This window comes from Pseudenhygromyxa sp. WMMC2535, assembly GCF_011083025.2.
The window spans coordinates 3,616,713-3,672,888 of sequence record NZ_JABJWV010000001.1 but is presented as its reverse complement, the minus strand read 5'-3'; the positions used below and the strand labels follow the sequence as shown (position 1 = coordinate 3,672,888).

51 protein-coding genes (2 of these 51 only partly in view) are annotated in these 56,176 nt (G+C 70.9%); 18 read left to right on the top strand and 33 right to left on the bottom strand.

Annotation, left to right across the window (positions count from 1 at the left end):
* On the top strand, positions 1-958 hold the 3' portion of the coding sequence (pruA, locus tag G6O69_RS14400) for an L-glutamate gamma-semialdehyde dehydrogenase (protein ID WP_172304077.1). Its footprint begins 674 nt before the window's first position; only the last 958 of its 1,632 coding nucleotides appear in the window; the start codon falls outside the window, past its left edge; its stop codon occupies positions 956-958.
* Here pruA and G6O69_RS14395 read toward each other — a convergent pair.
* Both G6O69_RS14395 and G6O69_RS14390 read right to left on the bottom strand, forming a co-directional pair.
* Positions 955-1,572, bottom strand: coding sequence for a dihydrofolate reductase family protein (locus G6O69_RS14395; RefSeq protein WP_172304076.1), 618 nt, complete (start codon positions 1,570-1,572; stop codon positions 955-957). The genes pruA and G6O69_RS14395 overlap by 4 nt on opposite strands.
* A 2-nt stretch (positions 1,573-1,574) precedes the next feature.
* The gene (locus G6O69_RS14390; RefSeq protein WP_176396826.1) at positions 1,575-4,553 is read right to left on the bottom strand and encodes a transglycosylase domain-containing protein; all 2,979 of its coding nucleotides are present in this window, start codon (positions 4,551-4,553) and stop codon (positions 1,575-1,577) included.
* A gap of 114 nt (positions 4,554-4,667) precedes the next feature.
* Here G6O69_RS14390 and G6O69_RS14385 point away from each other — a divergent pair, with 114 nt between their 5' ends.
* Positions 4,668-5,033, top strand: coding sequence for a response regulator (locus G6O69_RS14385; protein ID WP_172304074.1), 366 nt, complete (start codon positions 4,668-4,670; stop codon positions 5,031-5,033).
* A 19-nt stretch (positions 5,034-5,052) separates the two neighbouring features.
* On the opposite strand, the gene G6O69_RS14380 is transcribed toward G6O69_RS14385, so the two are convergent.
* Both G6O69_RS14380 and G6O69_RS14375 read right to left on the bottom strand, forming a co-directional pair.
* The gene (locus G6O69_RS14380; RefSeq protein WP_172304073.1) at positions 5,053-6,462 is read right to left on the bottom strand and encodes a S41 family peptidase; all 1,410 of its coding nucleotides are present in this window, start codon (positions 6,460-6,462) and stop codon (positions 5,053-5,055) included.
* 231 nt (positions 6,463-6,693) lie between these two features.
* Complete coding sequence (locus tag G6O69_RS14375) at positions 6,694-7,329, bottom strand: hypothetical protein (RefSeq protein ID WP_172304072.1); 636 nt, start codon at positions 7,327-7,329, stop codon at positions 6,694-6,696.
* A 157-nt stretch (positions 7,330-7,486) separates the two neighbouring features.
* On the opposite strand from G6O69_RS14375, the gene G6O69_RS14370 reads away from it, so the two are divergent.
* On the top strand, positions 7,487-7,999 hold the full coding sequence (locus G6O69_RS14370) for a tail fiber protein (RefSeq protein ID WP_172304071.1): 513 nt from the start codon (positions 7,487-7,489) through the stop codon (positions 7,997-7,999).
* 7 nt (positions 8,000-8,006) lie between these two features.
* On the opposite strand, the gene G6O69_RS14365 is transcribed toward G6O69_RS14370, so the two are convergent.
* The 6 genes from G6O69_RS14365 to tssI are packed head-to-tail and all read right to left on the bottom strand — an operon-like array spanning position 8,007 to position 15,778.
* Positions 8,007-8,402 carry a DUF4150 domain-containing protein gene (locus tag G6O69_RS14365; protein ID WP_172304070.1) on the bottom strand — a complete coding sequence of 132 codons (396 nt, stop codon included), beginning with the start codon at positions 8,400-8,402 and terminating at the stop codon, positions 8,007-8,009.
* A gap of 47 nt (positions 8,403-8,449) precedes the next feature.
* Positions 8,450-9,163, bottom strand: coding sequence for a DUF3540 domain-containing protein (locus tag G6O69_RS14360; protein ID WP_172304069.1), 714 nt, complete (start codon positions 9,161-9,163; stop codon positions 8,450-8,452).
* A 43-nt stretch (positions 9,164-9,206) separates the two neighbouring features.
* On the bottom strand, positions 9,207-10,277 hold the full coding sequence (locus tag G6O69_RS14355) for a pentapeptide repeat-containing protein (RefSeq protein ID WP_172304068.1): 1,071 nt from the start codon (positions 10,275-10,277) through the stop codon (positions 9,207-9,209).
* Positions 10,270-12,969, bottom strand: coding sequence for a DUF2169 domain-containing protein (locus tag G6O69_RS14350; protein WP_172304067.1), 2,700 nt, complete (start codon positions 12,967-12,969; stop codon positions 10,270-10,272). Before G6O69_RS14350 ends, G6O69_RS14355 begins: the two co-directional genes overlap by 8 nt.
* Positions 12,970-12,988: 19 nt before the next feature.
* Positions 12,989-13,435 (bottom strand): DUF3592 domain-containing protein, encoded by a 447-nt coding sequence (locus G6O69_RS14345; protein ID WP_172304066.1) that lies wholly within the window; start codon positions 13,433-13,435, stop codon positions 12,989-12,991.
* A 9-nt stretch (positions 13,436-13,444) separates the two neighbouring features.
* A complete protein-coding gene (gene tssI / locus G6O69_RS14340; RefSeq protein ID WP_172304065.1) occupies positions 13,445-15,778 on the bottom strand; it encodes a type VI secretion system tip protein TssI/VgrG in 2,334 nt (777 codons plus the stop codon).
* Positions 15,779-16,032: 254 nt separating this feature from the next.
* On the opposite strand from tssI, the gene G6O69_RS14335 reads away from it, so the two are divergent.
* Together G6O69_RS14335 and G6O69_RS14330 are read left to right on the top strand one after the other, a co-directional pair.
* Positions 16,033-16,659, top strand: coding sequence for a peptidoglycan-binding domain-containing protein (locus tag G6O69_RS14335; protein WP_176396825.1), 627 nt, complete (start codon positions 16,033-16,035; stop codon positions 16,657-16,659).
* A gap of 15 nt (positions 16,660-16,674) precedes the next feature.
* Positions 16,675-19,446: a C39 family peptidase gene (locus tag G6O69_RS14330; protein WP_172304063.1), complete on the top strand. Its 2,772-nt coding sequence runs from the start codon at positions 16,675-16,677 to the stop codon at positions 19,444-19,446.
* A gap of 24 nt (positions 19,447-19,470) precedes the next feature.
* Here the strand turns inward: G6O69_RS14330 and G6O69_RS14325 are convergent, their stop codons facing one another.
* A complete protein-coding gene (locus tag G6O69_RS14325) occupies positions 19,471-19,755 on the bottom strand; it encodes a hypothetical protein (protein ID WP_172304062.1) in 285 nt (94 codons plus the stop codon).
* A 40-nt stretch (positions 19,756-19,795) separates the two neighbouring features.
* On the bottom strand, positions 19,796-20,365 hold the full coding sequence (locus tag G6O69_RS14320; RefSeq protein WP_172304061.1) for a hypothetical protein: 570 nt from the start codon (positions 20,363-20,365) through the stop codon (positions 19,796-19,798).
* 210 nt (positions 20,366-20,575) lie between these two features.
* Between G6O69_RS14320 and G6O69_RS14315 the strand changes: the two genes are divergently transcribed.
* The gene (locus tag G6O69_RS14315) at positions 20,576-22,231 is read left to right on the top strand and encodes a class I SAM-dependent methyltransferase (protein ID WP_172304060.1); all 1,656 of its coding nucleotides are present in this window, start codon (positions 20,576-20,578) and stop codon (positions 22,229-22,231) included.
* Positions 22,232-22,253: 22 nt separating this feature from the next.
* Here the strand turns inward: G6O69_RS14315 and G6O69_RS14310 are convergent, their stop codons facing one another.
* Complete coding sequence (locus tag G6O69_RS14310) at positions 22,254-22,943, bottom strand: hypothetical protein (protein WP_176396824.1); 690 nt, start codon at positions 22,941-22,943, stop codon at positions 22,254-22,256.
* A 150-nt stretch (positions 22,944-23,093) separates the two neighbouring features.
* Here G6O69_RS14310 and G6O69_RS14305 point away from each other — a divergent pair, with 150 nt between their 5' ends.
* The gene (locus G6O69_RS14305) at positions 23,094-23,969 is read left to right on the top strand and encodes a 3-hydroxyacyl-CoA dehydrogenase family protein (protein ID WP_172304058.1); all 876 of its coding nucleotides are present in this window, start codon (positions 23,094-23,096) and stop codon (positions 23,967-23,969) included.
* A gap of 12 nt (positions 23,970-23,981) precedes the next feature.
* Here G6O69_RS14305 and G6O69_RS14300 read toward each other — a convergent pair whose 3' ends face one another.
* Complete coding sequence (locus tag G6O69_RS14300) at positions 23,982-24,407, bottom strand: carboxypeptidase-like regulatory domain-containing protein (protein WP_172304057.1); 426 nt, start codon at positions 24,405-24,407, stop codon at positions 23,982-23,984.
* 125 nt (positions 24,408-24,532) lie between these two features.
* Between G6O69_RS14300 and G6O69_RS14295 the strand changes: the two genes are divergently transcribed.
* A complete protein-coding gene (locus G6O69_RS14295; protein ID WP_172304056.1) occupies positions 24,533-25,282 on the top strand; it encodes a hypothetical protein in 750 nt (249 codons plus the stop codon).
* A 151-nt stretch (positions 25,283-25,433) separates the two neighbouring features.
* Here the strand turns inward: G6O69_RS14295 and G6O69_RS14290 are convergent, their stop codons facing one another.
* The 6 genes from G6O69_RS14290 to rpsU form a co-directional block, all read right to left on the bottom strand.
* Positions 25,434-26,405 (bottom strand): alpha/beta hydrolase, encoded by a 972-nt coding sequence (locus tag G6O69_RS14290; protein WP_255216313.1) that lies wholly within the window; start codon positions 26,403-26,405, stop codon positions 25,434-25,436.
* Between the two features lie 443 nt (positions 26,406-26,848).
* Positions 26,849-28,126 carry a hypothetical protein gene (locus tag G6O69_RS14285; protein ID WP_172304054.1) on the bottom strand — a complete coding sequence of 426 codons (1,278 nt, stop codon included), beginning with the start codon at positions 28,124-28,126 and terminating at the stop codon, positions 26,849-26,851.
* A gap of 198 nt (positions 28,127-28,324) precedes the next feature.
* Positions 28,325-29,641, bottom strand: coding sequence for a hypothetical protein (locus tag G6O69_RS14280; protein WP_172304053.1), 1,317 nt, complete (start codon positions 29,639-29,641; stop codon positions 28,325-28,327).
* Between the two features lie 597 nt (positions 29,642-30,238).
* Entirely contained in the window at positions 30,239-31,246 is a 1,008-nt protein-coding gene (locus G6O69_RS14275) for an endonuclease/exonuclease/phosphatase family protein (protein ID WP_172304052.1), read from the bottom strand.
* Between the two features lie 5 nt (positions 31,247-31,251).
* Positions 31,252-31,863 (bottom strand): hypothetical protein, encoded by a 612-nt coding sequence (locus G6O69_RS14270; protein WP_172304051.1) that lies wholly within the window; start codon positions 31,861-31,863, stop codon positions 31,252-31,254.
* A 100-nt stretch (positions 31,864-31,963) separates the two neighbouring features.
* On the bottom strand, positions 31,964-32,161 hold the full coding sequence (gene rpsU / locus G6O69_RS14265) for a 30S ribosomal protein S21 (protein WP_346017143.1): 198 nt from the start codon (positions 32,159-32,161) through the stop codon (positions 31,964-31,966).
* 206 nt (positions 32,162-32,367) lie between these two features.
* Between rpsU and folE the strand changes: the two genes are divergently transcribed.
* The 3 genes from folE (at position 32,368) to G6O69_RS14250 (ending at position 34,603) form a co-directional block, all read left to right on the top strand.
* A complete protein-coding gene (gene folE, locus G6O69_RS14260) occupies positions 32,368-32,946 on the top strand; it encodes a GTP cyclohydrolase I (RefSeq protein WP_172304049.1) in 579 nt (192 codons plus the stop codon).
* Between the two features lie 129 nt (positions 32,947-33,075).
* Complete coding sequence (locus tag G6O69_RS14255) at positions 33,076-33,837, top strand: LON peptidase substrate-binding domain-containing protein (protein ID WP_172304048.1); 762 nt, start codon at positions 33,076-33,078, stop codon at positions 33,835-33,837.
* A gap of 19 nt (positions 33,838-33,856) precedes the next feature.
* Positions 33,857-34,603 carry an N-formylglutamate amidohydrolase gene (locus tag G6O69_RS14250; RefSeq protein ID WP_172304047.1) on the top strand — a complete coding sequence of 249 codons (747 nt, stop codon included), beginning with the start codon at positions 33,857-33,859 and terminating at the stop codon, positions 34,601-34,603.
* Between the two features lie 25 nt (positions 34,604-34,628).
* On the opposite strand, the gene G6O69_RS14245 is transcribed toward G6O69_RS14250, so the two are convergent.
* Positions 34,629-35,711, bottom strand: a complete 1,083-nt coding sequence (locus G6O69_RS14245; RefSeq protein ID WP_172304046.1) for an Mrp/NBP35 family ATP-binding protein — start codon at positions 35,709-35,711, stop codon at positions 34,629-34,631.
* Positions 35,712-35,939: 228 nt separating this feature from the next.
* Here G6O69_RS14245 and def point away from each other — a divergent pair, with 228 nt between their 5' ends.
* Both def and G6O69_RS14235 read left to right on the top strand, forming a co-directional pair.
* A complete protein-coding gene (gene def / locus G6O69_RS14240) occupies positions 35,940-36,485 on the top strand; it encodes a peptide deformylase (RefSeq protein ID WP_172304045.1) in 546 nt (181 codons plus the stop codon).
* A 137-nt stretch (positions 36,486-36,622) separates the two neighbouring features.
* On the top strand, positions 36,623-37,057 hold the full coding sequence (locus tag G6O69_RS14235; RefSeq protein ID WP_172304044.1) for a hypothetical protein: 435 nt from the start codon (positions 36,623-36,625) through the stop codon (positions 37,055-37,057).
* A gap of 90 nt (positions 37,058-37,147) precedes the next feature.
* On the opposite strand, the gene G6O69_RS14230 is transcribed toward G6O69_RS14235, so the two are convergent.
* The 4 genes from G6O69_RS14230 to G6O69_RS14215 form a co-directional block, all read right to left on the bottom strand.
* A complete protein-coding gene (locus tag G6O69_RS14230; RefSeq protein WP_172304043.1) occupies positions 37,148-37,852 on the bottom strand; it encodes a Coq4 family protein in 705 nt (234 codons plus the stop codon).
* A 183-nt stretch (positions 37,853-38,035) separates the two neighbouring features.
* Positions 38,036-38,764: a hypothetical protein gene (locus tag G6O69_RS14225; RefSeq protein WP_172304042.1), complete on the bottom strand. Its 729-nt coding sequence runs from the start codon at positions 38,762-38,764 to the stop codon at positions 38,036-38,038.
* Positions 38,765-38,779: 15 nt separating this feature from the next.
* Complete coding sequence (locus G6O69_RS14220) at positions 38,780-39,379, bottom strand: hypothetical protein (protein ID WP_172304041.1); 600 nt, start codon at positions 39,377-39,379, stop codon at positions 38,780-38,782.
* Positions 39,380-39,398: 19 nt separating this feature from the next.
* Positions 39,399-39,926, bottom strand: a complete 528-nt coding sequence (locus tag G6O69_RS14215; protein WP_172304040.1) for a hypothetical protein — start codon at positions 39,924-39,926, stop codon at positions 39,399-39,401.
* Between the two features lie 559 nt (positions 39,927-40,485).
* Here G6O69_RS14215 and G6O69_RS14210 point away from each other — a divergent pair.
* Positions 40,486-41,916: a penicillin-insensitive murein endopeptidase gene (locus G6O69_RS14210; RefSeq protein ID WP_172304039.1), complete on the top strand. Its 1,431-nt coding sequence runs from the start codon at positions 40,486-40,488 to the stop codon at positions 41,914-41,916.
* 369 nt (positions 41,917-42,285) lie between these two features.
* Here the strand turns inward: G6O69_RS14210 and G6O69_RS14205 are convergent, their stop codons facing one another.
* The 6 genes from G6O69_RS14205 to G6O69_RS14180 form a co-directional block, all read right to left on the bottom strand.
* A complete protein-coding gene (locus G6O69_RS14205) occupies positions 42,286-42,855 on the bottom strand; it encodes a hypothetical protein (RefSeq protein ID WP_172304038.1) in 570 nt (189 codons plus the stop codon).
* 11 nt (positions 42,856-42,866) lie between these two features.
* Complete coding sequence (locus G6O69_RS14200) at positions 42,867-43,085, bottom strand: hypothetical protein (RefSeq protein ID WP_172304037.1); 219 nt, start codon at positions 43,083-43,085, stop codon at positions 42,867-42,869.
* Positions 43,086-43,159: 74 nt separating this feature from the next.
* On the bottom strand, positions 43,160-44,227 hold the full coding sequence (locus tag G6O69_RS14195; protein WP_172304036.1) for an FAD binding domain-containing protein: 1,068 nt from the start codon (positions 44,225-44,227) through the stop codon (positions 43,160-43,162).
* Positions 44,227-46,575 (bottom strand): xanthine dehydrogenase family protein molybdopterin-binding subunit, encoded by a 2,349-nt coding sequence (locus G6O69_RS14190; protein WP_172304035.1) that lies wholly within the window; start codon positions 46,573-46,575, stop codon positions 44,227-44,229. The genes G6O69_RS14195 and G6O69_RS14190 overlap by 1 nt, the downstream gene beginning before the upstream one ends.
* Before the next feature lies 1 nt (position 46,576).
* Positions 46,577-47,299, bottom strand: coding sequence for a (2Fe-2S)-binding protein (locus G6O69_RS14185; RefSeq protein WP_172304034.1), 723 nt, complete (start codon positions 47,297-47,299; stop codon positions 46,577-46,579).
* 26 nt (positions 47,300-47,325) lie between these two features.
* Complete coding sequence (locus tag G6O69_RS14180; protein ID WP_172304033.1) at positions 47,326-49,215, bottom strand: hypothetical protein; 1,890 nt, start codon at positions 49,213-49,215, stop codon at positions 47,326-47,328.
* A gap of 63 nt (positions 49,216-49,278) precedes the next feature.
* Here G6O69_RS14180 and G6O69_RS14175 point away from each other — a divergent pair, with 63 nt between their 5' ends.
* The 3 genes from G6O69_RS14175 to G6O69_RS14165 all read left to right on the top strand — a co-directional run bounded on the left by G6O69_RS14175 (position 49,279) and on the right by G6O69_RS14165 (position 53,489).
* Positions 49,279-51,150 (top strand): alkaline phosphatase family protein, encoded by a 1,872-nt coding sequence (locus G6O69_RS14175; RefSeq protein ID WP_172304032.1) that lies wholly within the window; start codon positions 49,279-49,281, stop codon positions 51,148-51,150.
* A 14-nt stretch (positions 51,151-51,164) separates the two neighbouring features.
* Positions 51,165-51,896 carry a DUF1415 family protein gene (locus tag G6O69_RS14170; RefSeq protein WP_172304031.1) on the top strand — a complete coding sequence of 244 codons (732 nt, stop codon included), beginning with the start codon at positions 51,165-51,167 and terminating at the stop codon, positions 51,894-51,896.
* A gap of 114 nt (positions 51,897-52,010) precedes the next feature.
* Entirely contained in the window at positions 52,011-53,489 is a 1,479-nt protein-coding gene (locus G6O69_RS14165) for a carboxypeptidase-like regulatory domain-containing protein (protein ID WP_172304030.1), read from the top strand.
* A gap of 91 nt (positions 53,490-53,580) precedes the next feature.
* On the opposite strand, the gene G6O69_RS14160 is transcribed toward G6O69_RS14165, so the two are convergent.
* Entirely contained in the window at positions 53,581-55,284 is a 1,704-nt protein-coding gene (locus G6O69_RS14160) for a hypothetical protein (RefSeq protein WP_172304029.1), read from the bottom strand.
* A 118-nt stretch (positions 55,285-55,402) separates the two neighbouring features.
* Here G6O69_RS14160 and G6O69_RS14155 point away from each other — a divergent pair, with 118 nt between their 5' ends.
* On the top strand, positions 55,403-55,555 hold the full coding sequence (locus G6O69_RS14155; protein ID WP_176396660.1) for a hypothetical protein: 153 nt from the start codon (positions 55,403-55,405) through the stop codon (positions 55,553-55,555).
* A gap of 11 nt (positions 55,556-55,566) precedes the next feature.
* Here the strand turns inward: G6O69_RS14155 and G6O69_RS14150 are convergent, their stop codons facing one another.
* On the bottom strand, positions 55,567-56,176 hold the 3' end of the coding sequence (locus G6O69_RS14150; protein WP_172304028.1) for a M28 family peptidase. 1,124 nt of this gene lie beyond the right edge of the window; only the last 610 of its 1,734 coding nucleotides appear in the window; its start codon lies off the right edge, out of view — the gene reads right to left on this strand; the stop codon is at positions 55,567-55,569.

The window sequence follows — 56,176 nt, the reverse complement described above, 5'->3', positions numbered from 1 at the left end:
GATCATGGAGCTGTTCGCGGCCGCCGGCATGCCCCCCGGGGTGATCAACTTCGTGCCCGGGCCCGCGGCCGAGGTCGGCGCCCAGATCATGGCCGACCCGCGCCTCGCCGGCCTGCACTTCACCGGATCCACGGCCACCTTCAAGCTGCTGTGGAAGCAGGTCGCCGACAACCTCGACCGCTACCGCGCCTACCCGCGGGTCGTCGGTGAGACCGGCGGCAAGGACTTCGTGTTCGCCCACCCGAGCGCCGACCCCGAGCGCCTCGCCGTCGCCCTGCTCCGCGGCGCCTTCGAGTTCCAGGGCCAAAAGTGCTCCGCGGCCTCGCGGGCCTACATCCCCGCGAGCCTGTGGCCGCAGCTGCGCGAGCGCCTGGCCGAGGGCATGAAGGCCATGAAGGTCGGCGACGTCCGCGACTTCTCCAACTTCATGGGCGCGGTGATCGACGCGCGGGCCTACCAAAAGCACGCCCAGGCGATCGCCGAGGCCAAGGGTCACGCCGACGTCGAGGAGGTCCTCGGCGGAAAGTGTGACGACAACAAGGGTTACTTCGTCGAGCCCACGGTGATCGTCGCCAAGCGCCCCGACTACCGGACCATGACCGAGGAGCTGTTCGGGCCGATCCTCACGCTCTACGTCTACCCCGACGCCGCGTTCGAGCAGACCCTGAAGATCTGCGACGAGTCGGCGATCTACGGGCTGACCGGGGCGATCTTCGCCGACGACCGCCACGCCGTGGCGACCGCCGTCGAGGCCCTGCGCTTCACCGCCGGCAACTTCTACGTCAACGACAAGCCGACCGGGGCCGTCGTTGGTCAGCAGCCCTTCGGCGGCAGCCGAGCGAGCGGGACCAACGACAAGGCGGGGAGCATCTGGAACCTGATCCGCTGGCTCTCGCCGCGCACGATCAAGGAGAACCTCGCGGCGCCCAAGGACTGGCGCTACCCCTTCATGGCTTAGTCCGGCGACGGAGGCTCGCCCTGACGGACCGGCCCCGAGCGGCGGTAGGTGGCCATGAGCACGCCGCCGCTCGAGGTCTGGACCGAGGCCAGGGTCATCCCCATCGGCCCCGCGCCCGCGCCGAACAGGCGCTTGCCCCCGCCGAGCACGACCGGGTAGGTCAGCACCCGGAACACGTCGATCAGGTCGTGCTCGAGCAGCGACTGGGCGAAGCTCGCGCTGCCGTGGCACTGGAGGTCCTCGTAGCGCGCCTTGAGGGCGTTGATCTCGGCCACCAGGTCGGCGCCGACGCGCTCGGCCGGGCCCCAGGGCAGCGCCGGCTCGCCGCGCGAGCCCACATACTTGGGCAGGCGGTTGAGCGGCCCGCCGATCGGGTGCTCGGGGTCGCGGACCCGGGGCCAGTGCGAGGCGAAGATGTCGTAGGTCCGCCGCCCGAGCAAGAAGGCGTCGGCCGAGGCGTAGGTCTGCGCCATGAACCCGCCGTCGTCGTCGCTAAAGTGCGGCATGACCCAGCCGCCGAGCGAGAAGCCGCCGTCGCGGTCTTCTTCGGCGCCGCCGGGGCCCTGCATGACGCCATCGAGGGAGACAAAAGCAGTGATGGAGAGCTGTCCCATGTTCACTTGGACGAGGCGGGGCCCGAAAATTCATCGCCGATGACCAGGCGCAGCTCGATCTGGGCCTGGCGGCGCCGCGGATCCACCAGCGCTCGCGGCAGCTCGAGGCGCAGCCCGGTCAGCGCGGCCTCGAGGCTGGCTGTGGCGTAGGCGTCGACGCTCGGGTCCTCGCTCGAGCGGGTGATCCGCAGGTGCTCGAGCGAGCCCTCGGCATCCAGGCGCGCACTGAAGCGCAGCTCGGCGCCGGTGCGCGCGGCGACCCGCGGGCTCGATGCCAGGACCCTGCGCCAGACATCCAGGGCGCGGCGCTCGAGGGGGGCGAGGGCGCGAACCATGGCCTGAGGATCGAGCGCGCTGAGCCCCTGCGCCGGGGTGAAGACCGCCACGGACTCGACCTCGACCGCAGAAAAGACCGGCGCCTCGCCGCCGCGCTCGTTGGGGTCGGGGCCGAGGGGGCGCTCGCCGATCGGCCGCCGCCCGCTCGTGGCCCGCTCGCCCCCCGGCTCGGTCTCGGCCAAGAACAGCTCCTCGTGCCAGCGGCTCGGGCTCGCGCAGTTCAGGTAGGGCTCGCGCGCGCGCCACTGCGCCGGCTCGCAGGAGCGAAACAGCCAGCCCTGGGTGCAGCGCTCGGGCTCGTACCACAGCGTCGAGGCGCGACACACCGGCCCGCCGCCGCGGGCGTCGACGAAGGCGTGGCGCAGGGAGTCGGGCTCGTGGAAGTCGCCGCGCGGCTGGTCTTTGCTGGCCGCGCGCATCAGCTCGAGCCAGATCGGCAGGGCCAAGGACGCGCCGCTCTCCTGGGCCCCGAGGCTGCGCGGCATGTCGAAGCCCACCCAGACCGTGGCCGCGAGCTGCGGGGTGTAGCCCGAGAACCACGCGTCGCGGGCTTCGTCGGTGGTCCCGGTCTTGCCGGCGACGGGGCGCCCGAGGGCCGCGGCCTGCTTGCCGGTGCCCTCGCTGACGACGCTGGTCAGCATGCTGGTCAAGAGCGCGGCGAGCTCGGGCTCGACGCCAAAACGCCGCGGCGACGGGGCGCCAGCGAGGGCCACGGGGCGCTCGCCCTGGAGGTCGGCGTTGACCTCGATCCCCAAGATGGCCCGCGGCTCGATGCCGACGCCCCCGCGGGCCAGGGTCAGGTAGGCGGTGAGCAGCTCGAGGGGGGTGAGCTCGCTGGTCCCCAGGGCCAAGGACAGCTGGCTGCCGAGCGGCGCCTCGATGCCGAGGTCGCGGGCGAAGGCGTGCACGGGCGCCGGCCCGACCGCGCGCATCACGGCCAGGGCCACGCCGTTGTCGGACTGGGCCAGGGCCGAGCGCAGGCGCATGGGCTCGCCCGCGGGGCCGCCGTAGCCGGTGCTCGCCGCGGTGAACGCCCGCGAGCGCAGGGCCGCGCCGTAGACCACCGGCTTGAAGGTGCTCCCGGGCTGTCGCCGGGCCCGCCGCGCGTGGTCGAAGTCGCCGCGCTCGAAGCTCCGGCCGCCGACCAACGCGAGCAGCTCGCCGCTGCGCACGTCGGTGAGGATCGCCGCGAGCTCGGGCCCGGGCTCGAGCTCCGCCACGGCCGGGACCCCGCCGCCACCTGCGGCGACGAGCCGCGCCGTGATCACCCCGCCCGCGGGGAAGCGGCGCTCGAGCTCGGCCCGCGGGAGCGCGGCGAGCCTCGCCGGCAACTCGAGCTCGACCGCCTGCCCGCCGACGTGCGCGCGCAGACGCACCTCTGCGCCCTGCCCTGTACCTCCCCCTGCCCCTCCCCCTGCCCCTCCCCCTGCCCCCTCCCCCTGCACCTCGATGAAGCGCTCGCCCGCGTCGGCGAGGATCAGCGTGCGGCGCTGGCCGGCCGCGAGCGCGCGCTCGTCCCGGGCGGCCCTCGCCTCGAGGCGCTGACGCGCGCGCGCGCTCGAGACCCGCGCGTGCTCGCCGTAGCCATGGCGCGCCTCGAGCTCGGCCAGCTGTCGGCGCCCGGCCGAGCGAGCGCTGCGCTGGAGCTCGAGGTCGACGCTGGTCCGCACCGTCGCCCCCAAGGTGGGCAGGGCCTCGGCCCCGTAGCGGCGCTCGAGCTCGGCTTGGGCGAGGGCGACGAATTCATCGGCCTCTCCGATGTGTAGCGAGCGCCCGCCCCGGGCGTGCGCCTGGGCCTGGATCGGCGCGCCCAAGAAAGGCGCGACCGCCTCCTCGTCGGCGAAGCCGTGGGTCACCATCTGCCGGAGCACATAGTCCCGGCGGGCCTCGAGGCTCTCGACGCGGCGGTAGGGCGTGACCACCCCGGGGGCCCGCGGCAGCGCAGCGAGCACCGCCGCCTCGCCGAGGTCGACCTCGGCGGCGTGCTTGCCAAAGTACCAGCGCGCCGCCTCCTCGACGCCGTAGCGCCCCTCGCCCAGGTAGATCTCGTTGACGTAGATCTCGAAGATCTGCCGCTTGCTGAGCACGGCCTCCACGCGCCCCGCGAGGATCAATTCCTGACTCTTGCGCTCCACGCTGCGGACCTGGCTCAGCAATGTGTTCTTGATCACCTGCTGGGTGATCGTGGAGCCGCCTTGGTTGATCTCGCGCCGACGCAACGCGCTGAACACCGCACGCGCGATGCTCGGCCAGTCCAGGCCATCGTGGGCGAAGAAGTCCGCGTCCTCCGCCGCCAAGAACGCGTCGACCAGGTGCTGGGGCAGGGTCTCGTAGGCGACCAGCGTGCGCCGCTCCTCGAACACCAGCTCCCCGATGACTGTGCCGTCGCGAGCGAGCACCCGCGTGACCTGTGGCGGGTGATAGTCGAGCAGCGCTCGCGGGTCCACGTCGTCCGCCTTGCGCCCATACCACCACACCACGACGACCACGGTGAGCGAGCAGAGCACGAGCAGCGCGCTCGTGACTGCGCAGGTCCAGGCCAGCGCACGCAGCCAGCGGGACCGAGTGGGTCCAACGTCCTCGGGGCACCGCTCCCCAGGTGGGGCCTTTGTCGACCCTGACTGCGGCTGTGGCGTGGAATCCATCAAATTGACCCGGGGACCCTCGACGGGTCGCGGCGCCCAGCATATTCCGCTGGTATACGCCCGTGTACCCCTGCTCGCCCCGAGCTTGGCGTATACTCCACGTCAGGACCCAACGTGACCGAAGGACGCAAACTGGTGTTGGTCGTCGACGACGACCCGGACGTGCTCCGCTCTTTCATGCGCTTGCTGGGCGAGTATGCCGACGTCAAGGTCGCCCTTGGCGCCGAGGCGGCCCTCAAGGTCCTCGAGCAGGGCGAGTTCAGCTCGGTGGTCGTGGACTTCAACATGACCGGGCCCAACGGCGCCTGGCTGCTCCGCCAGGTCCGGGACCGCTACCCCAACATCGAGCGCATCCTGCTCTCGGGCAGCTCCTACTCCGAGCTCTCGCACCACCTCGATCCCGGCCTCGTCGACCGCTTCCTCGAGAAGCCGCTCGAGGTCGAAGATCTGATCGAGGCCGTGACCGGCGAAGAGCCCTAGCAGCGCCCCCTCTCGTCCCCTACCAGCTGTCGATGTCGTCGCGGGCCGCCTCGTTGGGCAGCATCCGCCGGCCGACCGCCGAGAACCCGTTGCGATCGAAGCCCTGCTCGTCCGGGGCCGGGAGCGAGCAGCTCCCCTCGTCGAGGTAGGCCAGCGCCGTCGCCAGCATGCCCTCCTCGGGGTCGCCGAATTGGTGGAAGAGGTCGTCCTCGGCCAGGCAGTCCGCGGGCAGACCCTCGAAGTAGTCGGTGTTGCCGTCCGCGTTGACCAGGCGGAAGGTCACCGGATAGATGCGCTTCTCGCAAAAGTCGAAGCCCTTGGAGCCGACCGGCTTGCCGCCGGTGTCGCTGCCCACCAGGGTGACCTCGGCGTAGGGGAAGAGCGCGTTGATGACCAGCTCGCTGGCCGAGAGCGTGCGCCCCGAGACCAGGACCACGATGCGCTGGGCGTCGATCGAGTTGTCGAGGTCCGAGATCGTCGCCGAGTAGTTCTCGTCGGCCAGGTTGTCGTTGAACTCGAAGCGGTAGGCGACCTCGCCGTCGTGCCCCGCCCCGAGGGCGAGGTCGACGAGGCGCTCGGCCACGCTGATCAGCCCGCCGCCGTTGTAGCGCAGGTCGATGATCACCGTGTCGGCGCCGGCCTCCCCGAAGCTGGCGAAGGCCGCCTCGAGCTCGGCCTTGGTCGTCTCGACGAACTTGTCCATGACGAAGTAGCCGACCGGGCCGCCGTTGCCCTCGAGGACCTCGACGACCGGCAAGCTGACGATGTCGATCCACTCCTTGGTCAGCGCCACGTCCTCGGGGCTGTCGCCGTCGACGGGCTGGATCACCAGGCGCGAGGGCTCCCCGGGCTCGTCGTCGCCGTAGACCTCGCTCCACAGGCCCTGCTCGTCGAGCTCGGCGACGCTCAGGTACTCGTCCTCGAAGCCGCTGCGCGCGTCGTCCGTGGGCAGGTAGGCGCCGACGATCAGATCCCCGCGCTGGATGCCCGCGGCCGAGGCCGGCGAGTCGTCGCTGACGAAGGAGATCCGCAGGCTGTCGTCGTCCATGCGCTGGGTCTTGTAGCCGATGCCGATGAACTTGCCCTCCATGAACAGGGCGTCGGAGGTCGCCTTGTCGGCGACCCGCGTCCAGCGGTCGTTGTCGTTGCGCAGCGCTCGGGCCAGGGACTCGGGGCCCTCGTAGTCCGCGAGCACGACGTCATCGGGGATCTCGTCGTGCCACAGGTAGTACTCGGTCATGACGTCGAGCACGAACTGGTTTTGGGCCTCGACCGAGCAGTCGTCGGGCTCGTCGACGGCGAAGGGATCCTCTTGAACCAGGCAGCCGGTGAACCCGAGCGCGAGCAGAGACGTGAGCGAGGCGAGTCCGAGTCCGAGTCCTTGTCCGTGTCCGTGTCCGTGTCCGTGTCCGTGTCCGTGTCGTCGCATGGCTGTCCTGCGCCCGATTCAAGCACGGTCTGCGTCGACGGGTCGATGGCGAGGGCTCCGCCGGGCCAAACGAGGCTTCGCGTGGACTCGCACGCGCGAGTCCGCGCGGCGTCACGCGCGAATCGGCCCTTTGCTTGGGCTCACGAGGGTCATCGAGAGGCCCTCGTGAGGCCCTCGATGACCCTCGAGAGCCTCGGTGCCCCCTTCGGCGCGCCTCATTGACCCAGGGGCTCAACCGTCGAGCTCGACCTCGCACAGCGCCTCCACGGCCCGCCGCAGCGACCCCTCGAAGCGCGCCGGCATCGAGCCCTCGGCGGTCGCCTGACCACGAAGCTCGCCCTCGAGGCGCACCCGCCCGTCGCCCTCGGGGATCAGGTACAGGTAGCTCTGCCCGGCCGCGAGCCCGTCTCGCAGCGCCCGGCTCAGGCCCAGGGCGTTGTTCGACTGACCGGCCCGCAGGCGCTGGTCCAGCCCCGCTCGGCGCAGCTGCCCGAGCAGCTCGTAGAGCGGGGCCACCCACTCGAGGGTGATCGCCTGCTGTTCGAGGTGGGCCTCCGCCACGTCCCACGACGCCTCGAAGCTCGAGGCATCGCGAGCTTGTTTCCAAGGCGGAAGCACCCACAGCGACCTTGGCGAGAGCGCCCCCGCTGGCGCAGGCCTGAGCGCCCCGGCTTCCCCCACCCAAAAGAGAGCGGCGCAGCGCAGGCACTTCGTGAACAGCTCGACGGCCGCCCGCTCGCGTCCCCCCTTGCCGTAGTCCGCGAGGGCCGAGAGCTCGATCCACACCGAGTGCAGCGGAATCGACCCCGCCTCACCGCAGGCGGGGCAGCTCGGTCGCGTCATGTTCGGCTCGAGATCTTCGTTCATCGCGGTCGCTCGGCAATACCAGCGGGAGCGCTCGGCGAGCAAGCAGACCCATACTCTTCTATCCACCGAGCGCCCCGCTCGTGCTAAGTCGAGATCGTGGACTCGCCGTCGCGCTTCGCTGTGGAGCGCGCTCGGCCGAGTCATGTCAGGACAACTCATGGAACCATTCATCGGTCAGATCATCATCTTCGCTGGTAACTTCGCGCCCCGCGGCTGGGCCATGTGCCACGGCCAGCTCCTCTCCATCTCGGAGAACACCGCGTTGTTCTCGATCCTCGGCACGACCTACGGCGGCAACGGCAAGACCACCTTTGGCCTGCCAGATCTCCGCGGCCGCGTGCCGATCAGCGCCGGCGACGGACCAGGGCTGAGCGTCCATACCCTCGGCCAAAAGAGCGGCGCGGAGCAGGTCACCTTGTCGGCGGCCAACATGCCCTCGCACAACCACAGCCTCAACGTCTTCTCCGGCGACGCCAAGCAGTCCAGCGCCAGCGGCAACGTCCTCGGCGACGCCCAGACCCAGGTCTATAGCTCGGACAGCCCCAACGCCACGGCCTCCGAGCATGCGATCGCCAACACCGGCGGGAGCCAGCCCGTGTCGACGATGCAGCCCTACCTGGCGATCAACTACATCATCGCGCTTCAGGGCCTGTACCCCTCGCGCAGCTGAGCGTCCCTCAGGCTGAGAGCACCAGGACCTTGACCTGGCTCGGCGCCACCCGGACGCCCGGGCAGTTCGTCGAGTTTTGCAGCGAGACGCTGGTCATCCGCGTCACCGGGGCGCCGCCGACCAGGGTCGTGAACGCGGCCGTCAGGTGACGCGAGGGCCCCATGACCACGCCCGAGGCGACCCCCGTCGCGACCCCGGCGTTGTCGCCGTTGGTCAGCGGGATGACCGTGGTCATGTTGTGGGTCGGCGTGCCCATGGACAGCACGTTGTAGGCCGCGGGCACGCCCATGGGCCCCGCGGCGATGTTGGGGTAGGGGATCGGCACCGGCCCGGCGGGCGTCGGCGTGAGGCAGACATCGGGGAAGCCGGTGTCGATGCCCATCATCTGCGTGTTCGCGAACATGCGCTTGCTCCTCTTCGAGTAGGGGGGGGTAGAGGCGGAGTCGGGCCTCAGCCCAGGTGGATCTGCCCCGCGTCGACCTTGACGAGCTCGGCGGCGCTCATGCTGGTGTTCTCGCCGTGGACGTGGGCCACGGTCTGCGCGTGGTAGTCGATGCTCCCCGCGCGCACGTGGTCGACAGTGGCCACGGAGCGGTAGCTGGTGTGGCTGTGCTCGGTGAAGCGCTCGACGAAGCGCTCGAGCGCCCTGCCGACGATCGTCGACTCGGTCAAGGTCGCGTGGACCCGGCGCACGAAGGTGTCGAGGGCGTCGAAGAGCACGCGCCCGCGGCGGGCCTGGACGCTGAATTCCTCGCTGCGCACGGCCAGGGCGCGCTCGGCCGCGAGCTCGACGGCCTCGCCGCCCACGCGCAGGCGGCCGCCTGCGCGCAGCTCGAGGTCGCCCTCGACGGCGATGCGCGCGGGCGCCTCGAGCTCCCCCTCGGCCCTGGCCGCGCGGGCGAGCACGGCGAGCACGAAGCGCTCCTCGCCGACGGCGACGAAGAGCACCCGGTCGCCGAGCTCGGGCTCGATCAGGCAGCTGAGCGCGCGCTGGGCCACACTCAGCGCCCCAGGTCGCGCCTCGTCCTGGGCCTCGCGCAGCAGCCAGCCTCGCGCGTCGCGGGCGTGGACCACGGCGACGCCCTGACGCGGGGCAGCGCCCTCGCCCGCAGATGCGGCGTCTTGCGAGGCGAGGCTGAGCGGGTCGATCTTCTGTGCGTGCATGGTCGTGCTCCAGTCTACGCGAGCCCATCACGGGCCCGCAGGCTCAAAATTTCGGCTTCCAGCGCTCCGCTGCGGCGAGCTCGGGGTCCGTGGCCAGGGCCCGGCCGCGGTCGCTGAACTGCGCGCCCGTGTCCTCCACGCCGTGGAGGTTGGTGCGGAACATGGAGGCGCCCGTGAAGTCTGCGCCCGTCAAGGTCGCGTTCGAGAAGTCGGCGTAGGTCAAGGTCGCGCGCAGGAACAGCGCCTCGCGGCAGCTGGCCCGGTGGAGCACGCACTGCTGCATGTCCGCCGCGCTGAAATTGGCCTGGTCGAGGAGGGCGTCGATGAACATCGACTGGGGCAGCTTGGCCTCGCGCAGATCCACCCCGCGCAGGTCGGCCTCGACGAAGAGCGCGTTCGGTGCGGTGACCCCGGCCAGGCAACTGCCCTCGAGCTTGGCGCCCTTGAAGTTGGCCTGGCTCAGGTCCGCCCCGCGCAGGTCACAGCCCTCGAGCTCGCCCTCGGTGAACTGAGTCAGGTGAAAGCGCATGCCCGCGAGGACCTGCCCCGAGAGCTTGGCCTTGACCAGGGTCGCGCGCTCGAAGCTCGCCCCGGCGAGCTTGGCCTGGCGCAGGTCGGCCTCGTACAAGGTCACGGCCTCGAGGTGACAGCCGCCAAAGTCGACGCCCTCGAGGCCGCAGCGCAAGAAGGCCGTGCGCGCCAAGGTGGCCGCGGTGAAGCGAGCGCCCTCGAGGGCGCAGCGCGACAAGACCAGGGCGCGCAGGTCCGCGTCGCGCAGGTCCACGCCCGCGGCCTCGGCCACGTCGAACTTGGCCGTGGTCAGCCGCGCGCCCACGAGCGAGGCCCCGCGCAGGTCGACGTTCGAGAACATCGCCTGGTGCAGGTTGGCCCCATCGAGCTCGGCGCCCTCGAAATTGCAGTCGATGAACAGCGACTCGGCCAACTTGGCCCCGCGCAGCTTGGCCCCGCGCAGGTCGACGCGCTCGAACACGCCGCCCCCGAGCGCGGCCCCGGAGAAGTCACAGCCCGAGAGGTCGAGGCCGTTTAGGGTCTCGCCGCGGCGCACCCAGTCGGCGAGGGCCTCGGCCGTGCGCGGGGTCGCCTGCTCAGCCACGTCCAGCCTCCTGCCCAGGTCCGCCCGGTCCCGCGTCGGGGTCGCTGCTCGGGTCGTAGCGCGGCAGCACGCGGACCTTGGTCAGCAGGGCCTCGTCGAGCAAGACCCGCTCGTCGCTGCGCACCCGGGCCATGTCCGCGCCGTAGAGGTTGGCGCCGCGCAGGTCCACGCCGTGGATCCGCGCCCGCGAGAAGCTCGCGTGCATCAAATTGGCCGACATCAGCTCGGCCTCGGCCAGCTCGGCCCGCTCGAAGCGCGCCCGCCTCGCGACCGCCTGGTAGAGCTTGGCCGCGCTCAGATCGCACTCGCTGAGATCGCTGTCGTCGAGGATCGCCCGGCGCAGGTCCGCGCCGCGCAGCGAGCTCCCGCGCAAGTGGGCCCGGGTCAGCTTCGCCTCGCTCAGCGTGGCCTCGTCGAGGACGCAGCCCTCGACGAAGCGCGCGTTGTCGAGGCTCGCCCCCGACAGGTCCGCGCCCGCCAGCGTGCACTTGTAGAAGGTGCAGCCGTCGAGGCGCGCCCCGGCCAGCGGGGTCGCGTCGAGCTTGCCCTCGATGAAGTTGGTCTCGCGCAGATCCGCCCCGCCCAGGTCCAGGCCGCGGAGGTCCACGCGGATCAGCTGGAGGCTGCGCGCCTCGACCCCGCGCGCGCGGGTCTGGTGAAAGCTCGCCTCCCCGAGCTCGGCCCCGAGCAGCCGGGCGCCGTCGAGGGAGCACTCGCGCAGCTCGGCGCCGCTGAGCACGGCCTCGCCCAGGTCGGCGCCATCGAACACGCAGGCGTGGAGCTTGGCCTTGCCCAGGTTCGCGCCGACGAGCTTGGCCGCGTCGAAGCGCACGCCCTCCAGCGAGGCGTGGGCGAGCACGGCCTTGCTGAGGTCGGCGCCGCGCAGGTCGGCGCCGTCGAGGCGCGCGCCCTCGAGGAAGGCCCCCGAGAGATCGGCCCCGGCGAGGTTCATGCCCGAGAGGTCGGCCCCCGTCAGGTTGAGCTTGGAGAAGGGCTGCTTGGCGGCCACGGCCTCGCTGACCCGGGCGCGGCAGGCCGCGGTCAGCGAGCTGTCCATGGCCGGAGCCGGAGCCTGGAGGTGGGCCGTGAGCCGGTAGCCCTCGCGCAGGCGCTGCTCGGCGTCGAGCCAGCGCGCGAACAGGGCCGTGTCGACGATCATCTCCTCGATCTCGTCGATCACCGTGCCGCGCGCCCGAGACTCGCGCGCGATCCCGGCGAGCAGCTCGCGCTGGCCCTCGGCCGTGAAGGTGGGCGGGCCCACGGGGGTCTGGCCGCGCTCGGCCGCCAAGCTGGCGCTGTCGAGGCCCTCGACGCCGAGCGCGTCGACCATGGCGTCGATCTCCTTGGTGCGCTGGGCCAGGCGGGCCTGCTCGGCGACGCGCTGGGCCTCGGCCTCGGCCCGCAGCGTCTCGATCACCCGCGGGAGCTGCTCCGGGCTCGGCGGCGGGGTCGGGCGCGTGGGCGCGGGCGGGCCGTGGATGTCGGGGTCGAGGCCAAAGCTGGCGACCAGGGCCCGCGAGGCCGCGAACTCGCGCTCGGCCTTGCGGAACATGTTGGCCTGCAAGAGCCCCTCGTTGGCCCCGAGCTCGCGCTCCTCGGCGAAGGTCGCGTCCTCGACCTCGACGAGCTCCGCGGGCACGAGCGGGTCGTCGCGCAGGGCCGCGAGCGCGGCCTTTTCGGGGTCGAGGCGCTCGGCGAGCACCGCCGCGTAGTGGTCCAGCGTGCGCGCCTCACCGCTGCGCTCGGCGGCCAGGACCAGCGCGAGGACGTCGCTGGCGTCCTCCTCCGCCACCTGGATCGAGCCGGTGAACACCATGATCATCCGCTCGGCGTCGGGGAAGGCCCACAGGGTCTGGAGCGAGAGCGGGACCTCGTGGAGGGTCGAGGGGCCCGTGGGCTTGCGGGTCACGAAGGCCCGGGCCGCGAGCGCGGGCAGGGCCCCGCGGATCAGCGGCCGCGTGGGGTGGAGGTTCTCGAACTCGTAGACGTCGCCCGGGCGAAAGGGACGCTCGAGGCGCTGGTCGGCCTGGGCGACGTTGAAGATCTCCCAGTCGACGTCCGCGGCGTAGCCCGGGAACAGGTTATCGAGCCAGTGCTGGTCGTAGGTCCCGGCCAGGGCCTGGCGCTGCGGCCAGCCGAGGTCCACGGGCAGGAAGCTCGCCGGCTCCACGGCCTGGCGCGGCGACTCGACGCGCTGGCTCGGCGACTCGACGTTGGGCAGCGGCTGGATCTCCACGCCCTCGATCAGCATCGGGGCGCTGCCTTTGCCCAGCGGGTTGCGGGCGTAGCTCGGGCCGCCGTAGGCCAGGCTCCAGTCCAGGGGCAGCTGGGTGAAGGGCGCGGGCGCGCTGGCCCGGGCGCCGATCCAGTGGCGGTCGCCGTGGACGTAGAGGATCTTCTCGCGCTCGGCGACCTTGGCCCGGACCGCGCAGTGCGGCTGCGGCTGGCCGCCCGGGGTGAACGCGGAGCCGGCGACGATGAACTCGGCCTTGGCCTTGGGCACCGAGGCGTCGAGCTCGATCTGCGTGCCCAGGCGATCGGCCACGAAGGTCCACATGCCGATCTCCGAGAGCATGCTCAGGCCGTCGCCGAAGGGCACGAAGGCGACGGCCGAGACGCCCAGGTAAAAGCGGCGCTGGTGCTCGAAGCAGCGGGTCAGCGCGCTGAGCTTGCCTGGCTTGATGACCTTCATGGCTCGGGGGTCTGCGCGCTCACTCGGGCGCGGGTGCGCTGGGCTCCCCCGGCGCCTGCTGAGCGGGCGCCTGCTGGGCGGGCGCCTGCTGAGCGGCCGGGCTCGCGGGCGGCTGCGGCGGGCCGCTCAGCACGACCACCGAGGGATCCGCCGGATCGTAGCGAACCGCGATCTCGGCCCCGATCGCGTAGGACTGGAGCTCGACGGCGCCGAGGTAGGTGGTCACGCTCGCGCTGAAGCTGGGCGCGCCCTCGGGGCTGACCTCGAGGCTGACGATCACCTCGGGGTTGTCGTTGGCGCGGTTGCCCGTGTCCTCGAGGGCGGTGATCACCGCCGTGGCCGGGGCGCCCTCACGCAGCACCCGCTTGGTCTCGAGCTTGCGCATCAGCTCCGGGCCAAAGCCGATCGCAAAGCTGCCGAGGACCAGGACCACGACCAGGATGACGCCGACGCTCTTCTCGCTCATGGGGAGATCCTAGACGATCGAAATCAGGCCGAAGCACTTGAGGTTGACGTAGCCCTGCATGATCGCCATGCCCAGGGACTGAATGGTGGTCTGGCGCCCGCCCTTGAACACCGAGCCGGCGATGTCCATCTTGAGCCCGACGATGTCGACCTTGTTGTTGACCAGCGAGAGCGCGAGCGCGGCGACGATGTCGGTCTTGGCCCCGACCACCGACATCTTGAAGCCGAAGGCGTCGGTGCTCTTGCCGCCGTGCTTGTCGAAGAAGGAGTCGACGGTGGTCGTGCCCCCGGGCGCGACGACCTGAAAGCCCGCCGGCGCGACCATCTTGATCCCGGCCGAGGCGGTCATGGTGATCCCCCCGTCGGCGGTGACCTCGTAGGTCGCGGGGGTCGTGACCGTGACCCCGGCGGTGATCGTCTGGCTCAGCGAGCCGGTGATCGTGTCGGTCTGGTCGCCGGTGATCGTGTGCGTGACGTTGCCGCCGATGGTCTCGGTCTGGTTGGCGGTGATGTCCCGGGTCTCGTTGGCGAGCAGGGTCTCGGTCACGTCGCCGGTGACCGTGCGCGTCTCGGCGCCGTCGACGGCCTCCTCGAAGTCGCCGACGACGTGGACCAGGCGGTTGCCGCCCACGGTCATGTCCTGGTTGCCGTCGACGGTCTCGGACTGGTTGCCGTGGACCGTCTGGGTCTGGTCGACGTCGACGTTGTTGGTCTGGTTGTTCCCGACGGTCGTGTTGTGGTCGTTGAGCACGACCTCGTTGAAGTCTTTTTGGGCGTGGATGAAGATCTCTTCGGCGCCCGCGGCGTCCTCGAAGCGCAGCTCGTTGAAGCCCCCGCCTCCGGGTGAGCTCTCGGTCTTGATCGTGCTCTTGGTCTTGTCGTCGGGCAGCGGGTAGGGCGTGGCGTGGTCGCCGTTGTAGAGGCAACCGGTGACCACCGGGCGGTCGAGGTCGCCGCCCACGAAGGTCACGGCGACCTCCATGCCGATGCGCGGGAGGAACACGAAGCCCCAGCCGTTGCCGGCCCAGGGCTGGACCACGCGGATGAAGCAGGAGCTGTGCTCGTCGTAGCCGCCCTCGCGGTCCCAGTGGAACTGGACCTTGATGCGGCCGTGGGCGTCCGTATGGATCTCCTCACCGGCCGGTCCGACCACCGTGGCGGTCTGCATGCCGTGGACCCGCGGCCGCGGGCGGCGGCGCTCGGGCTTCCACAGGTAGGCGGCGGGGATGCACTCGAAGCGGTTGGCGTAGTCGCCCGCGCCCACGCCCAAGCCCCCGGCGCAGCTACCAAAGGCGTGCTCGACGGCGATCACCGTGTAGCGCGAGTTGAGCTCGAGCTGGGGGTGATCGAGGAGCTCGAACTGGACCGCCGGAGCCATGCCGGACACGGTGCTCTTGCCCTGGCAGCGGATCGCGTCGCGCTGCTGGAGGCCGCGGCGCAGCGACATCTGGGCCTCGACCGCGGCGCTCGACAGCCCGGCGCTGCGGTGCCCGAACATCGTGCTCGGCTCCTGGTAGTCGTACTCCTCGCGCTCGGGCTCGAGCTGGGCGCCGTTGGCCAGGGTGTCGAGCTCGACGCTGTCGGCGTTCTCGACCTCGACCGGGCGGCTCGGGTCGAGCCAGTCGAAGATCCGCGTGCGCGCGACCGTGGACCGCAGCTTGGACTTGCGGCGGAACTCGTAGACGTTCTCGTGCAGGCCCGGGTCGGCGTCGCGGTCGGTCATCGCGACCATGCCGTCTTGGTTGCCGAAAGAGCGCAGGTCGACGCAGACCCCGTCGCTATCGCTGAGCGTCATCACCTCTTTGCCGTCGGCGCTGACGAAGTGATAGACGATGCCGTACTCCTCCATCAGCCGGGAGGCGAAGTCGAAGTCGGTCTCGCGGAACTGGACCGTGTACTCCTGGGGCTCGTAGACGCCGCTGAGGTAGCCGAGATCGAGCTCGCGGCCATAAGGCGCGAGGCCCTCGCCGAGGACCTGCTCGAGGATCTCGGGCACGCTCATGTCCTGGAAGATCCGGTTGTTGACCCGATGCATCAGCGCGACCACGGCCGGCACCACGGTCAAGGTCGCGAACAGGTGGTGGTCGTCGGTCCGCCCATCCTCGACGCGCTCGACGATCCCCGAGAGCTCGTGGACGAGGCCGAGGCGCTCGAGCACGAAGTTGACCGAGGCCCCGAGCAGCTCGTCGGGCTCGGCCATCAGGTCCGCGGTCGCGATCGACACCGCGAGCTCGTAGGGCTCGTTGAAGCGCTGCCAGCCGAGCAGACCCAGGACCTGCCAGCTACCTTCTACGTCGCTCTCGAAGCGAAGGGTGACGGGAGTCTCGTAGTCCTGCTCGGCCATGCTGTCACCTCGGCGAGGAAGCGGCCTCGCGGAGGCATCAAATTGCAACAAGGCCCGAGCGATGACAAGCGCAAGGACTGCCCCTTCGAGGTTGTGATTCGGTCACAGCCAGGGGTCGGTTTCTCGTCGTTCACGCAGCCGAAGCGCGGGACCAGCACACCGCCCCCGACCGCCGAGCGGGCTGTCTCCACGTGTCCACTTCGCCCCGCCATCGCGCTGGCGCTGGCCATGCTTTGCGGGCACCATGGGCACCCATGACAGGGCGTGCGCACCGAGTTCGACAAGGCGAGTGCATCTGTACCATCGCCGCGAGCGCGGGCATGCCCTGGGACAAGGTCTGGGACGCGCCGCAAAACGAGGCGCTGCGCGAGCGCGAGCGTCACCCCAACCTCTTGCTGCCGGGAGATCAGCTCCATGTCCCCGCGCCCGAGCTCGAGGCGCGAGGCGTGGCCACGAGCCGTGTCCATCGCGTGGTGATCCCCGGTGAGCGAGCCCGCGTACACCTGACCTTGGTCGGCGGCCTCGAGGCCCTCGCCGACGAGCCCTACGTGGTCGAGTACGAGGGCGGCGAGGCGATCGAGGGCAGCACCGACGGCGAGGGCAAGCTCGTCCTCGACCTCCCCGTGCGCCTGGCAAAGGCGATCTTGAAGCTCCCCAACCGACGCCTGCGCTACACCCTGGCGCTGAGCGCCCTCGACCCCGTGGACACGCCCACGGGCGCCCACGGCCGGCTGCGCAACCTCGGCCACGCCCAGGCCGACTACCAGGAGGCCCGGGCCGGCGAGGCCCTGCGTCGCTTCCAGCGCGACGCGGACCTCGAGCCCAGCGGCGAGCTCGACGACGACACCATCGCGGCCCTCGAACAGGCCCACGGCAGCTGACCCGCGGCGACCCCAATGGACAAGAGCTTCCCCAACTACTGTCAGCTGACCTTCGAGACCGAGGGCGGCAAGCTCCGCGCCGTGCTTCGCCCCCACTGCCCGGGCAGCGTCTCGGGCGTGACCATCGGCCCGGGCTACGACATGAAGGAGCGCGCCGCCGCCGACGTGATCGCCGATCTCGAGGCCGCCGGGGTGCCCAGCGACGTGGCGCAGAAGTTGTCCGGCGGCGTGGGCAAGAGCGGGTCCACGGCCAAGACCTGGATCACCACGAACTTCCCGGGCAAGGACGCGGTGATCACCACCGAGGCCTCGTCCAACCTGTTCACCCACGTCTATCCGACCTACGCAGAGCTCGTGCGCAAGAAGGTCAGCGAGGAGTGGGGCGCCGACTGGGCCGCGCTCCCCCTCAAGATGAAGGAGCTGCTCGTCGACCTGGCCTTCCGCGGCGACATGAACCGCTACAAGAACCACGCGACCAAGCACGAGCGGCTGATCAAGCCGCTGGTCGTCGCCAACGACTACGCCGGCTTTCGCAAGCTGATCCAGGACTATGACTACTGGCAGGCCAACACCAACCTGCCCAAGATGCGCGACGGCGGCCCCAACGGGCGGATCACCGCGCGCGGCGAGTGGCTCGAAGGCGAGGACATCCCGACCGGCAGCGCCGTCTACTTCCCGATCGCCCTGGGCGAGGGCGACGACCAGAGCAACACGCCGAGCGAGGCGCTGACCGAGGCCTACTACGAGCACACCGAGCGCGCCCACCCTGGCGGCTACTTCCCGATCGGGACCAACACGGTCTGGCACGGCGGCCTGCACATTCACACCCAGGCGGGGACGCCGGTGCACGCGCTGTGCGAGGGCAAGCTGATCGCCGCCCGCCTGCCCGAGGACCCCACGCTCGCCATCGGCCACTATGGGAGCACCAGCTTCGTGCTCGTCGAGCACGAGCTGTCCGGGGCCAAGCTCGACGAGATGCAGCCCAAGGGCAAGCTGATCGGCTACAAGGTCCGGATCGACGCGATCAAATTTCGCGCCAGCGCCTCGCTCTCGGGCGAGCGCCTGGGCATGCTCGCCGCCAAGGACGAGCTCGAGCTGCTCGAGCCCGAGCTGATCGAGGCCGACGGCTACACCTGGGCGCACCTGAAGGTCAAGACGGCCAAGGACAGCGCGCTCGTCGGCAAGACCGGCTATGCGGCGATCAAGGACCAGTGGTACTGGGGCCTGCGCGAGGAGCGAGAGGGCGGGACCCTCGACGCCACGGCCACCTACAAGCTCTACGCGCTCTACATGCACCTGGGCGTCGAAGCGCTCGACGCCGACAACGAGGCCCTCGCCGAGCTCGCGTGGCTACGAGCCGAGGCCGAGGCGAGCAGCGAGTCGCTCGCCGGCGCCGTCGGCCTCGACTGCGACAACGCCCCCGAGGACGTCAAGAAGGTCCAGACCCGGCTCCAGCTCCACGGTGAGTACAGCGGCCCGGTGAGCGGCGACTGCGACGCGGCCACGCTCGCCGCGATCGAGCGCTTCCAGCAGCTCCTCGTCGACCAGGGCCAGTTCAAGAAGACCGACCAGGTGATCTCGCCCGGGGGCAAGACCTGGCGCGGGCTGCAAAAGGCCCCGGCCCGCGGCCCGATCGACGACGCGCTGCTCGAGCAGCTGCGCAGCGGCGATGTCGTGGCCCTCGACAAGCCCGTGCGCGGCGGCGAGCAGCTGTGGACCAGCGGCGAGTACGGCTCGGCCGACTACCGCACGGGGATGATCCACTGGGAGCTGTTCTCGCCCGAGAACCTGATGCCCGGCTGGACCAGCGTCGAGGACGAGGACGAGGACTTCAACCTCGACTGCCAGCAGATCGTCAGCCTCGTCGACCAGGACCAGAGCTACTGGGCCAGCGACGAGATCCTGACCTTCGACGAGATCCGCGGCTTCTACGAGACCCACCCCAAGGCCAAGCTGCTGCGCACCTACGCCTGCAAGTTCATGAGCGAGTGGGCCATCGATCTCGGCGTGGCGATCCCCAAGCTCGAGGGCATGAACATGTTCTCGACCTACGGGCTCGAGGAGCGCATGGCCCCCTATCTGTGGTGGAGCGAGGCCGCCGCGGCCGAGGTCCCGCTGCCCGAATCGGCCAAGTGCTGGCACTACAACCCCGTCGCCTTCACCACCGAGCTCGCCCGGGTGATGCCCGCCGGCGCGAGCACCAGCGAAGGCGCGAGCACCAGCGAGGACGGCCACGTGTTCGTGGTCCGCGACGGCAAGAAGGTCCCACACTACTCCCAGGGCGACACCCAGTGGGGCTCGCGGGTGCTCGGTAACTCGGCCACGCTCAAGCAAAAAGGCTGCGCGATCACCTCGGTGGCGATGATCCTCAGCTACTACGGCCGCGACGTCAGCCCCAAGACCATCGACGAGTACCTCGACGATCACGACGGCTACAGCGGCGACAGCGTGATCTGGAGCGTGGCCTTCGCCTGCGGCGAGACCCCGACGCTCGAGTTCGGCACGCGCAAGGTCGTGAGCTCCGGCTTCAAGGCCGTGCTCGACGAGCGCATCGCCGCCAACAAGCCGACCCTGGCCCGGGTCGACTACGCCTCCGACGCGGGCGAGGCCTACAACCACTTCGTGGTCATCGTCGGCCGCCACGCAGACGGGCACTGGATCATGAACGATCCCGCGACCAGCCAGGGCAACGGGGCCGCGAACCCCTCGGACGACAACCTGATCGAGAAGACCTCGCGCAAGCAGGGCTACAAGCTCGTCCAGCTCGACATCGTCGACCCGATCTGAGCGCCCAGCACCAGCGCCAGCGGCTCAGATCGACAGCTCGAAGGGCGGCAGGACCTCGATGGTGTTCATCACCCTCAGACCCGCGGCCGAGCGCGCGACCGGCCGCGCGCCCATGTCGATCCACCCGTCCTCCGCCCGCGGCACGGGCTCGGCGGCCTCGTCCTCCGGCGGGTGGTGGAGCGTGAGATCGAGGTCGTGAGCCGGGTCGTCGTCGAGCGGCTCGTCGCTCGAGTGATCGTCGCGCTCGTCGGCCTTGAGACAGCCCAGCTCGGCAAGGAGCACGTCATCGTCATCGTCGATCTCGCTCATCTCGTGTCGCTCCTGCGTCTGCCTGGCGGTCTCGCGCGGCTCAGCCCAACGCCCACGCCTCGCGGTCGTGCTGAATCAACGAGAGCGTGCACTGCCCGGAGAGGATCCGCTCGTAGCGAGCGACGCCCTGGCGGTTGGTCCGCCCGCGCCGCGTGGCGCCGTCGGGCAAGGTCAGCTCGTAGGGGATGTTGGCCAGGCGCCTCCCGGCCTCGTCCTCGACCACGATCTCGATCCAGTCGAGCTGCTCGGCGGCGTCCTCGTCTTCGAGCTCGGGCAGCTCGGGCGGCGCGAGGTCGGCCATGCGCGAGCGGGTGTCGCGGAGCAGCTGCGCGCGCCCACACTCGACGAGCTCGACGAGCGCGTCGGCCAGGTGGCGCTGCGCGGCGAGGTCTCGGGGCAGGGGCTGCTCGAGCAGCGCGGCGATCTGGTGCGCGCCCCCGGGGTTTTGGAGGGCCTCGAAGAGCGCGGCGCGGAGGCTGGCCGTGGGCAGCTCGACCGCCTCGAACACACCAGGCGCGAGCGCGGGCTCGTAGCCGCGCGCGACGAGGCGATAGGGACCTCCCCACAGCTCGAGGTCGAGCGATTCGAAGCCGCCGAGCGCCGTGACCACGACCGCAAATTAGCACCCCGAGGCCGCGTCGAGAACCGCCTCCGTGAAGAGATCCGCCGCGAGCTCGGCCCGCGCGCGCCTCGACAGCCGCGCGGCTCGCCACATGTTCCACGACGGTGGCGCGAGCGTGGCGTTCGCTCCCCCATCCCCCGCGCCCCCTCCTCTCGCGCCCGCCCCCGACCCGGCCCGAGTGGCACTACACTGCGCCCCATGGCGCCCCAGCCCCCGCCCGCCGACAGCTACGCCGAGCTGCCCTACCCGAGCTACTGCCACCCGCTGACGGGGGTCGACGGGCTGTGCGCGCGCGGCCGCCTGTTCGGCCTGGCGACGGCCCCGACCGCGCGCTGCCGGGTGCTCGAGCTCGGCTGCGCGTCCGGGGGCAACCTCTTCCCCCTCGCCGAGCTGTGGCCGGACAGCCGCTTCGTGGGCGTCGACCGCTCGCAGACGCAGATCTCCGCCGCCCGCGAGCTCGCGGCCACGCTCGGCTCGCGCAACATCGAGTTTCTCGCCGCCGACATCCTCGACCTCGACCCCGAGGCCCTCGGGCGCTTCGACTACGTGCTCTGCCACGGCGTGTGGAGCTGGGTGCCCGAGCCCGTGCGCGCGCGGATCTTGGCCATGCTCCCGGAGCTGCTGCGCCCCGCCGGCCTCGCGGTGATCAGCTACAACGTCTACCCCGGCTGGCACATGCGCGAGGTCGTGCGCGGGCTGATGGTCGAGCGCAGCCGCGGCCTGGCCAGCGCGGGCGCCCAGGTCGTGCGCGCGCGTGAGGCAGTCGAGCTCGTCCACGCGTCGATCGCCGCGCGCCGGGCCCACATCGGCGCCGAGGCCCCGAGCGTCTACGAGCAGGCCTTCGCCCGCGAGCGCGAGGTCGTCCGCCGCCTGCCCGACGCCTTCTTGGCCCACGAGCACCTCGAGCAGGACAACACCCCGGTGCGCTTTTGCGAGTTCGCCGAGCGAGCCCAGGCCGCCGGCTTGGCCTATGTCGGCGACGCCGAGCTCGACACCATGGTCGCCCGCGACCTGCCCCCGGACACCCTCGCCGCGCTCCAGGCCGCCGCCGAGGACCGCGTGGGCTTCGAGCAGCTGCTCGACTTCGTGCGCAACCGCGAGCTTCGCCACTCGATCCTCTGCCGCCGGGACGCCAACCCGCGCGCCGAGATCGATCCCGCCGCCCTCGAGACGCTGCGCTTCGCCCAGCACAGCCGCCCCCTCGTCGAGATCAGCGCGGCCACGCTGCGCCCTGAGACCGCCGTGGTCTTTCCCCTCCACGGCAGCGACGACGAGCGCGCGGGGATCCGCGTGTCGGACCCCCTGACCAAGGCCGCCCTCGTCGAGCTGTGCGCACGCTGGCCAGCGAGCGTCGAGCTGCCCGCGCTCGAGCGAGGCGCCCGCGAGCGCCTCGCCCAGGCGGGCCTCGAGCTCGAGGGCGACCCCGCGCAGCACCGCGCCCAGCTGTGCGCGAGCTTGCTCGAGTGCCTGCTGCGGCGTGCCCTGAGCGTCCGCGTCTGCGAGCCGCCGCTGGCCCGCTCGCTGACTCGGCCGCGGGTCGGCGCCTTCAACCGAGAGATGGCCGCGCGCACCGGCTGGGTCGCCGGCCTGGATCACCAGCCCTTCATGCTCGACCCGACCTTGCGCCACCTCGTCCCCCTGCTCGACGGCCGCGAACGCCCCGCGCTGCTCACCGCGCTGCGCGAGCTCGTCGCCCGAGGTGCGCTCGTCCCTCGCCGCGATGGCGTCCCCGTCCTCGACGGCCCCCAGCTCGACGCCGCCCTCGAGTCCTTCTTGCAGGCCAGCTCGACCAGCCTCGCCCGCCTCCCCGTGCTCGTCTCGCCGCCTCCAGTCGAGTCGGCCGGAGGCGAATAGCGTCCCCAACGCGGGGCGCTCGTCAGAGCAGGGCCGCGAGGATCGCCGCCGTCCCCGCGCAGATCACCAAGACCACGAGCAGTCGCTCGCGCTGCTTGTCGGCGGCGGACAGCGGCGCCGCCCGCAGGGCCAGCTCGATCGTCGAGGCCGGGTGCACCGGCTCCTCTTCGTGCGCCCCCGCCCGCGACTCGAAGCTCGCCCGGCTCCTCACCGGCGCCTCGATGCGCCCGGTGTCACCGTCGAGCGCCTCGCTGGCAGCCAGGCGGACCACCGGCAGCGCGATGTTCGAGCTCTCGTCGAGCTGGACGATCTCCCGCAGGTGCAAGTCCACCGTGGGGCGCCGCCGGACCTGGCCATGGCTGCGCCCAAAGCCCGCGATGGCCCGCTCGACGCCGGCGATCATCGCGTGGGTGCGCTGGCTGATATCGAGGCGCACGAAGCCGTGCTTGGGCCCACGCCGGGCGCTGAACACCCCCTCGACCTTGCGCATCGCCGGGCCATCCAGGTTCGCGCTCTCGCAGGCGACCACCAGGCCCGCGGCGCTGCGCTCGACGCCCTCGGCGACGCGCCGCGGCTCCTCGTCGACGCCCACGATCAGCGCGACGTCGCGGCCTCTCGCGCGCAGCCCGAGGACCACCGCCTCGACCACCGCCTCGTCAGCGGCGGCGCACACGAGCGTGACTGCGACCTTGCGCCTATCCATCTCGACCACCCGGCCCTCGGCTTGCTATAGCCAGCGACCGGGCCCGAGGCCAGCATAAATCCCCCCGCCAAGAAAACACACGACGCGCAGGGGGGATAATTGTCCCCGCGAGACCCAGCTCCCCAGCGCCCGCCTTGGACATGGGGTAGATCGCTGCACATGTCCGATGCAGCAACCAGCGACCAGATCGCAACCGTCACCGTCATCGGGGCGGGGACCATGGGCCATGGCATCGCGCAGGTCTGCGCGATGGCGGGGTGTGAGACCCGACTGCGCGACCTCGGCAGCGAGCAGGTCCAGGCCGGCCTCGACAAGATCCGCGCCAACCTCGACAAGGGGGTCGCCCGCGGCAAGGTCGACGCCGCCACCCGTGACGCCAGCTTGGCCCGGCTCACCGGGACCACCGACCTCGCCGAGGCCGTGACTGGCGCCGATCTCGTGATCGAGGCCGCGCCCGAGAAGCTCGCGCTCAAGCAGCAGCTGTTCACCGAGGTCGCCGAGATCGTCGGCGCCGACGCGATCCTCGGGACCAACACCAGCTCGCTGTCGATCGCCTCGATCGCCGCCCCGGTCCCCCACCCCGAGCGCGTGATCGGCCTGCACTTCTTCAACCCCGTGCACATCATGAAGCTGCTCGAGGTCGTCGTCGGCGAGCAGACCGACGCGACGATCACCGAGCGCATCAAGACCTTCGCCGAGCGCATCGGCAAGCAGGCGATCGTGGTCAAGGACTCGCCCGGCTTCGCGACCAGCCGCCTCGGCCTGGTCATCGGCCTCGAGGCGATCCGCATGGTCGAGCAGGGCGTGGCCTCGGCCGAGGACATCGACAAGGCCATGACCCTCGGCTACGGCTTCCCCATGGGCCCGCTGAAGCTCACCGACCTCGTCGGCCTCGACGTGCGCCTGAGCATCGCCGAGTACCTCGCCGAGCACCTCGAGCAGGGCGAGCACTTCCAGCCTCCGCAGCTGCTGCGCGACATGGTCGCCGAGGGCAAGCTCGGCAAGAAGAGCGGCCGCGGCTTCTACGAGTGGTAGCCGAGCAGGGCCTCACTCCACGGCCAGGCGGATCGGCAGCACCGTCGTCCCCGCCCGGCCGAGCTCGATGCCCACGACCTCGACGGAGCCCGCCTGCTTGTAGATCGCCACGCGGTAGCTCCCGGGCGGCGGGTCGGCGACGGTGAACACGCCCTGCTCGTCGGTCAGCGTCATGATCCGGATCCCGCCCGCGCCGTCTTGCTCGCCCTCGCGCTCGAGGAAGACCGAGGCCTGGGCAACGGGCGCGCCGCCCTCCGCCGAGGTCACGTGGCCGAGCACGCAAGACGAGACGCCAGCGCAGCGCGGCGAGAGGATCACGATGGTGTCGCGGGCGACTGGCGCGAAGGTGGGCCCGGCGCCGACGCAGCCGAGGCCGCTCAGCGCGATCAGCCCCGCGAGGCAGCGAAGCCCGGGGCGCGCTCGGAGAGTCTCGGCCATGGCGTCTACCCGAGCCTATCGCAGCCGCGGCCCAGCGCGTGACGCTCGAGCACGATCGCGGCCAGACTCGCGCTGAGCGCGTTGCAGGAGCGCTTGCAGCGGCGTAGGCTCAGGGACAGGTCCCCATGATTGGAATCCGCCGCGCCCTCTCCCTGCTCATCCTCTCGTTTTACGTGATCTACTTCGCGATCGGCAGCTGGCTGGTCCCCGACGAGATGATGGCGGCCTTCATCGGCCTCGCGCTGTGCTACGGCCTGGCCTTCATCGCGCTCGCGGCCGAGTGGTTCTGGGCGCGGTGGTTCGCCATCGGACTGGGCAACTTCGGCAGCCTCTCGCTGCTCCTGCTCTTCCAAGTCGAGGTCGAATACGCCCTGGTCGTGTTCGGCGTCTCCCACCTCCTGGTCGTGCTCTTCCTCAGCGGCGAGGGGATGGCCGCCAAGTACGAGTACTCCGAGCAGACGGCCGAGCGCTGGAATTTCCAGGAGGACTCGATCGCCCTGCTGCGCCGGGCCGTGAAGTCCGCCGGCAGCATGCTGCCCTTCTTGATCCTCTACGCCCTCGCCCCGCGCCAGGAGCAGGGGCTGATCCAGGCCCTCGCCCTCGTCGGCGGCGTCGCCGGGCTCTTTGGCCTGGTCCGCGCCAAGACCTGGGGCCCCCTGGCCCTCGGCGCGACCGGCTTTTTGTGCCTCCTCGACGGCCTGGGCGTGTTCGGGGCCCCGACGATCGGCTTTTTCATGTTCGGACCCGAGCTCATGCCGGTGGTCTGCGGCAAGTTCGGCGTGTTCGCCGGCGGCCTGATGCTGGTCACCCTGCCCTTCCTCGCGCCCATGGCCCGCTTCCTGCGTCGCGCCGACGCGCAGCCCAGCCACACCTGAAGCTGGGCTCCACCCAGCGGGGCCTGAAGCTGGGCTCCACCCAGCGGGGCCTGAAGCTGGGCTCCACCCAGCGGGGACGAGAGAGAGGACGCGCCGAGTCGGCGCGTCCTCTTTTTCGTTGCCTGTCCGGCCTGCCTGAGACCCGCGGGGCTCAGGCCACGAACTCGGCCAGCCAGCGGCCCACGAGCGCGCCGTGCTCGAGGTTCGGCGCGTGGCCAGCCCGCTCGACCACGCGCAGGCGGGCGCGGCGGCCCATCTTCGCGGCCAGGCGCTGACCGATCTCGAGCGGAAAGACCTTGTCTTCGCGGCCCCAGATCAGCAGCGTCTCGTGGTCGACGGCGCCCGGCCGGCGATCGAGGCTGTCGATCTCCGCCAGCAGGTGCTCGAGCAGCGCGCACTTCTCCGCGCGGAACTGGCTGTACATCCCGGTGAGCACCTGGCCCTGGATCCACCGCGGCGTGGGCGGGGGCCTGTGGTAGCCGAGGGCCAAGAGCGTGCCCACGCCCTGGGGCGTCGAGGGCACGAAGAGCTCGCCGACGTCGCGGACGGCGAAGCGCTCGAGCAGGCCGCGGTGGTCCGCGTGGGTGTAGACCCGGCCGGGGCTGTCGAGGATCCCCAGCTTGGCCACGCGCCCGGGGTGCGCGGCCGTGAGCTCGTGGGCGACGATGCCCCCGTAGGAGATGCCCACGAGGTCGGCACGCTCGACGCCGAGGTAGTCGAGCAGACCGACGACGGCCTCGATCTGATGGTCGATGCCGAACTCGCGGCGCCGCGACCAGGACTCGCCGAACCACAGCAGGTCGGGGACGATCACCCGGCGCCCCGCGGCGATCAGCGGGCCGACCTGAGCGTGCCACTGCCACATCGCCGAGGCCCCGAAGCCGTGGAGCAAGACCACCGGCTGCTGCCCGCGCTCGCCGGCGCCTCCCTCCCAGAAGCTGATCGAGGCCTGGCCGACGCGCGCCTGCTCGTGGCGCAGGCCCAGGCGCTGGAGCTTGTGCGCGAGGGCCAGCTCGCCCACGCGGACGACGTTGCAGGCTCCGACGAGCTCGGACACCGTCGCCGCGCCTGCGGCCAACACCGCGCCCGGTCGGGCCGGCTTACGTAGAAAGCTCGGTCGCATCAGCACCCATGAAAGCTAGATCCGCTCGGATCTCCAAAACTGTGCGGTGGATCGCTGCGCAGGGGCTCTCGCGCCCATGCCTCACAATGTGAATATGAGAACACGCTGTCGTAGAATCAACACACCCTCCGCTCGGCGTGGCATGAACGTGGTCCCCTGGCGATGGGCCGCACGCTCGGGCCTCCACTGCCAGATCTCGGGCCGTCTTTGGGGCCTCCAATTGCCCGAATTCGACCGGTATCGAGCCCGTTTTTGGGCATGGGCCAAGAGCGACCAGCCGGGTCGATGCGATGGCCACATCGGCTGGTGTGTCGTCGATGAATCAAAAAAACGCGCGCGGCATCAGCCGCGCGCGTCGCTTCACACTGGGGGCTCCCCCTCGCCGGCCTCGCCCGCTCCCCTGACACAGCGAGCCGGCGGGGGCGAGGCTGGCCCGCGCCCGCTCAGCCGCCGATGGCGCCCGAGACCATGGCGACCGCCGAGATGCTCCCGCTGATGCTGGCGGTGGTGTCGGACAGGGCCACCTGGACCTCGCCAGCCTCGTCGAGGGCGCAGCCGATGCCCACGGCCGCGGAGATCGACAGGCCGCCCTCGGCTTGGATGTCCGAGACGACGCCGGGGATGACATCGGCCGCGGCGTCGACGAGCACGGTCGCCGCAGTCTGGACGCCCTCGAGCTTGGCGCTCGCGGCCAGCATCGCCGAGAAGCGCGCCTTGAAGCCCTCGAGCCAGATCCGGAACTCGGCCTGCTCGTCCACGCTCAGGCTCGCCGCGAACTGGTAGGTCACGCTCAGGCTCGGCGGCGTGCACTCCACCGACGCCTCCGCCTTCGCCTCCACCGACGCCTGGCACTCCGCCGACACCTCGGGCGGCTCCACGCTGCCCTCGCACTTGCCCTGGCACTCCACCTCCGCCATCGCCGACACGTCGCACTTCGCCGTCGCGTTCGCCTCACACTCCGCGCCGCCCGGATCGTAGGTGCAGCTGCCCTCACAGCGGCCGTCGCACTCTCCGCCGGCCTCGAGCTGGCAGGTGCCCTCGCACATCCCGTCGCACGAGCCTGCGCAAGACCCATTGCTGTTCACCGACGAGCACGTCCCCACGCACTCGCCGTTGCAGGTGCCCGAGCACGACGCCGCCGTGTCCAGCTTGCAGGTGCCCTCGCAGCTCCCCTCGCACTCGAAGCCCGGCGCCTTGCCGGTGCAGGTCAGGTTGCCCGACGCTGCGCACTCGGCCTGCACGTCCGCCGACACCTCGCACGAGCCCATGCACTGCGCCTCGATCGAGCCCGGCTCGACGTCCACGTCGCACTCCGCGGCCGCCTGCACCGACGCCTCGATGCTCGCCTCGCACTTCGGCGCCTCGTAGCTGATCGAGATGCTGCCCTCCAGGTTCGCCGTGAACTTGGCCTCGAGACCCGCCGCGACCTCGTTGGCCAGCTCGTCGAGACCCATCTCCGCGTAGCCCTCGATCTCGAGCGAGGCCGCGATGCCCTCGAGCTCCGCGCGGACCGTGCCGCTCACGCCCACGGCCGCGTCGCGGACCGTGATCACGGCGCCAAAGAAGGCGTCGACGCTGACGAAGCCAGAGATACTGGCGTTGCCGTCGGCGATGCCGAGCTCGGGGCAAGACAGCCCGCAAGGCGCGTCTTCGGGGCACGCCGTGAGCAGACCCGTGAGCCCCGCGAGGGCGAACAGAGGGAACATGGACTTGGCATTCATCGCAGCTACGAATGTCCAGACTTCGCGCGAAAAACTCAAGCGACTAATTGATTATCAATAGGTCAATTACACATTGGTCAATTTGATGATGAAGCGCTCGCCGGCAAAAAATGGAAATTGAAGAACGAGAATTGAAAAGAGGCGCGTGCTGCCAGGGCAGCGCGCGCCTCTTTGATCCTTGGTCGATCGCTACGCGGCTCAGCCGCCGGTGACCGAGCCGCCGACCATGCCGACCGCCGAGAGGCTGCCGGTGACGCTGGTGCTGGCGTCGGCCAGGGCGGTGCCCACGGCGTCGACCTCGTCGAGGGCGCAGCCAAGGCCAATGCTGACCTTGAGGTCGAGGCCACCCTCGGCCTGGATCTGCTCGATGGCGTCGGGGACGACCGAGCCAGCGGCGTCGATCAGGCCCTCGAGCGCGACGTTGACACCGTCGAGCTTGGCGCTCGCGGCCAGCATCGCCGAGAAGCGCGCCTTGAAGCCCTCCAGCCAGATCCGGAACTCGGCCTGCGCGTCAGCATCCAGGCTCGCCGCGAACTGGTAGGTCACGCTCAGGCTCGGCGGCGTGCACTCCACCGACGCCTCCGCCTTCGCCTCCACCGACGCCTGGCACTCCGCCGACACCTCGGGCGGCTCCACGCTGCCCTCGCACTTGCCCTGGCACTCCACCTCCGCCATCGCCGACACGTCGCACTTCGCCGTCGCGTTCGCCTCACACTCCGCGCCGCCCGGCTCGTAGGTGCAGCTGCCCTCACAGCGGCCGCCACACTCTCCGCCGGCCTCGAGCTGGCAGGTGCCCTCGCACATCCCGTCGCACGAGCCCGCGCACGACCCGTCGGCGTTCTCCGACGAGCACGTGCCGCTGCACGTACCGTTACAGGTGCCCGAGCACGACGCCGCCGCGTCCAGCTTGCAGGTGCCCTCGCAGCTCCCCTCGCACTCGAAGTCCGGCGCCTTGCCGGTGCAGGTCAGGTTGCCCTCGGCCGCGCACTCGGCAGCCACGTCCGCCGACACCTCGCACGAGCCCATGCACTGCGCCTCGATCGAGCCCGGGTCGACGTCCACGTCGCACTCCGCGGCCGCCTGCACCGACGCCTCGATGCTCGCCTCGCACTTCGGCGCCTCGTAGCTGATCGAGATGCCGCCCTGCAGGTTCGCCGAGAACTTGGCCTCGAGGCCCGCCGCGACCTCGTTGGCCAGCTCGTCGAGACCCATCTCCGCGTAGCCCTCGATCTCGAGCGAGGCCGCGATGCCCTCGAGCTCCGCGCGGACCGTGCCGCTCACGCTCACGGCCGCGTCGCGGACCGCGATCACGGCGCCAAAGAAGGAGTCGATGCTGACGACGCCAGAGATGCTGGCGTTGCCGTCGGCGATGCCGGTGTCGGGACAGACGAGGCCACACTCCTTGGCCAGATCACCGACGGCGTCGCAGCCCGGGGAGGCCACGGCCAGGCCGGAGATCAGGCCGCAGGCAAGAAAGGGAAGGATGTTTTTGTTGCGAATGTCGATGTCGACCATGGTCGTAATGCTCCGGGGGAAAGTCGTTGAGCTGGGAGAGCATGGCACTTTTTCGCGGCCGGGTACAACGGGCCCACGGCCATGATCTGCGCGCTTCCTCCAGTTCCCCCGGCTTGTGTCCATGGATCCAGGTCGCGCACGAAGGGGTTGAATAATTCGTCATGAACCGGACCGAAGTGCCTGGGTGGGACAGTGCGGCCCATCACGTCGTAAAGCGGCTCAAAGCCCACAAAACGAGCTTGCTCGCGGCAACTGGGGTTCCCCTCGACCGAGCGGCCAGGGGAGCGAAAGCGCCACACCCTGGTCAACCCTACGACATATCGATCACACCTCGATGCGCGCCGCGATCGTGGCAGATCGCCACGAGCTCGCCCTGGGCTCGAAGCCCTTCGAGCGCAGCCGCTCGAGGAGCCGCGCTGGGTTCCACCACGGGCTCCTAGTGTGCGCGGCAGAGGACTTGAAGGGCCCCAGGCTTGGAGCACCGGCCGCTGACTTCGTTGCTCGTCAGTCATTTGTGCCCGACAAACTCCCTCCTCGCGCCTCGTCAGCAACCGGCGGTCCGGCGCCTGGGACCCTTCAAGTCCTCTGCCGCGCACACTAGTCGTCGTCCGCTCGCTGCAGATCGAGGATCACCGGGCAGTGATCGCTGACCGACTCGTAGTCGCGGACGGGGTAGGCCTCGGTCGAGCGGAAGTCTCGGCAGCCATGCGCGGCGCAGTGAGTCCCCGGGTGGACGCGGGCGCCGAGGCCCAGGGACTCGCCCAGCTCCCGGACCCAGACCAGGTCGATCTCCGAGGGCTCTTTCCAGGCGTCGCGGCGCTGGCCGTCGTAGTAGGCGGAGCAGCCGCCGGCGTTCTCGATCCGGCGCAGGCCGGCCGCGGCGAGGGCCGCGTCGAGCTCGCGGTGTTCTTCGCCCGGGCCGGCCCCCGGGGCGCCCGTGCTGTTGAAGTCGCCGAGCACGATCTGGTCGCGGTCGCGGTCGCCTCCTCGCCCGTCCCCCGCGCCCGCGGGGATCGGGCGCTTCGCCAGCGCCTCGCTGAGCGCGACGAGGGTCGGCCACTGCTCGCGGCGCTGATCGATGCCCGTCGGCATCGCCTTGAGGTGGACGACGGTCAGCCAAAAGTCGGGCCCGCCCCCGCGGCCGCGCAGGTACATCGAGAGCCCCGGGCGCACGCGCCCGCCCAGGCTGAGTTCGGCGTGCTCGATCGCCTCGCCGAGGCCCTCGATCCGCTCGGGGCGCCAGGCCACGGCCACGCGCTGGTGCCCCGAGCCGCCGCGCTCGGACACGGCCACGCGCCAGCCGGGGAGCAGCGCGGCGAGGGCTTTGGGGTCCTTGACCTCCTGCAGCGCGAGCACGTCGGCGTCGAGCTCGTCGACGACAGCATGCATGCGCGCGAGATCGTGGTGTTGTGGATCACCCCTGAAATTCTCGAGGTTCCAGCTGACCACGCGGACCTGCTCACCGGGGGCGGCAGGCGGCAAGCTCGCCGCCCGCGGATCCCAGTCGAGCCAGTAGATCGCCAGGGTGATCAGCGACGCGAGCAGCAGCGAGAGCCGCTGGCGACGGCGCCGACGGGCGCGCTTGGACCTGCGCTTGCGGGCCACGGCGCCTACTCGAATTCGTAGCGGCCGAGGTGAAGCTCGACGATCTGCACGGGGCTCTCGACCGTCGCCGGGCCGCCGCCGTGGGGGTCCGCGTCGCGCAGCTGAAAGGTGAAGCGGCCGCCCAGGCGCCGCGCGGCCTCGACCTCGTCGACCACGCTGCTCGCCACGGTCAACGCCCGGCCGCCACCGGGCAGGCCCTCTCCCCGAGGCGAGCCGATCAGCTCGAGCCGCGGACCGACGCCGTCGCGACCCGGCCAGGGAGGATCGATGTAGAGGTCGGCGCAGCTGAGGGCCTCGGCGCGCTGGGCCAGCGCGAGCTCGAGGCGAACGCCCCAGCGCCGCGCCCGGGCGCGGGCTTGCAGCAGCTCGAGCTGCGCGCCCGCGTCGAACTCGTAGATGCCGTCGGGGTCGAGGCCGCCCGCGCTGACCACCGGCATCGAGACGGTGTAGACCGGGTGGAAGTCCGCGGCGCTCGGCGGCGCGTCGGCCTCGCTGCCCACGCCAAAGACCAGGCGCACGCCCGCGAGGCTCGGCGCGTCGACCCGGCGCGGCTCGAGCTGCGTCGGAGGCGGGACCGAGCCCTCGGGCAGGCGGGGGATGACCAGGCGACGATGCATCGTGGCTGGTTGCTAGGTTACTGCCGGTCTCGCGGGCGCTGAAATTAATGAGGGCCGCACCCGAGGGCGCGACCCAAACTTCAGACGCGACGAGCCGAGCTCAGCGCTCCATCCGAGCCTTACGCTGGCGACGCTTGCGGCGGCGCTCGGCCTCACGAAGCTTGCGCTTGCCCTTGATGCTGGGCTTCTCGTAGTGGCGGCGGCGCTTGATCTCACGCAGCACGCCCTCGCTGGCCATGAGACGACGGAGCTTGCGGATCGCACGCTCCACGCCGCGCTCATCCACGCGGACCTCCAGAGGACGGCCGAGCACCGGCAGGTGCTGCTCGGAGATGTCGGTCGTCGGGGTGGGGGGCTGGTTCTCGGAGGTCGACATGAGGGACGCGAGATATAGGCGGCCGTCTCGCGGAGATCAAGCGCCGAGATCGGGGTCGGGGGCGGAAAACTCGCGCTGCGCGCGGCGCCACCCCCTGCGCCACACCCCAGTGCGGGTACACTGGGCGGGTGTCCAAGGCAGATCCCGCCACGAATCCCCCATCCGAGCGCCACGAAGCCCTCGCCGCGGCCGTGCGTGAGCTCCTGCGGGCCTGCGACCTCGACCTCGACCACGGAGATCTCCGGGGCACCCCCAACCGGGTCGCCCGCCTGTGGCTCGAGCAGGTGATCTCCGGCTATGGCGCGGATCCAGCGGCGATCCTCGGGGACCCCGTGCTCGGCGAGGGCGACACGGAGCTCGTCGTGGTCCGCGACATCCCTTGTCACGGCATGTGCCCTCACCACCTGATGCCCTGGGTCGGTGAGGCCACGGTCGCCTATCTCCCGAAGGGCAAGCTCGTCGGCTTCGGCCGGCTCAGCGAGCTGGTCCACTGCTTCACGCGCCGGCTGACCTTGCAAGAGCGGGTCTGCAACGACATCGCCGACGCGCTGATGGAGCACCTCGACGCTCGCGGAGCGGCCTGCGTGATCACGGGTCAACACAACTGTCTCAACGTGCCCGGGGACAAGCACGGGACACGGGTGGTCACCGCCTCGTACCGCGGCGAGCTCAAGACGCGGCCGGATCTCCAGGCCCAGCTGCGCTAGCAGGCGCGCTGCGCCAGAGGCGCATCGTTTTTCGACGATCCCCCTACTTGGCGATCGTCGCCGGCACAGCGGCGGAGCATCGCGCTCTCCCTCGCCAGCACCCAGCGATGAGACTACGCTCTTGCGAGCATGCTGGACGTAGATCGACTGCCAGCGCCCGCCGTCCTCGAGGCGCTGCCGATCTTCCCCCTGCCGAACGTCGTGTTCTTGCCGGGTATGGTGCTGCCGCTCAACGTCTTCGAGCCGCGCTACCTCGAGCTCGTGGATCACGTACTCGAGCGGGGCATGCACATCGGCGTCCCGCTGCTGCGCCCGGAAGAGTCGCTGCTCGAAGAAGAAGATCGCGCGCTGCCCCTGCACGACCCCGGCGACGAGCGCCCCGCGATCGAGGGGATCTTCGGCATCGGGCAGATCATCGGCCACCAGCGCCTGCCCGACGGTCGCCGCTTCATCCGCCTCGAGGGCCTCGGCCGGGTCCGCGCCCGCGAGGAGCTGCCCATGGGCGAGCACCACTTTCGCCGCCTGGCCGTCGAGGCCCTGCCCGAGACCATCCCCTGTGATCACCACGCGCTCGCGGTCCTCGAGGCTCAGATCGAGCGCATGGCCGAGACCTTCGACGACGACGAGCGCGAGATGATCCGCAGCGTCCTCGCCCTCGATGACGAGCGGATCATCGTCTACGCGATCGCCTCGCTGATCCCCAACGTCGAGCTGACCTCGACGATCCGCCACGGCATGCGCGGCGACCCCATGTCTCACCTGCGCCTGCTCCAGCGCTGCCTCGCCGCCGACGACCCCGACGAGCGCGTGGCCCTGCTCAGCACCCGAGCCCAGCGCCTGATCGACGTGCTGTGCGAGAGCGACAGCTTCCCGGTCAGCTCGCTGAACTGAGCCGAGCCAGCGGATCTCGATGTCGGGCGACGCCTTCGAAATCCATGGCGAGGGCCGCGAGGGCCCGATGGTGATCACCTGCGAGCACGCCAGCGCCCGCGTGCCTGCGCCGCTGTCGACCTCGGACAGCGACCGCGCGTGGCTCGAGACCCACTGGGGCTACGACATCGGCGCGGCGACCGTCGCCCGGCGGCTGGCGGATCGCAGCGGCTCCGTGGCCGTGCTCGCCCGCTACTCTCGGCTGGTCTGCGATCCCAACCGGGACACGGACGACCCGACGTGGATCCGCACCCACGTCGAGGGTCAGCCGCTGAGCTTCAACCAGGACCTCGACGCCGAGGAGCGCGACCGACGGGCGCGCCGCCATCACGCGCCCTACCACGCGGCCGTCGACCGCCTGCTCGCGCAGCGCCTGCCTCGCGGGGGCGACGTGCTGCTCTTCTCCGTGCACTCCTTCACCCCCGTGTTCGCGGGCGCGGTCCGACCCATGGAGCTCGGCGTGCTCTTCGATCGCCACGCCGCCGTCGCCGAGCGCTTCGCCGGGCTGCTCGACGAGCAGGGCTTTCACACCGCGCTCAACGAGCCCTACTCGGGGATGGACGGGGTGATCTTCGCCGCTCAGCACCACGGCGCGGCGCACGACGTGGTCTACCTCGAGCTCGAGGTCCGCCAGGACCTGATCTCCGACGCGGCCGCGGCGATCGCCGTGGCCGACCGCGTGGGCGCGGCCCTCGAGCGCCTCCGCCTGCGCACCAAGTCGCGCTGACGGCTCGGACCGAAGCCGGCCGGGCTCAGACCGTGCGCAGCAGCGAGCTGCGCTTGGGGCCGGTCGCGTGGCGCTTGGCGGCCTCGAGGGCGACCGTCGCCGCGAGCGAGAGGAAGGCCTTGGCGTGCTCGCTGTCGGGGGCGCTGTGGACCACGGGGTTGCCGGTCTCGCCGCCGGCGCTGACCTTGGCGTCGATCGGCAGCTGGCCCAGCAGGCTGACCTCGAGCTCCTCGGCGAGGCGCTTGCCGCCGCCGCTGGCGAAGATGTGGTCGACGTGGCCGCAGGCCGGGCAGCGGTAGTGGCTCATGTTCTCGACCACGCCGAGCACGGGGATCTCGAGCTTGGCGAACATGTCGACGGCCTTGCGCACGTCGAGGAGCGCGACCTCCTGCGGCGTGGTGACCACGACCGAGCCGGTGATCGGCAGCAGCTGGCCCAAGGACAGCTGGGCGTCGCCGGTGCCCGGCGGCAGGTCGATGATCAGGTAGTCGAGCTCGCCCCACTCGACGTCCTCGAGGAACTGCTGGAGCAGCTTGTGGATCATCGGCCCGCGCCAGATCACCGCGCGGCCGGTCTCGACGAAGAAGTCGACGCTCATCACCGGTACGCCGCGGTGCAGGGCCGGGATGATCCTGTCGCCGGACACGTTGCGGTCGCAGGGCCGCGAGGGCTCGCCCATCATCTTGGGGACGCTCGGCCCGAAGATGTCCGCGTCGAGGATGCCCACCTTCGCGCCGAGGCGCTGCAGGGCCATGGCCAGGTTGACGCTGACCGTGCTCTTGCCGACCCCGCCCTTGCCCGCGGCCACGGCGATCACGTTCTTGACCGTGGGCAGGCGATCGAGGTCCTGGCGGGCCGGCTTGCGCGGCACGGCCAGGCCCCACGCGATCTCGACTGGGCGCGCGAAGGGCTCGAGGGCCTCGCGGATCCGGGTCTCGAGGGTCCCGCGCAGGGGGTAGCCCGGGGAGATCAGCGCGACCTCGACGCGCAGCTGGTCGCCGACCTCGACGGCGCCCAGCTGGCGGCTGCTGACGATGTCTCGACCCGTGGCGGGGTCTTCGACCTTGCTCAGGGCTTCGCGGACGCTCTCGGGGGTGACTTCGCTCATCGCTCTTCCTGTCGCGGCGGGCTCGGGCTCTCGCTTCGGCTCTCGGCGCGGGCTCGGGCCCAGCTTGCCACGCGCGCGGGCGCCGTCCATGGAGCTGGGCTCGGACCCGGTCGCCGGCACCGCTGCTAGCACCTTTGCAATCTTCGGGCTACCCTCGCCCCCGCTCGTGATCGCCGCGGCGCAGGGCCACCACCCGCTGCCCGCGCCGTCACAACCGGAGCCAGCGCCATGGCCGTTCTCGAAGTCGTCAAGTACCCCGACCCCCGCCTGCGTGAGGACACCTTCGAAGTCGCCGAGATCACCGACGACATCCGTCAGCTCGTCCGCGACCTCACCGACACCATGTACGCCCTCAACGCGGCCGGCATCGCCGCCATCCAGGTCGGCCGGCTCGAGCGCATCTTCTTGATCGACGGCAAGGTCGCCGGCGGCGACGAGAGCAGCGATCCCCTGGTGTGCATCAACCCCGAGGTCGTCGAGGCCGGCAAGGGCACGGTGATCGCCGAGGAGGGCTGCCTGTCCTTCCCGGACGTCTTCGTCGACGTCAAGCGCCCGCGCTGGGCCAAGCTCCGCGCGACCAACATCGAGGGCGAGACCTTCGAGGTCGACGGCGACGGGCTGTTCGGCCGCGCCCTCCAGCACGAGCACGATCACCTCACCGGCAAGCTGATGATCGACCTCGTCGGCATGGTCAAAAAAGAGATGATCAAGCGCAAGATGAAGCGCTGGCACAACGAACACGACGGCGAAGAGCAGGCCGCCTCCGCCGAGTAGGCGCTGCCTCTCCCCACTCGTCTCGCTAGAGTTTGGGCCAGAGTGTTGGCCAAGGTTTCGGCCGGAGGTCCCCCCTCCGGCCTTTTTCATGTTCGCGGCTTGAGCGCAGGCAGCGATGGCACTAGGGTGCAGGACTGATGTCCGAGGCCAACCCCTACCAAGCACCCGTCCCCAGCGATCCCCAGCCTCCGATGCCAGACGATGGGATCAAGACGCGCCACGGCTGCGTCACGGCCTATTTGATCTTCATGCTCATCGTCAACGCCATCACCTCGCTGGCGAACCTCCTCATGGCCGACGAGATCCAGGATCTGACGCCAGGCATGCCCGGCTGGGCGTTGCCCGTGCTCTCCCTGCTCGGCGTGCTCAACGTGGTGTTCGCGGTGCTGCTCTTCCGCTGGAAGAAGATCGGCTTCTTCGGCTTCGTGGGCACCAGCGTGCTCGCGGCGATCATCAACCTGTCGGCCGGCCTGGCGATCTCGCAGGTCGTCGGCGGACTGATCGGCATCGGCATCCTCTACGCGATCTTGCAGATCGGCTCGCCCAAGTCCGCCTGGGCGCAGCTCGAATGACCGCCGCGCGCTCGAACGCGAGGCGGGCCCCGCTCGAAGCGCTGGCCCGCTCGCGTATCGCGGCTCGTCGCCTGCGACGCGCCTTGGCGCTCAGTGGAAGCTCGGCGCGGGCGCGCAGATCAGCTCGGACAGCTCCGAGACCGGCTTTTCCCACATCTCGTCGAAGTTGATGCTCAGCAGCTCGCGCGAGTCCTTGCCGCGGCGGTAGGCCGTGAGCACCCGGCGGATGTGCTTGCGCATGCCCTTGATGCCCGAGTTCTTGAACTCGTAGGGCACCGAAACAAAGGCGATCAGCGCGGCGTGGCGCAGGCCGAGGTTGCCGTAATAGAAGGCCTGCAGCTCGATCTCGCCGATCGGGTCGATGCCGTAGCCCGTGATGATGTGGTGAATGTCGTGGGTCTCGCGGTAGCGCTTGTTGAGGTAGTCGGCGTCGCTGTTGAGCGCGAAGTCGAAGCCGAATACGTCGATCCCGTTCTTCTTGAAGTAGCTCGCGAACTCGTGGCCGAGGGTCCCCTCGGGCAGGCTCGCCAGCTTGTCGAGGTCGATGTCGGGGCCGGGGATCGTCCGGCGCTCGTCGAGGAGCTTGCGGCCCTCGGGGGTCTCGCGCAGGGTCGCGGCCAGCTTCATGTAGGTGTCCTCGTCGAAGGCGAGGTGAAGGATCGGCGCGTAGTAGGGGTTGCCGGCGTCCTTGCTGAGGATCTTCAGCGCGTTGAGGCCAACGCGGATCCGGGTGAACACCGAGGCGTTGGGGGGAAGCGAGAGCGGAGGCTTGTCTTCCGTTTGGGGGTCGGTCATGGCGTCCATCTCGTGTTCCTTCGCTGCCAGAGAGTCTGAGCTAAGCGGACAGATGCGTCCACTTGGGATTGGCCGGGGCGCAATCTTTACGATAACGCATGGCCTGGCGGACCCTGAGGCGACCTTCACGCACTGTATTTTTCTCGAGCCCCCACACCTCGAGTTGGCCGGCCTTGCCTGCTCTCAACCCGGCGCCGGGTCCTCGACGAGCAGCGGGCAGCGCAGGGCCTCGCTGGTCATGCCGTCGTAGACCCGGTGGTCGGGCAGTCGCTCGCGTAGGGTCGCCGCGAGGTCGTTGCTCAGGCGAAAACGCGCGCGCCCGCCCTGGCGCAGGAGCACGATCGCCTTGCCCCCGCGGGTCCGGCCCAGGACGTCGAGGAGCCCCTCTCCGCCCGCGTCCAGCCAGGCTTCGCGGGCCTCGGGATCTCCGGGGACCTCGCCGCAGGCCACCCACCCGCCCTTTGGCGGGTCGGCGCGGACGCAGCAGCGATTGACCAGGCGCTCCCCCTCGGGGTCGGGCGCGCCCTCGAGCTCGACCTCGAACACCCCGATGTTGTCGAGCAGGCGCTCGTGGATCGCCTCGAGCTCCCTGAGCTCGGCGTAGCGCTGGGCGTCGGGTGTGTGCGCCGCCGGGCAGCGCGGGCCGCCGGCTTCGCGCGGGCCGCAAGCCTGGGCGTAGGCCTCGAGCTCGGACGCGGCGCCGCGTGCAAGCGCCCGGGTCTCGGCCAGGGCCTCCTCGAGCGCGGCGTTGCGATCCCGGGCGGCGTCCAGCGCTCGCGTGGCGCTGTCGCGCTCGCTGGTCGTGCTGTCGAGCTCGGACTCCTGGATGGTCGCGAATACGAAGAGCACGACCATGAACACGTCGAGGAGCGGGAGCATGTCGACGGCGTGACGGCTGCGGCGGCGCGGCATGCTTGGCTCCGGACGCTACTGGTTCTCGGCTTGGTTCTCGGCCGGGTTCTCGGCTGGACGCTCGGCGAGCTCGGGCCCGTCGAGGCCATCGAGCACGGCCAGGCCCAGCTTGGCCCGGGCGCCCTCGGCCAGCGACTCGCAGCGCCCGGCCAGCGCCGAGAGGCTCAGCGCCCCACACAGCCCCCAGAAGGTGGTGCCCAGCGCCGTCGGGAGCCGCGCGCGGAAGGCCTCGAGGTCCGTGGGGTCCGAGGCCACCAGGGCGAAGACCGTGCCGAGGATGCCCAGGTGCACGGCGAACTGGGCGAAGCGCTCGATCCACGCGATCTGCTGACCCAGGCCCAGCAGCGCCCGGGCGGGCTCTCCCGCGGCGCCGCGCAGCAGGTGGGCGAGCTCTTCGAAGCTCAGCTCGCTGACCGGAGCGGCCTCGAGGCGACGGCGGATCGGGTGCTCGGGGGCGAGCTCTGCCGCCACCTTGCGCAGGACGCCGAGCCCACCTCGAAGCTGATCCGCGGCGGCCCGAGCTCGGCGCAGCCAGGTCGCGGCCGCCGTGATCATCGCCGCGATCACCAGCAAGACGACGATCGCCAGGGGGTCGAAGAGCGCGTCACCCAGCATGTTCGACCGCCACGGGATCCTAGTCGCGCTCGACGGTGATCGCCAGCTCGTCGATGCCCGAAGCCTTGGCGCAGTCCATGACCGCGACCACGGCCGCGTGGGGTCCCTGCTTGGCGTCGATGGTCAGCGCCTGGGCGCCGGAGAAGGGGTCCTCGCCATCGCACAAGCTGGCGCAGGCGACCGCCTCGCCGGGGGCGGCGTCGTTGATGGCCACGCGACAGCTGCCGCTGGCGTCGACGCTGACGGCCGCGCGGAGGGTCTGCTCGGCTGCGCCTGCTTCGGCTGCGCCTGCTTCGGCTGCGCCTGCTTCGGCCTGCGCGTCGTCTTTGGCCTGCACGTCGTCTTGGGTCTGCGCGTCGTCCTCCGGCGCCGCGACGCGCTCGGCCTCGGCCTCGCCCGGCGCGTCCTCCCCCACCCCGCTGCCGAGGCCAGGGATACAGTCGCTGAGCCAGGCCGCGATCAAGGCGATGACCGCGATCAACCCCGCAAAGGCGGTGGTCCGTCCCCCCTTGCGCTTGCTCTTGGCTTTGTCTTCGCGCTTGGCCATGGCTGGGACGACCATGGCGCAGGCGCCGACCCCCTGCAAGCACGACGGCCCCTACCCATGCCTGGGGCGGCCTCGAGGCCCGAATGCGTCGAGCTCAGCGAGTGCCCGCAGCGGCGAGACCACCCCGAGCCGTGTCGGCGCGCAGGGCATCCATGTCGATCCCGATCTCGATCCCTCCGAGCACGCAGGCGGATCGTCGTCTCCGATGTACGGCAACGCTGCGCGCGCGCAGCATCGCCATGAAGATTGAAGGCTCGCCCAAAGGTGCGAACGCGCCCCAGATCAGCGCTGCCCAACAACCCATCGACAGGTGAGTATCGTCGCCCTCGTGATCTCGACTGCATGCATTTCATGACGCCTCGGGGTCCACGGCGGCCCACGCATGCGAGGCCAGCGCCCCCCCTCTCGGCCCACGAAACTCCCCTCGACGCCCGACCACGGCCAGCTATTCACAGCGACGACTTTTTTCTCCAAGTCCGCGTAGACCCACGAATTCAGGCGCAGACAACGACCCCTGGGCGCTTGCGATCCCCCCTCGTGCCGTGCGAATCCTGCCCTCGTGCGTCGTCGCATCGGACTCTTCGCTGGGTTCTTCCTCGGCCTGACCCTCCCCCTCGTCGCCCCCGAGCTCGCCAACGCAGGCGGCTGCCCCGACGGCGGCGAGCAGGTCGAGCACGAGGTCGCCTCGGGCCAGACGGTCAGCGGAATCGCCTTGAAGTATGGGGTCAGCCAGCGCGCCATCGAGCGCGCCAACCCCAAGCTCGACATCAACAAGATCCGCGTGGGTCAGACCCTGAAGATCTGCCTGCCCGGTAAGGACTCGGGCGGCTCGAAGAGCTCGTCGAGTTCGAAGCGCTCGTCGTCTTCGGGCAGGTCCTGCGGCGGCGGCAAGACGATCACCAACCACGAGGTCGAGGCCGGCGACACGCTCAGTGGGATCGCCAGCAAGTACGACGTCAGCGTCGACACGATCTTGTCGCGCAACGCCAAGCTCAAGAAGGACCCCAACTCGCTGCGCGTGGGCCAGGAGCTGCTGATCTGCGCCGACAACCGGCGCTCCAAGGCCAGCAAGACCTGCGGCTACCGGACCCCGCTGCACACCCACGAGGTCCTCCCCGGCGAGCACCTCGGCGAGATCGCCGGACGCTACGGCGTGCGTCGCAAGGACCTGATCAAGCTCAACAGCGCGCTGCGCAGCAACGCCAACTTGCTGCGCGTGGGCCAGAAGATCCGCGTCTGCCCGGAGATCGCCCCGCACGAGATGGTCGAGCTCGAGGTCACCGTGCAGTCCGGCGACACGCTCAGCGCGATCGCCAAGAAGTACGGCCTGACCACAAACGAGCTGCTCGGCTACCAGCGCGGCAAGCTCGCGAGCGCCAACGACCTCAAGGTCGGGCAGAAGCTGATCGTCTACAAGCAAGGCGGCATGCTCCCGGGCTACGGCGCCTACGACGACGACACCGGCGACCTCCCCCACGGCGTGCAGATGCCCGCGGGCAAGTACTATGAGGTCAAGACCCCCTCCCGGGCCTGGGGCACCGGCAACACCGTGCGGCTGATCCAGTCGGCGATCAGCAGCTATCGCCGCGGCTGGCGCAGCTCGCCCAAGGTCCACGTCGGCGACATCTCCAAGAAGGGCGGGGGCAAGCTCCCGCCCCACCGCAGCCACCAGCACGGCCACGACGTCGACATCGGCTACGTGCTCAAGGGCGACAAGGCCGACGAGGTCCGCTTCGTCAACGCCAACGCCAAGAACCTCGACCTCGCGCGGACCTGGTCGCTGGTCGACGCCTTCCTCGACACCGACGAGGTCAAGTACATCTTCATGGATCGCTCGATCCAGGAGCTGCTCTACGACTACGCCAAGAAAAAGGGCATCTCGCAGGACACCCTCGACGAGCTGTTCCAATACCCGCGCCGCCGCGGCCACGGCATCATCCGCCACAGCAGCGGGCACGTGAACCACTTCCACGTCCGCTTCCGCAACTGATCCTCAGCGCGTCTCCCCTAGGAGCCCGTGGTGGAACCCAGCGCGGCTCCTGGGCGCTGGGATTTTCGTCGAGGGCGCGAAGCCAAAACGCCGCTGTACCGGGCGTACCGCAAGTTTTGGCGACAACGCCATCGGCGGAAGGACCAAGCGAGGTGTCGTGTTGGGTTTCACCACGGGCTCCTAGGAGCCCGTGGTGGAACCCAGCGCGGCTCCTCGCGCCGGGGTTTTCGTCGAGGGCGCGAAGCCAAAACGCCGCTGTACCGGGCGTACCGCAAGTTTTGGCGACAACGCCATCGGCGGAAGGACCAAGCGAGGTGTCGTGTTGGGTTTCACCACGGGCTCCTAGAGCGGCGAGGCGGCCGGGCGCGCTCACGCGTAGCCGATGCTCAGGCTCTCACCGTCGACGAGGCCCGTGCGCCGCAGCCAGGGCGCGAGCGCGTGGATCATTGCGATGCTGCCCTCGACCTTGCCGAGGGTCTGGCCGCGCTCCCGTCCGAGCGAGAGCGTCGCGTCGGGGCCCACCTGCTCGCGCAGCTCGTCTTCGAACGCGGCGAGGATCGGCGCTTCGTAGCGGCGAGTCGAGAAGCGCAGCCAGCCCGAGTCGACGAGGTCGTAGTCCGCGTCGAGGCTGGTGATCGCCTCGCGCAGGGCCATGGGCACGCGGTGGACGACGCCCCCGAGCTCCAAGGTCCGATAGGGGTCGCGCTCGTTGGCCACCCGACGGTCCCCCTCGCGCTCGCTCGTGGCCGTGTCGATATGGAAGAGCACGCGACAGGCCCACTCGTCGACGAGCAAGCGCTCGCGGTGGAGGATGCCCAGCTGCCGGGTGTGATCGTAGATCATGGTGACGCCGGGGATCGCTTTGATCTCCGCGACCGCCTCTTCGTGGGCGAGCGGGCCGACGCGGTGAAAGCTGAGCTTGATGTAGTAGGAGGACATCGTGCTGTAGCTCAGCGCGACTCGAAGCAGCCGCGGCCTGGCTGGCAGGACTCGGGCACGGCCAGACCTTCGTCCGGTCCAGTCACGAAGCAGGTCCGCAGGCACTGGTAGCTGCTCGAGCGGCTGGTGTGGAAGGCGTCGTGGGTGTTCTGGCCGTAGGCGTGCAGAGCCTTGGTGCGCAGGTGTTTGCAGACCGGGCGGGTGTCGTCGACGCGGATGAATTCGGGCATGGGGCGACTCGCTATGCTCGTTGAATTGATGCTCGCTGAACGAAAAGGGCGAGGACAGGGAGGACGCGGCGGGCTCAGTCTGGCGAGGGCAGGCCGCTGGCGCGGTGCAGGACCGAGCGGATCAGTCCGCGGGCCAGGGGGACCTTGTAGGCGTTGCCGTTTAGCGGCCTGGCCCCGGCCAGGGCCGCGTTGGCGGCCTCGGCGAAGCGCTCGACGCTGGGCTTTTGGCCCTCGAGCACGGCCGCGGCCTCGGCCGCCAGCCAGGGCACCGGGGCGACGTGGCCGAGGGCGACCCGGGCCTCGCGCATGGTCCCGTCCTCGGCGATCCGCATGCGCGCGGCCGCCTCGGCCAGCGGCCAGTCGTGGGACTGCTTCTCGCGCGCGGCCTGGTAGGCGCTGCGCATGCCCTCGAGCTTGGGCACGTAGACGCCGACGAGCAGCTCGCCGGGCTCGAGGGCGTGCTCGCGGGTGGGGTCTTGGTGCGGACCGACGAAGAGCGCAGCCATCGGCAGGCTGCGCCCGGGCTCGCCCTCGTCGAGGCGCGTGGCCACGAAGGCGTCGAGGGCGGTGAGCGCCGTGGCCAGGCTCGAGGGGTGGACGATGAAGCTCGGCCCGCCGCCGAGGATCGCGTTGTAGCGGTTGTCCCCCGTGAGCGCGAGGCACATGTCGCCGCCCTTCTTGAGGCAGACGAGCTCGCGGTTGCGGTAGTACCAGCAGCGCGGACGCTGGAGCAGGTTGCCGCCGACGGTCGCGATGTTGCGGATGCCCGGGGTCGCGGCCTCGGACGCGGCCTCACCCAGCGCGGCGACCTCGGGCGCGACCATGGCCGCGGCGAGCTCGGCGAGGGTGACCATGGCCCCCACGCGGTGGCAGGTCTTCGCCGGGCTCAGGCCCTCGACGGCGCCCTCGGCCGGGAGCAGCGGGCGCGCCTCGGTCGCCTCGATGGTCCGCAGGTGGGCGCCGGCCTCGGTCTTGGCCAGGGCGCTCAGCTCGACGAGCAGCCCGGGGGCGTCGAGGCCCTCTTTCATGCGGTCCATCAGGTCCACGCCGCCGGCACGCAGCGCTCGGCCTGCGGGTTCGTGGCGGACCAGCTCGCGGGCCGCGGTCAGTGACTCGGGTCGGATCAGGGCGAAGGGCTGCATCAGTCGGCTCCCTGGGCTCGGGCTCGGCGCGCGCGCTCGAGGGCCTCGAGGACCTTGGCGGGGGTGATCGGTAGGCTGCGCACGTGGGCGCCGAGGGCGTCGCCGACGGCGTTGGCGATGGCCGCGGCCGTGGGGATCGTGGCTGGCTCGCCGATGCCGTAGGCCCCCGTGGCGTTGTTGCCCGAGGCGACCTCGGTGAGGATCACCGCGATCTCCGGGACGTCCTTGGCCCCGCAGGGCTTGTAGGCCTCGAAGTTGGCGTTGAGCATCACGCCCAAGCTGGGATCCATGATCCGCTGCTCCATGAGCGCGTAGCCGACCCCGAGGATGATCCCCCCGTTGATCTGCGAGCGCGTGGTCGTGGGGTTCATGACCCGGCCGCAGTCGTGGATGGCGAGGATCTGCGTGCAGCGGACCACGCCGGTCCAGCTGTCGATCTCGACCTCGGCGAACTGGACCCCCGCGGCCTGGGGTGTGGTGAAGCCCGGAAAGGACTTGGGGTGAGCGGCGTAGGTGCGCGGGCGCGAGGCCACGCTGACCACGGCCTCACCGTCGATGCGCTTGCACAGCTCGGCCCAGCTCAAGCTCTGGCGCCCGAGGCTGATCGAGCCGTCGGGGCCCCAGCGCAGCTTGCTGGGCGAGGAGGCCTCGAGGGCCTCGGCGGCGATGTTGGCGAGCTCGGCCTTGACGGCCTCGGCGGCGTTGCGCACGGCCGGGGTGATCGACGAGGTCGTCTTGCTCCCGCCGCTGCCGACCCCGGGGCCGAGCAGGCTGTCGCCGAGCTCGACGCGGACGCTGTCGAGGGGCTGACCAAAGACCTCGGCGGCGACCTGGGCCATGACCGTGGTGATCCCGCTGCCGATGTCCTGGACGCCGTCGCGGACCTCGATGCGGCCGCCGCGGCTGACGCTGACCTCGACGCGGGCGTCGGTGGTCCCGAAGTCGCCCCAGATAGAGACCGCGCAGCCGACCCCGCGGCGGATCCGGGCGTCCCGCTCGCGGCGCGCGGCCGACTCGGCCCGGCGCGCGGCCCAGTCGAAGCGATCGCGGCCGAGCTCGAGCTGCCAGCGACGCAGCGGGTGGGTGTCGTGGGCCAGGCGCAGCGCGATGGGGTCCGTGCCCATGGCCCGGGCGAGCTCGTCCATGGCCGACTCCATGGCGAAGGCGCCCTGGGTGTGGCCGGGCGCCCGAAAGGCGACGGCCGGGCCGGCGTGGGTGAACACGTCGGCGCTCTCGACGAGGACGTCGGGGACCTTGGTGTAGACCGCCGAGGCGTTGCGCCCGACGCCGGCGCCCGTGCCCACGCCGGCGCTGCCGTGGGCCTGGACGTGGATCGCCGTGATCGCCTTGGACTTGGGGTCGGCGCCCAGGCGCACGCGCTGGATCGAGTCGGGGCGGTAGCCGGTGCAGCGGTGCTCCTCGCTGCGATCGAGCATCAGCTTGACCGGCTTGCCGGTGGCCCGGGCGAGCTCACCGGCGGCCTTGCCGATCGCCGTGCCCGGGGCGTTGGCCCCGAACTTGGCCCCGAAGCCGCCGCCCATGAACTTGGTGATCACCCGGACCTTGGCGGGCTCGAGGCCGAAGAGCGCAGCGACCTCGTCGCGCACGCTGAAGATCGACTGGGTCGAGGCCCAGACCGTGACCGCGTCGGCCCCGTCCCAGCGGAACACCAGGCCGTGGGTCTCGAGCGCGCTGTGGGTGTGACACTGGGTCTCGTACTCGGCCTCGAACACCAGCTTGGCGGCGCGCATGGCCTTCTTGGCGTCGCCGCGCTTTTGGCTGCGGCCGGGGCGGACGTTGCCCTGGAGCGCGCCGCTGGCCTTCTCGGCCCCGGGCTCGTCGGCGCCCGTGCGCTTCTCCTCGACGGCGCCCTGGTGGACCCGCGGGGCGCCCTCGTCCATGGCCGCCCGCGTGCCGATCACGAAGGGCTGCACCGCGTAGTCGGCGACGATCGCCTCGAGGGCCGCGCGGGCCTGCTCGGGGCGCGCGGCCGCGACGGCGGCGACGTCCTGGCCGGCGTAGAGCATCCGCGCGCCGACGCTCGCCAGGGGGATCGCGGCCTCGACCCCCGGCATGCGCAGGGCCGGCTCGAGATCGAGGGCGGTCAGCTTGGCACAGGGGTGCGGCGAGCGGAGGATCGCCGCGTGGAGCAGCTTGGGCAGCTTGATGTCGTGGGTGTAGCGGGCCTCGCCGCTGACCTTGAGGTCGCCCTCGATGCGCGGCGCGGGGCGGCCGACCACCCGGGTCTTGACGCTCCCGTCCCAGGGCGTGGGCTCGCCCTCGGGGATGTCGACGGACTTGGTGACGACCTGATCGGCGTAGCCGAGTCGAAGCTTGACCGTGGGCATCTCAGCTCGCCTTCCCCGAGGACTTGGAAGTTTTCCCGGTCTCGCCGACGGCGATGATCTGCGTGGGCACCGTGGTCACGGTCTCGCCCCTGGCGACCGAGAGCACGGCCGCGACCACGTGGGGGTAGGTCCCGCAGCGGCACAGGTTCCCGGCGATGGCCTCGCGCACGTCCGCGGCCTCGATGGCCGGGCCGTCCTTCCTGGCGCGGAGCAGGGCGGTCGCGCTGATCAGCATGCCCGAGGTGCAAAACCCACACTGGAGGGCGTCGTGCTCGACGAAGGCGGCCTGGAGCGCGCCGAGCTCGGCCCCCTCCCCGCGCTCGCTCAGCCCCGCGACGGTCGTGACCTCGGCCCCCTCGACGTCGTGGGCGAGGAGCATGCAGCTGTTTCGCGCGACCCCGTCGACGAGGACCATGCAGGCCCCGCAGGCCCCGCGATCACAGACCAGCTTGGGGCCCGTGGCGTCGAGGTCGAGGCGCAGCAGCTCGAGCAAGGTGGTGCGCGCCTCGGCCTGGGTCTCGACGACCTCGCCGTCCAGGGTGAAGCGCAGCGGCGCCGGCTCGAGGCCGAAGGCCCCCTCGACGCTCGGCGCCGCCTGGGGTTGATCGGGGGCCTCGGTCTCGGGCTGCGCCTTGCAGCTGGCCAGGGCCGCGGCCGTGCCAGCGGTCCCGATGCCACGAAAGAGACCGCGGCGAGTCAGACCGCGCGAAGGAGACTTCGACATGCGGGGCGAGGTTAGCACGCTGGCGCTCAGGGGAGCCGCCGGCGCTCCCAGGCGATCGTCGCGCGATCGAACTCGGCCTGCTCGAGGATCCAGACCGGGAGCGGGCTCCCCTGCGCCTCGGCGTCGGCGGCCAGCTCGTCGAGCACGTCGAGGTCATCCTCGGCCGCGTCGTAGTCCTCGAGGCGCACGCGCAGGTGGGCCCGACGCATGCGGTAGGCCGGCAGATCCGGGCGGCGCTCGATGGCACGACCGAGGGTGTCCATCGCCGCGCGAGGATCCCCGACCTCGTCTTGGACCATGGCGAGGTTGTAATAAAAAGACGTGCTCGGCTGGTTGGAGCGCAGCCGCGGCCACGGGCCCTGGGCCAGCAAGATCGCGGCGAGGATCCACGACCATGTCGGGAGCGTGACTCGATCCTCGGCTGCGCGCGCCGACCCGAACCTGGCCGCCAACGCGGCGCTCGCCGCGAGCAGGCCAGGGCCAGCGAGCAGCGCCGCGGGGACGACCATCGGCAGGCGATGGGCCGCCGTGCTGAAGAGCGCGAGGTTGCCGGCGAGGGGGGCGAAGAACAGCCCGGCGAGCAGCCAGCCCAGCGCTCGCCGACGCTCGGGCGCGTCGGCGGCGAGCAAGGGCTGCACCTGCCCCGGGTTCGGCTTCGGCCCAGCGTCATCGGGCGCCGCCCCGGCATCATCGGGCCCCGCCCCGGCGTCATCGGGCCCCGCCCCGGCGTCATCGGGCCCCGCACCTCCGGGCTCGGGTCGCCAGCCGCCGCCAAAGACCGCCGCCGCGCCCAGCACCGCCAGGGCCAAGAGCAGCGAGAAGCTCACGCCCACGCGGTTGGCCCAGGGCAGGAGCTCGCGCTCGCCCAGCCAGTCGTAGCTCTGGCCCAGCGGGCGGTCGCCAAGGGTCCACCACAGCTTGCGCGCCTCGAGGGCCGCGAACTCGCCGGGGTGCTCGCGGATCCACGCTCGCGCGCGCTGACCCAGCGTCGCGCCGAGGGCCGCGGCCTGGTCGCGCGCGTCGAGGTCGGGGTCGACGCCCAGGGTCTGGGCGAGCTCGCTGAGCTCCGTGCCCGCGCGGGCGCTGTACAGCCCGGCGTCGTTCCACAGCCCCCGCGAGCGCGCGTTGTTGCCGATGAAGAGCGACAGGCCCGGCTCCTGGGGCGGCAGCAGATCCGCGTGCCCCGTGACGGCCAGGTTGCGCGCCGCCAGGGGCGTGAGCGCCACCAGCAGGCCAGCCAAGGTCAGCGCGGCCGCCCACCCGTCGCCGCCGCGAGCCTCGGGCACCGCGTGATCCGGGCCGGGGCGCGCGAGCACGAAGGCGGCCATCAGCGCGAAGGGGGCGGCGAGGAAGAGCGCTGGATCGGCGAGCCCCGCGACGCCGGCCGCGACGCCCAGCGCCGCCGCGGCCCCCAGCGGCGAGCGCCCTGCCGCCCGCGCCCGCATCATCGCGACCAGGGCCGCGACCATCGCCACGCTCGCGCCCACCGCCAGCGCCGCCGGCACGTACTTGTTCTCGTAGAACATCAGCGGGGGATGTGCGAGGAGCGCGATCGTGCACCAGCGACCCGCGCGCTCCCCCCACAGCCACCGCGCGCTGCGGTGCGCCAGGACCAGGCTCAGCGCGACCAGGCCGAGCTGAACGAGCAAGCCCAGGCTCGGCCACGCGTGGATCGTCATGCCCGTGGTCAGCAGGTAGGCGTAGGCGCCCTGGAGGTGAAAGGGCAGCGAGCCCAGGGGTGGGTGGGCCAAGATGTCTCGCGCGGCCTGCTCGTGGATCGCCCCCTCGGCGAAGGTCGCGTAGGCGAAGGGGATGTCGCCGAGATAGATCGCGTGATAGGCGAGGCGGTAGGCGACCAGCGCGAGGATCACCAGGCCCAAGCCGGCGCGCGCCGGCGTCCGCTCGAGCGCCGCCACCTCGCAAGCATACGGGCTTTTTCGTCCGCGCGGTCTCGCCCCCGCCATGGTACCTAACTCGCCGTGTCTCACCGTCGAGCCGTCCCCGCGGTCTACATCCTGACCCTCGCGCTCGCAGGTCCCCTGGCCTGCAAGGACAAAGGCAGCGAGGGCGAGGCTGCCTCGGGCAGCGCGGGCAGCTCGAGCGCCGCGCAGGACTCGGCGGGCCCGGAGCCCGGGGCCAGCGAGCCCGAGACCAACCAGCCCGGGACCAGCGAGCCCGGGGCCAGCGAGCCGGCCGCGCCCAAGCTCGTCGTGCTCGTGGTCGTGGATCAGATGCGCTACGACAACTACGCGCGCCTCGACGAGCAGTGGACCGGCGGCCTGCACCGCCTCGGCGCCGAGGGACGCTTCTACACCGAGGCCCGCCACGTCCACGCGCTGACCGAGACCGGCCCGGGCCACGCGACCCTGACGACGGGCATGCACCCCGCCCACCACGGGGTGATCGCCAACAACTGGTTCGACCGCGCGCTCGGCCGCAAGATCAACGTGGTCGAGGACCCCGAGGCGCCAATCCTCGGCCACGAGGACGACGAGGACTCCGAGGGGGCCTCACCCCGCAAGCTCCTGCGCGAGGCCGTCGGCGACTGGCTGCACGCCGCCAGCCCGAAGTCGCAGGTGATCTCGATCTCGCTCAAGGACCGCGCGGCGATCCTCATGGGCGGCCAGCGCCCGGACGCGGCGATCTGGTACGACGACCCCGTCGGCGCCTACACGAGCTCGCGCTACTACTACCCGAGCTCCGACGCCGGCACGGACGCGAGCGCGGACGCGGGCGCGAACACGGGCGACGAAGCAGCCAGCCCGGCCGCTCAGGCGCTGCCGCGCTGGGTCAGCGCCTTCAACGAGCGCGGCCGCGCCGAGAAGCTCTACGGCGAGCAGGGCTGGCAGCTGAGTCACCCGATCCCCCACTACGCGAGCTCGCGCGCCGACACTGACGAGGCCCTCGTCGCGACCTTCAACGGCTACGGCCTGACCACCCGCTTCCCCCACCAGCTGTCCGCGCAGGCCATCGAAGCCGGCAAGGGCCCGCGCAACGTCATCCGCGACACGCCCTTTGGCGACCAGATGACCCTCGAGCTCGCCAGCGAGGCCATCGAGGCCCTCGAGCTCGGCACGGACGAGCACCCCGACCTCCTGATGATCAGCATGTCCGGGGGCGACTACACCGGGCACCGCTACGGCCCGCACAGTGTCGAGACCCACGACTTCTACCTGCGCCTCGACCAGGCCCTGGGCGACTTCCTCGAGGCCCTCGAGGGCCGCGTGGGCGCCGAGAACGTGGTCGTGGTCCTGACCGGCGACCACGGCGGCGGGGTGATGCCCGAGCACGCCCCGGCCGACACCATGCCCAAGCACGGGCGCTTCGTGGCCAAGGAGGCGGTCCCGCCGATGCTCGACGCGGCCATGGCCGCCGCTGGCCTCGGTGCCAAGCAGCGCCCCGAGCTGGCCTTCGCCGAGGGCGTGGTCATGCGCTTCCCCGCGGCCGCCAGCGAAGACGATCGCAAGGCCCTGCGCGCGGCCCTGGCCGAGCAGCTGCGCGCGCACGAGCAGATCGCCGACGCCTGGACCGCCGATGAGCTGACCGCCGACCCGCCGCCCACGCGCCCCTACACCGAGGCCTGGATCCGCTCCTACAACCCCGAGCGCTCGGCCGACATCCTGTTCCAGGTCGAGAAGGGCGTCTACGTCTACGCCCAGGGGGCCGGACACGGGACGCCCTACGAGTACGACCAGCACGTCCCGCTGATCTTCTGGGGCCCCGCGACCTGGGTCAGCCCCGGGAAGGTCACCACCCCGGTGCGCACCGTCGACCTCGCCCCGACCATGGCCGGGCTGCTCGCCGCGCCGATCCCCGCGGATCTCGACGGCGCCGGCTTGCCCCTGAAGTGAGCTACCATCGCCGCGTGTCCAGCTGGCCGCCGCCCAAAACGGTGATTCAGGCGATCCACGATCGCTACCAACGCGAGATCATCGAGGCCATGAACCTCTGCCCCTTTGCCCGGCGCTCCCGGGAGCAGGGCAGGGTCCATCGCCCCCTGTTCATCGCCAAAGACGAGACGCACACGCCCGAACCCGCCGAGGTCGCCGCCCGCCTCGCCGAGCTCGTCTCGGCCCACGCCGACGCCGAGATCGTGCTCTTGACCTTCCCCGTCCCCCCCGGTCACCCCTGGGAGACGCCCGTGAGTTTTGAGGGGTTCTTGACCACGCTGCGTGACGCCTGGGGTCGCCTCCCCCCTCCGCGGGAGTTTTTCATGGTCTCCTTTCATCCAAAGCTGCAATTGCCGAAAGACCGAGCCTTGACCCCCGATTCGTTGGTTTCACTGATCCGACGAAGCCCGGATCCGGTGATCCAGTGTGTCGATGCTGCAATGCTCGGTCGAGTCCGCCGCCAGGCCCAGGCGGCCGCCAGGGAGCGAATGCTGCGTGAGCTCGAGGCCAAGGACCCCGCCCTCGCGGCCCTATTTGCCCGCAGCATCCAGCCCGACCCCGAGCTCTCCCTCGATATCGCAAGGCAAAATTTCGCCGCCCACGGGGCCCCAGACGACCGCGACCGCCTCGAGCGAGCCCTCTGCAACCTACGCGCCGATCGAGACCGTGCTTATGGCCTGGACGATGATCGAAAGGACACTCAATAGTCACGTTTGGTGCTCGCGGCGAGCGTAGGCCGATTCACATTCCTGTAGCGTGAGCAAATTGTGTGCTCTCGGCTCTTTTCGTTTGTCCCAGAGCCTGGCAATGTCCGCGCCGACATGACCACGCTCGCCAAGTATCAGATCTCGAGTCTCGCCCTCGCCTTCGGGCTCAGCCTCGTCGCCGCTTGTGGTGGCGACAAGGCCGGCGAAGCCAACAACAAGGACAAGGACGCCGACGCCAAGGAAGAGGGCGCCGACAAGCAGGCCGACAAGAAGACCGACGAGAAGGCTGACGCGGCGGCCGGCGACGCGGCGGCGGGCGGCGAGCAGGCGGCGGGCGACGCCGCGGCTGGAGACGCCCCCCCGGCGAACCCGGGCGAGGCTGGCCCCGCCTACTTCGCGGTCAACAACAAGGGCATCGCCAAGCTCGACGGCGGCGCCTGGTCGCTGATCTCCTCCGAGGAGAACCGCTACGTCTCCGACATGTTCACCGGCCCCGACGGCGCCGTCTACGTGCTCGACTACAACGGGCTGCACAAGATCAACGGCGACAAGATCGAGAAGGTCGTCGACTTCGGCTACAAGGACATCGGCACCGCCAGCCACGTCGCCATGGCCAAGGGCGGCGACCTGTGGGCCACCAACTACAAGGGCGTCGGTCACTACACCGGCGGCGCGTGGACCCTGACCGAGAAGGAGAAGATCGGCGAGGGTGGCGTCGACATGCTCACCGACGTCGCCGTCGACGCCGGCGGCACCCCGTGGGTGTCCGGCTCCAAGGTCGTCCTCAAGTTCGCCGACGACAAGTGGAGCAACGTCGACCTCTCGATGCTCGGCGACAACCCCTACCTCTTCCGCCTCGGCACCTCGCCCAGCGGCGACGTCTACGGCCAGACCAGCCGCGAGATCATCAAGTTCTCCGGCGACAAGGCCGAGAAGATCGAGATCAACAGCAAGAACTTCATGGGCTACGGCGCGGCCATGGAGTTCGGCCCCTCCGGTCAGGTGGCCGTGTCCTCGAGCCTCTGCGACGTCGCTCGCCTCGACCCGGCCAAGCCCGAAGAGGTCTGGCTGCTGAGCAAGGAGGACGTCGACTGCCTGAGCTTCCAGGCCCTGGCCCTCGACGGTCAAAACCGGGTCTGGCTGGCCTCGCGTGAGGGCCTGAGCGTGATCGGCTCCGACAAGAAGGCGACCGAGTACGGCACCGGCACCGTCATGGAGCTCGTCGGCACCGTCAGCCACGTCGCGGTCGTCGGCGCTGGCCCGACCCTGCCCGCCGTCGGCGACGCGCACACCGGTGGGATCACCGGCAAGGTGCTGATGGACGGCTCCGCCATCGCCAGCGCCAAGATCGAGATGTGCCCCTCGCCGCAGATCTTCGGCACCGGCTCGCCCTGCTCGACCTCCAAGGTCAAGTTCGAGGGCAGCACCAACGAGAAGGGCGAGTTCACCTTCGAGACCGTGCCCCTGGGCGACTACAACATCGCCGTGGAGATCGACGGCAAGTGGCGCTCGAACTACATCCCGAGCTTCGCCACCAAGATGAAGGAAGGCCAGACCTACGACGTCGGCTCGGTGACCTACTCGAAGATGTGATCTTCGGGCCTCGGGCCACGAAAAAGAGGGGCGCCCATTTGGGTCGCCCCTCTTTTCTTTTTGCGGAGCCGCCAGCGCGCCGAGTCACGCGCTACCAGAGCACCTTGAGCAGCTTCTTGCACTCCTTGGCCAGGGCCTCGAAGTGCGCGCGGTCGACCCAGCGTGGGTCGATCTTCACCCGCCGCCCGGGCGCCTCGGGCAGCGCCGCGATCGCCACCTGGAGCGGGAAGACGTCGGTCCGCGACCACTTCTGCGCGCGGATCTGCGGGGTCTCGAGGGCCATCCAGCCGCGCGGCTCGTCGCCCCAGACCAGCCACTGGGGCGGCGGCGGCGGGCCGTCGTGATCCTCGACCACGCCGGGCCACAGCAGCAGCGCCGGGCGAGCGGTGCCCTCGCAAAAGCGGACCATGGCCGGGAGCAGCAGGGCGTCGGCGGGCAGCAGCGCCTTGTCGGCGGCGCGCAGCTCGGCGGCCGACTCGGTCGCGCGCTCGAGCAGCGAGCCGCTGGTCTGGGTGATCCAGTGGGCCACGCGGGCGCCGACGATGTCGTCGACGGAGAGCTCGGCGATCTTGGAGCCCGCGGGCTTGTTGCGCGTGGCGACGAAGCTGGGCCGCTCCGGGGCCGCGGGCGCCGAGTCCTCGGCGGGCGCCGGGGCCTCGGCGAGGGTGCGCTCGCCGAGCGCGAGGGGCTGCCAGTCGAGGGACTCGACGTCCACGGCCCACAGCCGCCCGAGCTGACCGTCGGCCTTGGGCCCGCCAAAGATCAGCCGGCGCTCGCCCTCGCCCTGACCGGGCGCCAGGCACAGGCACTCGGCGAGCTTGTCGAGGCGGGCCTCCTGGGCCTCGGGCAGGGGCTCGGGCGCCGCCTCGCTGGCGCTGGGGTTGGGCGCGGGCGCAGACATGCCCTTGCCGCGGCGCTTTTTCTTGCCCTGATCTCGCTGGGCGCGCTGGACCTCGGGGGGCTGGCTAATCAAGAAGCGCTGGACCACCCCGCGCCCGCGCAGCACGTAGATCCAGCGCTCGTCGGCGCTCACCGCCAGCGGCTCGCTCGCCCGGGCCGGCACGCGCTCCCCAGCCAGGCGCAGGTCGGTGCTGGTCCAGGCCACGGCCCCGTCGCGGGCGGCGAGGATCACCCGACCCCCGCGCTCGCCCTCGCTGCGCCCGAGGCAGACGATGGCCTCGCCGGCGACCGGCGTGGGGCTGGTCGCCGCGAGCTGGAGCTGGGCGTAGCCGGCGGTGTGCGCCGGGTCGATCACCCAGCAGGTCGCGCTGCCGTCGCTGAACACGGCCCGGCCGTCGGCGCTCGCGACCACGGCCCGCGCCGCGGGCCCCGTGGACTTGCGGCGGTGCGCCGGTGCCAGACGATCGATATCCCACAGCACCTCGCCGCCCGAGCCCACGCCGCACAGCAGGTCGTCGCGGATCAGGCACACGTGGTCGACGAGGCCGCCGAGCTTGCTGCCGACCTTGGTCACCGAGGTGGCCTGGAGGTTGCCGCGGTAGAGGTGCTGGCCGCCGATCCACAGCGCGCCCTCCCAGCCCTCGACCACCGAGGGCGCGGCCGCGGACAGGGGGACGCTGCGCTGGACCGCCAGGGTCCTGGCGTCGACGATCCACAGCTCCCAGGGCAGGCTGACCAGGAGCAGGCGCCCGTCGGCGCTGGCCTGGATGCTCAGGGGACGGTCGTCGAGGGCGAGCGCGTCGGCGGCCGCGGCCGAGGGCGCCTTGATGGTCCGCCGCGTGCCGCCACCGCTGCCGACCACGACGCGGCGGCGAGGCTTCGTCCGCCGAGTCACGACCTCGGCCTCCCATCGCTAGCTACACATGGGCTCATGGGCCGCCAGGTTACCACGCTGGCTGCGCCCGGGATCCTGCTCGGGCGCGCAGAGTAATTCCTGCGGCTAGGAGCCCGTGGTGGAACCCAGCGCGGCTCCTGGCGCAGGGATTTTCGTCGAGGGCGCGAAGCCAAAACGCCGCTGTACCGGGCGTACTGCAAGTTTTGGCGACAAAGCCTTCGGCGAAAAGACCAAGCCAGGTGTCGTGTTGGGTTTCACCACGGGCTCCTAGGAGCCCTGGCGTCACCGCTTGCCGGCGAACTCGCTGCTCGGCTTGTAGGCCGGGTCGGCGTCCGACCCCGCCAGCTCGCGGACCAGCGCGACGACCAGCAGAGCGTCCTGTAGCGCCCCTTCAAAGCTCCACGCCGGGTCGAAGGCGTCGGCGGGGGTGTGGTAGCGCTCGCGCACCCCAGCCAAGATGGCCTCCCCGGCCTCGACCCCGCCGTCGACCATGTCGAGGCTGCTGTGGAAGTAGAGCGCGGGGATCCCGACCTGGGCGAAGGGGAAGTGATCCGAGCGGTAGAAGCTCCCGGCCTCGGGGTGCGTGTCCGGGACCACGCGCCGCTGCTGGTTCGCGGCCAGGGGGATCAGGCGATCTTCCAAGGTGGTCTGACCCCACCCCACCACCTCGACGGCCCGGGTGGCCCCGTGGACGTTCATGCTGTCGAGGTTGACCACCGCGACCACGTCGTCGAGGGGCATCGTCGGGTTGTTCACCCAATAGCGCGAGCCGAGCAGGCCCTGCTCCTCGGCGGTGGTCGCCAAGAACACGACCGAGCGTTCCAGCCCCGCAGCCCCAGTCCGGCGGTCCTCGGCGAGCTGCGCCGCGACCCCGAGCATGGTCGCCACCCCG

Bases quoted from the DNA above. Each gene is read 5' to 3' on its own strand.
- G6O69_RS14335 (WP_176396825.1), top strand. From the start codon at position 16,033: ATGACAGGGCGTGCGCACCGAGTTCGACAAGGCGAGTGCATCTGTACC.
- G6O69_RS14270 (WP_172304051.1), bottom strand. From the start codon at position 31,863: ATGCATCGTCGCCTGGTCATCCCCCGCCTGCCCGAGGGCTCGGTCCCG.
- G6O69_RS14190 (WP_172304035.1), bottom strand. From the start codon at position 46,575: ATGCCCACGGTCAAGCTTCGACTCGGCTACGCCGATCAGGTCGTCACC.
- G6O69_RS14245 (WP_172304046.1), bottom strand. From the start codon at position 35,711: ATGAGCGAAGTCACCCCCGAGAGCGTCCGCGAAGCCCTGAGCAAGGTC.
- tssI (WP_172304065.1), bottom strand. From the start codon at position 15,778: ATGGCCGAGCAGGACTACGAGACTCCCGTCACCCTTCGCTTCGAGAGC.
- G6O69_RS14165 (WP_172304030.1), top strand. From the start codon at position 52,011: ATGACCACGCTCGCCAAGTATCAGATCTCGAGTCTCGCCCTCGCCTTC.
- G6O69_RS14220 (WP_172304041.1), bottom strand. From the start codon at position 39,379: ATGCTGGGTGACGCGCTCTTCGACCCCCTGGCGATCGTCGTCTTGCTG.
- G6O69_RS14280 (WP_172304053.1), bottom strand. From the start codon at position 29,641: ATGGTCGACATCGACATTCGCAACAAAAACATCCTTCCCTTTCTTGCC.
- G6O69_RS14380 (WP_172304073.1), bottom strand. From the start codon at position 6,462: ATGCGACGACACGGACACGGACACGGACACGGACACGGACACGGACAA.
- G6O69_RS14290 (WP_255216313.1), bottom strand. From the start codon at position 26,405: ATGCGACCGAGCTTTCTACGTAAGCCGGCCCGACCGGGCGCGGTGTTG.
- G6O69_RS14395 (WP_172304076.1), bottom strand. From the start codon at position 1,572: ATGGGACAGCTCTCCATCACTGCTTTTGTCTCCCTCGATGGCGTCATG.
- G6O69_RS14250 (WP_172304047.1), top strand. From the start codon at position 33,857: ATGTCGGGCGACGCCTTCGAAATCCATGGCGAGGGCCGCGAGGGCCCG.
- G6O69_RS14295 (WP_172304056.1), top strand. From the start codon at position 24,533: ATGATTGGAATCCGCCGCGCCCTCTCCCTGCTCATCCTCTCGTTTTAC.
- G6O69_RS14360 (WP_172304069.1), bottom strand. From the start codon at position 9,163: ATGCACGCACAGAAGATCGACCCGCTCAGCCTCGCCTCGCAAGACGCC.
- def (WP_172304045.1), top strand. From the start codon at position 35,940: ATGGCCGTTCTCGAAGTCGTCAAGTACCCCGACCCCCGCCTGCGTGAG.
- G6O69_RS14375 (WP_172304072.1), bottom strand. From the start codon at position 7,329: ATGAACGAAGATCTCGAGCCGAACATGACGCGACCGAGCTGCCCCGCC.
- G6O69_RS14390 (WP_176396826.1), bottom strand. From the start codon at position 4,553: ATGGATTCCACGCCACAGCCGCAGTCAGGGTCGACAAAGGCCCCACCT.
- G6O69_RS14195 (WP_172304036.1), bottom strand. From the start codon at position 44,227: ATGCAGCCCTTCGCCCTGATCCGACCCGAGTCACTGACCGCGGCCCGC.
- G6O69_RS14300 (WP_172304057.1), bottom strand. From the start codon at position 24,407: ATGGCCGAGACTCTCCGAGCGCGCCCCGGGCTTCGCTGCCTCGCGGGG.
- G6O69_RS14235 (WP_172304044.1), top strand. From the start codon at position 36,623: ATGTCCGAGGCCAACCCCTACCAAGCACCCGTCCCCAGCGATCCCCAG.
- G6O69_RS14285 (WP_172304054.1), bottom strand. From the start codon at position 28,126: ATGAATGCCAAGTCCATGTTCCCTCTGTTCGCCCTCGCGGGGCTCACG.
- G6O69_RS14205 (WP_172304038.1), bottom strand. From the start codon at position 42,855: ATGTCCTCCTACTACATCAAGCTCAGCTTTCACCGCGTCGGCCCGCTC.
- G6O69_RS14315 (WP_172304060.1), top strand. From the start codon at position 20,576: ATGGCGCCCCAGCCCCCGCCCGCCGACAGCTACGCCGAGCTGCCCTAC.
- G6O69_RS14215 (WP_172304040.1), bottom strand. From the start codon at position 39,926: ATGGCCAAGCGCGAAGACAAAGCCAAGAGCAAGCGCAAGGGGGGACGG.
- G6O69_RS14185 (WP_172304034.1), bottom strand. From the start codon at position 47,299: ATGTCGAAGTCTCCTTCGCGCGGTCTGACTCGCCGCGGTCTCTTTCGT.
- G6O69_RS14255 (WP_172304048.1), top strand. From the start codon at position 33,076: ATGCTGGACGTAGATCGACTGCCAGCGCCCGCCGTCCTCGAGGCGCTG.
- G6O69_RS14225 (WP_172304042.1), bottom strand. From the start codon at position 38,764: ATGCCGCGCCGCCGCAGCCGTCACGCCGTCGACATGCTCCCGCTCCTC.
- G6O69_RS14325 (WP_172304062.1), bottom strand. From the start codon at position 19,755: ATGAGCGAGATCGACGATGACGATGACGTGCTCCTTGCCGAGCTGGGC.
- G6O69_RS14345 (WP_172304066.1), bottom strand. From the start codon at position 13,435: ATGAGCGAGAAGAGCGTCGGCGTCATCCTGGTCGTGGTCCTGGTCCTC.
- G6O69_RS14365 (WP_172304070.1), bottom strand. From the start codon at position 8,402: ATGTTCGCGAACACGCAGATGATGGGCATCGACACCGGCTTCCCCGAT.
- G6O69_RS14330 (WP_172304063.1), top strand. From the start codon at position 16,675: ATGGACAAGAGCTTCCCCAACTACTGTCAGCTGACCTTCGAGACCGAG.
- G6O69_RS14305 (WP_172304058.1), top strand. From the start codon at position 23,094: ATGTCCGATGCAGCAACCAGCGACCAGATCGCAACCGTCACCGTCATC.
- G6O69_RS14200 (WP_172304037.1), bottom strand. From the start codon at position 43,085: ATGCCCGAATTCATCCGCGTCGACGACACCCGCCCGGTCTGCAAACAC.
- G6O69_RS14350 (WP_172304067.1), bottom strand. From the start codon at position 12,969: ATGAAGGTCATCAAGCCAGGCAAGCTCAGCGCGCTGACCCGCTGCTTC.
- G6O69_RS14230 (WP_172304043.1), bottom strand. From the start codon at position 37,852: ATGACCGACCCCCAAACGGAAGACAAGCCTCCGCTCTCGCTTCCCCCC.
- G6O69_RS14370 (WP_172304071.1), top strand. From the start codon at position 7,487: ATGGAACCATTCATCGGTCAGATCATCATCTTCGCTGGTAACTTCGCG.